Annotated in this window: 57 protein-coding genes and 1 pseudogene (2 of these 58 cut by a window edge); 28 read left to right on the forward strand and 30 right to left on the reverse strand. The window is 72.2% G+C overall.

Annotation, left to right across the window (positions count from 1 at the left end; translation table 11 throughout):
* Positions 1–1,416, forward strand: partial view of an amino acid adenylation domain-containing protein gene (locus tag OG462_RS24700; protein ID WP_406060788.1) — the final stretch only. It extends 2,334 nt beyond the left edge of the window; the window shows 1,416 of its 3,750 coding nt (coding positions 2,335–3,750); its start codon lies beyond the left edge, outside the window; its stop codon occupies positions 1,414–1,416.
* A 25-nt stretch (positions 1,417–1,441) separates the two neighbouring features.
* Here the strand turns inward: OG462_RS24700 and OG462_RS24705 are convergent, their stop codons facing one another.
* The 3 genes from OG462_RS24705 to OG462_RS24715 form a co-directional block, all read right to left on the reverse strand.
* The gene (locus OG462_RS24705; protein WP_406060790.1) at positions 1,442–1,597 is read right to left on the reverse strand and encodes a hypothetical protein; all 156 of its coding nucleotides are present in this window, start codon (positions 1,595–1,597) and stop codon (positions 1,442–1,444) included.
* Positions 1,598–2,515: 918 nt separating this feature from the next.
* On the reverse strand, positions 2,516–3,265 hold the full coding sequence (locus OG462_RS24710; protein ID WP_406060791.1) for a dienelactone hydrolase family protein: 750 nt from the start codon (positions 3,263–3,265) through the stop codon (positions 2,516–2,518).
* Between the two features lie 99 nt (positions 3,266–3,364).
* Positions 3,365–3,793: a VOC family protein gene (locus tag OG462_RS24715; protein ID WP_406060793.1), complete on the reverse strand. Its 429-nt coding sequence runs from the start codon at positions 3,791–3,793 to the stop codon at positions 3,365–3,367.
* 306 nt (positions 3,794–4,099) lie between these two features.
* Here OG462_RS24715 and OG462_RS24720 point away from each other — a divergent pair, with 306 nt between their 5' ends.
* Positions 4,100–4,759 carry a hypothetical protein gene (locus OG462_RS24720; RefSeq protein ID WP_406060795.1) on the forward strand — a complete coding sequence of 220 codons (660 nt, stop codon included), beginning with the start codon at positions 4,100–4,102 and terminating at the stop codon, positions 4,757–4,759.
* Positions 4,760–4,952: 193 nt separating this feature from the next.
* Here OG462_RS24720 and OG462_RS24725 read toward each other — a convergent pair whose 3' ends face one another.
* Positions 4,953–5,531, reverse strand: a complete 579-nt coding sequence (locus tag OG462_RS24725; RefSeq protein ID WP_406060797.1) for a TetR/AcrR family transcriptional regulator — start codon at positions 5,529–5,531, stop codon at positions 4,953–4,955.
* 91 nt (positions 5,532–5,622) lie between these two features.
* Here OG462_RS24725 and OG462_RS24730 point away from each other — a divergent pair, with 91 nt between their 5' ends.
* Positions 5,623–6,069, forward strand: a complete 447-nt coding sequence (locus OG462_RS24730; protein ID WP_406060799.1) for a DUF1772 domain-containing protein — start codon at positions 5,623–5,625, stop codon at positions 6,067–6,069.
* Positions 6,070–6,149: 80 nt separating this feature from the next.
* On the opposite strand, the gene OG462_RS24735 is transcribed toward OG462_RS24730, so the two are convergent.
* The 4 genes from OG462_RS24735 to OG462_RS24750 all read right to left on the reverse strand — a co-directional run bounded on the left by OG462_RS24735 (position 6,150) and on the right by OG462_RS24750 (position 10,038).
* Positions 6,150–7,478, reverse strand: a complete 1,329-nt coding sequence (locus OG462_RS24735; protein ID WP_406060801.1) for a hypothetical protein — start codon at positions 7,476–7,478, stop codon at positions 6,150–6,152.
* An 83-nt stretch (positions 7,479–7,561) separates the two neighbouring features.
* Positions 7,562–7,762, reverse strand: a complete 201-nt coding sequence (locus OG462_RS24740; protein WP_406060803.1) for a hypothetical protein — start codon at positions 7,760–7,762, stop codon at positions 7,562–7,564.
* A 45-nt stretch (positions 7,763–7,807) separates the two neighbouring features.
* A complete protein-coding gene (locus OG462_RS24745) occupies positions 7,808–8,746 on the reverse strand; it encodes a sigma-70 family RNA polymerase sigma factor (protein ID WP_406060805.1) in 939 nt (312 codons plus the stop codon).
* Positions 8,747–8,766: 20 nt separating this feature from the next.
* Complete coding sequence (locus OG462_RS24750; protein ID WP_406060807.1) at positions 8,767–10,038, reverse strand: NAD(P)/FAD-dependent oxidoreductase; 1,272 nt, start codon at positions 10,036–10,038, stop codon at positions 8,767–8,769.
* A gap of 250 nt (positions 10,039–10,288) precedes the next feature.
* On the opposite strand from OG462_RS24750, the gene OG462_RS24755 reads away from it, so the two are divergent.
* From OG462_RS24755 to OG462_RS24800, 10 genes and pseudogenes are all read left to right on the forward strand, one after another.
* Complete coding sequence (locus OG462_RS24755; RefSeq protein WP_406060809.1) at positions 10,289–11,866, forward strand: carboxylesterase/lipase family protein; 1,578 nt, start codon at positions 10,289–10,291, stop codon at positions 11,864–11,866.
* Between the two features lie 121 nt (positions 11,867–11,987).
* A complete protein-coding gene (locus tag OG462_RS24760) occupies positions 11,988–13,178 on the forward strand; it encodes a serine hydrolase domain-containing protein (RefSeq protein ID WP_406060811.1) in 1,191 nt (396 codons plus the stop codon).
* Between the two features lie 44 nt (positions 13,179–13,222).
* A pseudogene (locus OG462_RS24765) lies at positions 13,223–13,349 on the forward strand (DeoR family transcriptional regulator); the annotation flags it as partial.
* A 161-nt stretch (positions 13,350–13,510) separates the two neighbouring features.
* Positions 13,511–13,789, forward strand: coding sequence for an antibiotic biosynthesis monooxygenase family protein (locus OG462_RS24770; protein WP_406060812.1), 279 nt, complete (start codon positions 13,511–13,513; stop codon positions 13,787–13,789).
* Between the two features lie 67 nt (positions 13,790–13,856).
* On the forward strand, positions 13,857–14,174 hold the full coding sequence (locus OG462_RS24775) for a DUF2087 domain-containing protein (protein ID WP_406060814.1): 318 nt from the start codon (positions 13,857–13,859) through the stop codon (positions 14,172–14,174).
* Positions 14,171–14,800 (forward strand): LysE family transporter, encoded by a 630-nt coding sequence (locus tag OG462_RS24780; RefSeq protein ID WP_406060815.1) that lies wholly within the window; start codon positions 14,171–14,173, stop codon positions 14,798–14,800. The genes OG462_RS24775 and OG462_RS24780 overlap by 4 nt, the downstream gene beginning before the upstream one ends.
* Positions 14,801–14,860: 60 nt before the next feature.
* Positions 14,861–15,721, forward strand: a complete 861-nt coding sequence (locus OG462_RS24785) for a MerR family transcriptional regulator (protein WP_406060817.1) — start codon at positions 14,861–14,863, stop codon at positions 15,719–15,721.
* Positions 15,722–15,878: 157 nt separating this feature from the next.
* A complete protein-coding gene (locus OG462_RS24790; protein WP_406060818.1) occupies positions 15,879–16,328 on the forward strand; it encodes an SRPBCC domain-containing protein in 450 nt (149 codons plus the stop codon).
* A gap of 65 nt (positions 16,329–16,393) precedes the next feature.
* A complete protein-coding gene (locus tag OG462_RS24795; protein ID WP_406060820.1) occupies positions 16,394–16,741 on the forward strand; it encodes an ArsR/SmtB family transcription factor in 348 nt (115 codons plus the stop codon).
* 134 nt (positions 16,742–16,875) lie between these two features.
* A complete protein-coding gene (locus tag OG462_RS24800; RefSeq protein WP_406060822.1) occupies positions 16,876–18,204 on the forward strand; it encodes an amino acid permease in 1,329 nt (442 codons plus the stop codon).
* Here the strand turns inward: OG462_RS24800 and OG462_RS24805 are convergent.
* Positions 18,152–18,838 (reverse strand): TetR/AcrR family transcriptional regulator, encoded by a 687-nt coding sequence (locus OG462_RS24805; RefSeq protein WP_406060823.1) that lies wholly within the window; start codon positions 18,836–18,838, stop codon positions 18,152–18,154. The genes OG462_RS24800 and OG462_RS24805 overlap by 53 nt on opposite strands.
* 31 nt (positions 18,839–18,869) lie before the next feature.
* Positions 18,870–20,189, reverse strand: a complete 1,320-nt coding sequence (locus OG462_RS24810) for an MFS transporter (RefSeq protein WP_406060825.1) — start codon at positions 20,187–20,189, stop codon at positions 18,870–18,872.
* Between the two features lie 144 nt (positions 20,190–20,333).
* Between OG462_RS24810 and OG462_RS24815 the strand changes: the two genes are divergently transcribed.
* On the forward strand, positions 20,334–20,900 hold the full coding sequence (locus OG462_RS24815; RefSeq protein WP_406060826.1) for an NADPH-dependent FMN reductase: 567 nt from the start codon (positions 20,334–20,336) through the stop codon (positions 20,898–20,900).
* A 66-nt stretch (positions 20,901–20,966) separates the two neighbouring features.
* On the opposite strand, the gene OG462_RS24820 is transcribed toward OG462_RS24815, so the two are convergent.
* Both OG462_RS24820 and OG462_RS24825 read right to left on the reverse strand, forming a co-directional pair.
* Positions 20,967–21,284 (reverse strand): hypothetical protein, encoded by a 318-nt coding sequence (locus OG462_RS24820; RefSeq protein ID WP_406060828.1) that lies wholly within the window; start codon positions 21,282–21,284, stop codon positions 20,967–20,969.
* An 88-nt stretch (positions 21,285–21,372) separates the two neighbouring features.
* Complete coding sequence (locus OG462_RS24825; protein ID WP_406060830.1) at positions 21,373–21,537, reverse strand: hypothetical protein; 165 nt, start codon at positions 21,535–21,537, stop codon at positions 21,373–21,375.
* A gap of 67 nt (positions 21,538–21,604) precedes the next feature.
* Here OG462_RS24825 and OG462_RS24830 point away from each other — a divergent pair, with 67 nt between their 5' ends.
* Positions 21,605–22,684 (forward strand): saccharopine dehydrogenase family protein, encoded by a 1,080-nt coding sequence (locus OG462_RS24830; RefSeq protein ID WP_406060832.1) that lies wholly within the window; start codon positions 21,605–21,607, stop codon positions 22,682–22,684.
* Between the two features lie 115 nt (positions 22,685–22,799).
* Here OG462_RS24830 and OG462_RS24835 read toward each other — a convergent pair whose 3' ends face one another.
* A complete protein-coding gene (locus OG462_RS24835) occupies positions 22,800–23,765 on the reverse strand; it encodes a hypothetical protein (RefSeq protein WP_406060834.1) in 966 nt (321 codons plus the stop codon).
* Positions 23,766–23,910: 145 nt separating this feature from the next.
* Positions 23,911–24,645 carry a PIG-L deacetylase family protein gene (locus OG462_RS24840; RefSeq protein WP_406060836.1) on the reverse strand — a complete coding sequence of 245 codons (735 nt, stop codon included), beginning with the start codon at positions 24,643–24,645 and terminating at the stop codon, positions 23,911–23,913.
* Between the two features lie 141 nt (positions 24,646–24,786).
* On the opposite strand from OG462_RS24840, the gene asnB reads away from it, so the two are divergent.
* The 6 genes from asnB (at position 24,787) to OG462_RS24870 (ending at position 31,989) form a co-directional block, all read left to right on the forward strand.
* Positions 24,787–26,604 (forward strand): asparagine synthase (glutamine-hydrolyzing), encoded by a 1,818-nt coding sequence (gene asnB / locus OG462_RS24845; RefSeq protein ID WP_406060838.1) that lies wholly within the window; start codon positions 24,787–24,789, stop codon positions 26,602–26,604.
* Positions 26,605–26,728: 124 nt separating this feature from the next.
* Positions 26,729–27,589: a hypothetical protein gene (locus OG462_RS24850; protein ID WP_406060840.1), complete on the forward strand. Its 861-nt coding sequence runs from the start codon at positions 26,729–26,731 to the stop codon at positions 27,587–27,589.
* A 91-nt stretch (positions 27,590–27,680) separates the two neighbouring features.
* Positions 27,681–28,427 carry an SDR family oxidoreductase gene (locus OG462_RS24855; protein WP_406060842.1) on the forward strand — a complete coding sequence of 249 codons (747 nt, stop codon included), beginning with the start codon at positions 27,681–27,683 and terminating at the stop codon, positions 28,425–28,427.
* 38 nt (positions 28,428–28,465) lie between these two features.
* Positions 28,466–30,031 carry a class I tRNA ligase family protein gene (locus tag OG462_RS24860; RefSeq protein ID WP_406060844.1) on the forward strand — a complete coding sequence of 522 codons (1,566 nt, stop codon included), beginning with the start codon at positions 28,466–28,468 and terminating at the stop codon, positions 30,029–30,031.
* Between the two features lie 223 nt (positions 30,032–30,254).
* Positions 30,255–31,568 (forward strand): D-inositol-3-phosphate glycosyltransferase, encoded by a 1,314-nt coding sequence (gene mshA, locus OG462_RS24865; RefSeq protein WP_406066697.1) that lies wholly within the window; start codon positions 30,255–30,257, stop codon positions 31,566–31,568.
* A gap of 217 nt (positions 31,569–31,785) precedes the next feature.
* Positions 31,786–31,989 carry a hypothetical protein gene (locus OG462_RS24870; RefSeq protein ID WP_406060846.1) on the forward strand — a complete coding sequence of 68 codons (204 nt, stop codon included), beginning with the start codon at positions 31,786–31,788 and terminating at the stop codon, positions 31,987–31,989.
* 248 nt (positions 31,990–32,237) lie between these two features.
* Here the strand turns inward: OG462_RS24870 and OG462_RS24875 are convergent, their stop codons facing one another.
* The 7 genes from OG462_RS24875 to OG462_RS24905 form a co-directional block, all read right to left on the reverse strand.
* Positions 32,238–33,290, reverse strand: a complete 1,053-nt coding sequence (locus OG462_RS24875; RefSeq protein WP_406060847.1) for a LuxR C-terminal-related transcriptional regulator — start codon at positions 33,288–33,290, stop codon at positions 32,238–32,240.
* A gap of 126 nt (positions 33,291–33,416) precedes the next feature.
* Positions 33,417–34,514 (reverse strand): LuxR C-terminal-related transcriptional regulator, encoded by a 1,098-nt coding sequence (locus OG462_RS24880; protein WP_406060849.1) that lies wholly within the window; start codon positions 34,512–34,514, stop codon positions 33,417–33,419.
* Positions 34,515–34,656: 142 nt separating this feature from the next.
* Entirely contained in the window at positions 34,657–35,097 is a 441-nt protein-coding gene (locus OG462_RS24885; protein ID WP_406060851.1) for a Fur family transcriptional regulator, read from the reverse strand.
* A gap of 112 nt (positions 35,098–35,209) precedes the next feature.
* A complete protein-coding gene (locus OG462_RS24890; RefSeq protein ID WP_406060853.1) occupies positions 35,210–36,103 on the reverse strand; it encodes an SAM-dependent methyltransferase in 894 nt (297 codons plus the stop codon).
* A 169-nt stretch (positions 36,104–36,272) separates the two neighbouring features.
* Complete coding sequence (locus tag OG462_RS24895) at positions 36,273–36,641, reverse strand: GNAT family N-acetyltransferase (RefSeq protein WP_406060855.1); 369 nt, start codon at positions 36,639–36,641, stop codon at positions 36,273–36,275.
* A gap of 258 nt (positions 36,642–36,899) precedes the next feature.
* Positions 36,900–37,817: a M56 family metallopeptidase gene (locus OG462_RS24900; RefSeq protein WP_406060857.1), complete on the reverse strand. Its 918-nt coding sequence runs from the start codon at positions 37,815–37,817 to the stop codon at positions 36,900–36,902.
* Positions 37,814–38,206 (reverse strand): BlaI/MecI/CopY family transcriptional regulator, encoded by a 393-nt coding sequence (locus OG462_RS24905; RefSeq protein ID WP_406066699.1) that lies wholly within the window; start codon positions 38,204–38,206, stop codon positions 37,814–37,816. The genes OG462_RS24900 and OG462_RS24905 overlap by 4 nt, the downstream gene beginning before the upstream one ends.
* A gap of 83 nt (positions 38,207–38,289) precedes the next feature.
* Between OG462_RS24905 and OG462_RS24910 the strand changes: the two genes are divergently transcribed.
* The gene (locus OG462_RS24910) at positions 38,290–38,445 is read left to right on the forward strand and encodes a hypothetical protein (protein ID WP_406060859.1); all 156 of its coding nucleotides are present in this window, start codon (positions 38,290–38,292) and stop codon (positions 38,443–38,445) included.
* 18 nt (positions 38,446–38,463) lie between these two features.
* On the opposite strand, the gene OG462_RS24915 is transcribed toward OG462_RS24910, so the two are convergent.
* The 3 genes from OG462_RS24915 to OG462_RS24925 form a co-directional block, all read right to left on the reverse strand.
* Positions 38,464–38,745, reverse strand: coding sequence for a metal-sensitive transcriptional regulator (locus OG462_RS24915; RefSeq protein ID WP_015035316.1), 282 nt, complete (start codon positions 38,743–38,745; stop codon positions 38,464–38,466).
* 94 nt (positions 38,746–38,839) lie between these two features.
* On the reverse strand, positions 38,840–41,107 hold the full coding sequence (locus tag OG462_RS24920) for a heavy metal translocating P-type ATPase (protein WP_406060861.1): 2,268 nt from the start codon (positions 41,105–41,107) through the stop codon (positions 38,840–38,842).
* An 89-nt stretch (positions 41,108–41,196) separates the two neighbouring features.
* Positions 41,197–41,481, reverse strand: coding sequence for a heavy-metal-associated domain-containing protein (locus tag OG462_RS24925; protein ID WP_406066701.1), 285 nt, complete (start codon positions 41,479–41,481; stop codon positions 41,197–41,199).
* Positions 41,482–41,689: 208 nt separating this feature from the next.
* On the opposite strand from OG462_RS24925, the gene OG462_RS24930 reads away from it, so the two are divergent.
* From OG462_RS24930 to OG462_RS24940, 3 genes are all read left to right on the forward strand, one after another.
* Positions 41,690–42,685, forward strand: coding sequence for a hypothetical protein (locus OG462_RS24930; RefSeq protein WP_406060863.1), 996 nt, complete (start codon positions 41,690–41,692; stop codon positions 42,683–42,685).
* Between the two features lie 51 nt (positions 42,686–42,736).
* The gene (locus OG462_RS24935) at positions 42,737–43,426 is read left to right on the forward strand and encodes a copper homeostasis protein CutC (protein ID WP_406060865.1); all 690 of its coding nucleotides are present in this window, start codon (positions 42,737–42,739) and stop codon (positions 43,424–43,426) included.
* Positions 43,427–43,686: 260 nt separating this feature from the next.
* The gene (locus OG462_RS24940; RefSeq protein WP_406060866.1) at positions 43,687–44,592 is read left to right on the forward strand and encodes an aminoglycoside phosphotransferase family protein; all 906 of its coding nucleotides are present in this window, start codon (positions 43,687–43,689) and stop codon (positions 44,590–44,592) included.
* On the opposite strand, the gene OG462_RS24945 is transcribed toward OG462_RS24940, so the two are convergent.
* The gene (locus OG462_RS24945) at positions 44,589–45,161 is read right to left on the reverse strand and encodes a dihydrofolate reductase family protein (RefSeq protein WP_406060868.1); all 573 of its coding nucleotides are present in this window, start codon (positions 45,159–45,161) and stop codon (positions 44,589–44,591) included. The genes OG462_RS24940 and OG462_RS24945 overlap by 4 nt on opposite strands.
* A 154-nt stretch (positions 45,162–45,315) precedes the next feature.
* Positions 45,316–47,349: a HelD family protein gene (locus tag OG462_RS24950; RefSeq protein WP_406066703.1), complete on the reverse strand. Its 2,034-nt coding sequence runs from the start codon at positions 47,347–47,349 to the stop codon at positions 45,316–45,318.
* Between the two features lie 260 nt (positions 47,350–47,609).
* Between OG462_RS24950 and OG462_RS24955 the strand changes: the two genes are divergently transcribed.
* On the forward strand, positions 47,610–47,798 hold the full coding sequence (locus OG462_RS24955; RefSeq protein ID WP_055601050.1) for a hypothetical protein: 189 nt from the start codon (positions 47,610–47,612) through the stop codon (positions 47,796–47,798).
* 49 nt (positions 47,799–47,847) lie between these two features.
* Complete coding sequence (locus tag OG462_RS24960; RefSeq protein ID WP_406060870.1) at positions 47,848–48,144, forward strand: hypothetical protein; 297 nt, start codon at positions 47,848–47,850, stop codon at positions 48,142–48,144.
* A 20-nt stretch (positions 48,145–48,164) separates the two neighbouring features.
* Here the strand turns inward: OG462_RS24960 and OG462_RS24965 are convergent, their stop codons facing one another.
* On the reverse strand, positions 48,165–49,805 hold the full coding sequence (locus OG462_RS24965) for a DNA repair helicase XPB (protein WP_328943277.1): 1,641 nt from the start codon (positions 49,803–49,805) through the stop codon (positions 48,165–48,167).
* Positions 49,806–50,038: 233 nt separating this feature from the next.
* Positions 50,039–52,564 (reverse strand): helicase C-terminal domain-containing protein, encoded by a 2,526-nt coding sequence (locus tag OG462_RS24970; RefSeq protein ID WP_406060872.1) that lies wholly within the window; start codon positions 52,562–52,564, stop codon positions 50,039–50,041.
* Positions 52,565–52,636: 72 nt separating this feature from the next.
* Between OG462_RS24970 and OG462_RS24975 the strand changes: the two genes are divergently transcribed.
* A complete protein-coding gene (locus tag OG462_RS24975) occupies positions 52,637–53,878 on the forward strand; it encodes a hypothetical protein (RefSeq protein WP_406060874.1) in 1,242 nt (413 codons plus the stop codon).
* Between the two features lie 13 nt (positions 53,879–53,891).
* Here OG462_RS24975 and OG462_RS24980 read toward each other — a convergent pair whose 3' ends face one another.
* Positions 53,892–54,758: an ABC transporter ATP-binding protein gene (locus OG462_RS24980; RefSeq protein ID WP_406066705.1), complete on the reverse strand. Its 867-nt coding sequence runs from the start codon at positions 54,756–54,758 to the stop codon at positions 53,892–53,894.
* A gap of 5 nt (positions 54,759–54,763) precedes the next feature.
* Positions 54,764–55,506, reverse strand: partial view of a FecCD family ABC transporter permease gene (locus OG462_RS24985; RefSeq protein ID WP_406060876.1) — the 3' portion only. 337 nt of this gene lie beyond the right edge of the window; only the last 743 of its 1,080 coding nucleotides appear in the window; its start codon lies beyond the right edge, outside the window; the stop codon is at positions 54,764–54,766.

Below are 55,506 nucleotides of genomic sequence, written 5' to 3' on the forward strand. Positions count from 1 at the left end.
GCGCTCCAGCGGCTCCAACTGGGCGACCACGGCCTCGGGTTCATGTCCTCGGGATACAGCTCGAAGTCCGGTCACCCGCTCCCGGCGGCCCGTCGTATGGACGAGATCCTGACGGCGGCGGGCCGCCCGACCGGCCCCTCGTACTTCTTCGTGGGCGGCCGGGTCAGCGAGGAGCAGCGGCTGAGCGAGGGCATGTACGAGGACACCGTCCACATGAAGGGCCCGGCGGAGATGATCCGCGACGACCTGGTCCACCACCTGCCGGACTACATGATCCCGAACCGGGTCGTCGTCCTGGACCGGCTGCCGCTCTCGGCGAACGGCAAGGTGGACACGAAGGCCCTGGCCGAGCTGGCCGTGGTCAACGCCGGCCTGCACGGTCGCCCCCACGTCCTCCCGCGCACGCGTACGGAGAGCAGGCTGGCGGAGATCTGGTCGACGGCGCTGAAGTACGAGGAGGTCGAGGCGGTGTCCGTCCTGGACGACTTCTTCGAGTCGGGCGGCAACTCCCTCATCGCCGTCGCACTGGTCACGAGGATCAACCGCGAGTTCGGCTCCCGGCTGCCGCTCCAGATCCTCTTCGACCGGCCGACGATCGAGAGGCTCGCCCATCAGCTGGACGGTGCGGCCGCGACCCCGGCCTCCCGTCTGGTCCGGCTCCACGCGGCCGGCGCGCAGCCGCCCGTCTACTGCTGGCCGGGCCTCGGCGGCTCCACGATGAACCTGCGGCACCTGGCGGAGGACATCGGCATCGACCGCCCCTTCTACGGGGTGCAGGCGTACGGCATCAACCGGGGTGAGGAGCCGTATGCGACGATCCGCGACATGGCGGCGGCGGACGTGGAGGCGATCCGGCGGCGCCAGCCGGCGGGCCCGTACACCCTCTGGGGCTATTCGTTCGGCGCGCGCGTGGCCTTCGAGTCGGCGCATCTCCTTGAGGCGGCGGGGGAGCAGGTGGAGAACCTGTTCCTCATCGCGCCGGGCTCGCCGAAGGTCCGCTCGTCGGAGACGGGGGGAGCGGACTACGAGAACCCGGCGTTCGTGACGATCCTGTACTCGGTGTTCGCGGGCGCGATCGACCCGACGGTACGGGCGGACGACAGGGAGGGCTTCGTGAAGCTGGTGGCGACCCGCTTCCCGGCCCTGGACCCGGACTTGATCGTCCGGATCGTCGCGATCGTGGAGGAGACGTTCGAGTTCACGTACACGTTCAGGGAGCTGTCGGAACGCCAGGTGAAGTGCCCGGTCACCCTCTTCAAGGCGGCGGGTGACGACTACTCGTTCCTGGAGAACGCGGCGGGCTGGTCGACCCGCCCGCCGACGGTGGTGGAGCTGGACGCGGACCACTACAGCCTGCTGCGGCAGCCGGACCTGAACGAACTGATCAAGAAGGTCAGGTACCGATTGGGGCAGTAGCACCGCACGCGGATTCCGCCCACCGTCACGTCTGCTCGGCGAGGCACTCCCCGCAGAGCGTCTCGTCGGCGACGGGCCGGAAGAGCGTGGCCTGGGTGTGCGCACCGGGACACTCCCGGGTCCCGTCGAGCCGCGAAGGCGGCCGCGGCGCCCGGGTGACCGGGGGCGGCACGTCACGCAACAGGTACCGAAGCACCCCCCGGGTCGATGTACGGGAGTCCCGTCGCCGGGCAGCCCCCGCAGGACGTGTTCGTGAACGTCGGCGGGGGAGTGCCCGGCGTCGAGCCAACGGGCGACGAGCAGGCCCAACTCGTCGCGCATGCCGGGGGGAATGCGCCGGAGGTGCGGGGAGAGGATCGGGAAGCCGGCGACGAGCGCCCGGGCGTCCTCGGGCACGGGCGGCACGATGTCCCCGCCCCTGTCCCTGTCCCTGTCCCCGTCCCCGTCCCCGTCCCCGTGACCGTCCCCGCAATCTTCCTCCGGGGGAAGGTTGGAGGTGTCTTCCCCAGGATCTTCATCTGGATGACGGTCGGCCGACGGAGCCGCCGGAGCACCGACGACCGGAATGCGGCCGCCCGGTGCGACCTGCGGCGACACGGGATCGGCGCAGGTCGGCAGGGGTGAGGTCCCACCCAGCACCCTCGCGGCCTCCCCGGCGCTCAACGGCACACTGGAGACGAGTTGTTGGGTGGCCCAGAGCCCACCGGCCCCCTGTACGCGCCGCTCGTGCACGAACCCCTCGGTCATGAGCTGCCGCTTGGCGCGGGTGAAGGCGGTGGCGCCGATTCCGGCGCGTTCGGCGGTACGGGAGAGGGATTCCCGGGCGCCCCGGGGAAGCGAGAGCTGCCAGGTCAGCAGCCGAACGGCATCGGAGCTGAGCCGAGGATGCCGAATGAGCTCGTGCGAGAGCTGGGTGAAGGCGCGGGAGGGCGAGATAAAGTGCCGACAGATCACGGGTGGACTCCTAATCCACTGGTGGTTGAGGCCCCCGTCGATGGTTCGCAGTCATCTTCGGGGGCCGTTTTGCGCGACCGTACCGAACGAAATGTGTCCAGCCGGACACACCGGGAGAAGTACCCCCGTACGAGTGAAAGCCCCTCTACTGGTTCGAAAAGGTGCGGTCGAGGAGTGCCAGCAGTCGGTCCCAGTGGCGCTGCGTCCCGTCCGGACTGAAGGCGCTGGTGTCGGCCATGGTGAAACCGTGGGCGGTGCCGGGGTAGATCTCGTTGGTGTGGCGGACCCCCGCCGCGTCCAGGATCTCGTTGAGCCCGCCGAACTCCTCGGGCGTCATGTCGCTCTCGGCGATGCCGAAGTGGACCTCGGCGGTGACCTTCGGGGCGAGCAGGTGCGGGCTGTCGGCCGCGTCCGTGATCAGGGCGCCGGGGTGGAAACCTGCGACGGCGGCCACCTGGTCGGGGTGGGCCGCCGCGGTACGCATCGCCAGGACGGCGCCCATGCAGTAGCCGACGACGGCGACGGGCCCGGCGGCGACCTCGGGCCGGCCGGTGAGGAACGCGAGGAAGGCGTCGGCGTCGCGCACGGCGCGCTCGGTGGTGTGCGCCCGGTAGAAGGGCATGAGCTGGGCGAAGACCGCGGGCCGGACGTCGTTCCCGATGTGCTCGGGAAGGTCGACCAGGGGCGCCTGCCCGTCCCGGTGGTAGACGTTGGGGACGAGCACGAAGTACCCGTGCCCGGCGAGCTCGCGCGCCATCTCCTCCAGCCGGGGCCGCAGGCCGAAGACATCCATGTAGAGGAGCACGCCCGGGTGCTGCCGGCCGTCGTCGGGGAAGGCGGCGAAAGCGTCGGCCTGGCCGTCTGGGGTGGGGATCTGCAGTGTGGTGGTGGCCATGGAGCGACCGTAACAGCGGTGATCAACCAAGGGGCGGACGGAGGGAGTTACGGCCTGCGACCTCCGCTGTCGAGCAGCTCATGCTGTCTCGGAGGACGCTCAGTCGAGACAGAACTCGTTGCCCTCGATGTCCTGCATGACGATGCACGAGTCGTGCTCGTCGTGCAGGAGTTGCACGCGTACCGCGCCGAGCGGGAGCAGTCGTGCGCACTCGGCCTCAAGTGCGGCGAGGCGCTCCTCACCCACGAGCCCGGTGCCGACCCGCACGTCGAGATGCACCCGATTCTTGACGGCCTTGCCCTCGGGGACCCGCTGAAAGTACAGACGCGGGCCCACACCTGAGGGATCACTGCAGGCGAACCATGAACCCCGCTCCTCGGGCGGCTGCGAGCGGTCGTAGTCGTCCCAAGTGGCGAACCCCGCCGGTGGCGTGGGGGCGACGTACCCCAGCACCTCGCACCAGAAGCGGGCGACGCGCTCGGGTTCCGAGCAGTCGAAGGTGACTTGGAACTGTTTGACCGATGACATCGGCGCACCATAGCAAGGGGGATCTGTCGCTCGCCCGAGCATTGACTCGGTGCGCCCGAGGGGTCGGCCGCACCACAAGGGCAGGCTGCGAGGCGATGGGCTTCGGCGATCACCTCGGCGTCGACCAGCGCGACCGATCTGTCGCCGTATTCGAGGATGTCGTACTCATCATCGAGCTCGGCGGGGTAGCCATGGATCCATAGAGTGGCGGCCGATGCCGAAATGGGCTTGGCTGTGCGTCAAGTGGCCATATTTTTCGGGGGGATTACAGTGAAAGCAGCGGTGCGTGGGGCGACTGTGCCAGCCGTGCTCGTAGCAGCCCTGACCGCATGCGCGGGCGAAGGTTCGTCCGGCTCGGATGCGGACGGCGGGAGAGGTGGCCGGCAGACCGTCGGTTCCCCCGAAGGGCATGAAGACCAGCCGGTCATGCTGACTTCATCCCAGGTGCAGGCTGTCCTGCCTGGCAGCAGCAGCCTTCCTGGGGAGTGGGGCGGCGTAGGGGGCGGTGGCGAGGATGTTCTCTATGGCGCGGAGGCCGCCAAGGACTGCGGATTCGACACCGGAACGAGCTGCGCCGGGCTGACGGCAAGAGGCATGAGGGTAGTCGAGCAGCAGACCGCGGAAGAGCTGGTGGCGAACGCGCCGGAGCAGACGGTCTTCATCAAGGTCTACGCGTTCGATTCCGTCGAGAACGCAGCCGTCGCCAGCAAGGCAATGGTGGCCAGAGAGCGCGAAGACAACGATGACGCACAACCTTTGAAGATCGCGGCAGGCGCAGAGGAGACCGAGGCGTTCTCCATGAAGCTCTCCGACAGGTACAGCACCAGCGTCACCATGCGGACCGGAGCGGTCGTCATCAGCCTGAAGGGGTCGGACTTGAAGAACGCCGACGACATGCAGGCGCTCGCAAAGCTCCAGGTGGACCGGATCGCCAAGACAGCCGCAGGCAAGAACCCCGACGCCTAGGGGGCGTCTCCCTGATCCGCGCACATTTGGTTCGTGTGGTTCGACCACGCGGTGGCAGGCCAGTGATGGATCAAGCAGAGGTATTGCTCATCGGAGGGCGCGCCGGCGTCGGCAGCGCGAGCGACCGGGAGCGATGCCGCAGGCAAGCAGCGGGGCTTGAGGGCCCCGGCTGCGTGCCCGCCGGGACGGCGTGTCAGGCCACGGCGAGCCGGTCCACCAGCAGTTCCACCCTCCGCTCGGTGTCCTCCGGCGGCAGCCGTCGCGCCCGGGTCAGGGTGGCCAGCCCGTGCAGGGCCGCCCAGAACACCTCGGTGAACAGTCCCGGGTGGACGCCTTCCCCGGCGACCTCGCCGAGGCTTTCCAATAGGGCGGCGAAGGCGTCCTTCAGAGGCTCCGGGGTCTCCTCCTGTGCGAACGCCAGGCCGCCGTCGAGCTGGAACATGGCGTCGTAGACCGCCGGGTTGTGCTCGGCGAAGTCGAGGTAGGCGCGGGCGAGGGCGGTGACCCGGGTGCGGGGGCCGTCCGCGGCGGAGGTCGCGGCCCGCAGCGCCACGGCCATCTCGGAGGCACCCTCCAGGGCGACGGCGCCGATGATCTCGCGCTTGCCGCGGAAGTGGCTGTAGAGGACGGGCTGGCTGTACTCGATGCGCTCGGCGAGCCGGCGGGTGGTGACCGCGTCCCAGCCCTGCTGCTCGGCGAGTTCGCGGGCCGTCGCCACGATGAGGCGTTCGCGGTCCGCCCGTTCGCGCTGCTTGCGTTCCTGTACCGACATGATTCGATCCTAGCACCGCTAGACAATCGAGCGGCAGTAGTACTAGCGTTGCCTCATCAGCTAGCGACGCTAGATCCCAAGAGGGGTAGTCATGCTCAACGCACTTGAGATCGTCACCACCGTGATCGTCGGCCTGATGGTGGGAGTGGAGTTCTCCGTCGCCTTCGTCATCAACCCGATCCTCAACGCCCTCCCCGACGACAGCAACCAACGCGGCCGAAGCCACGGCGGCCGGATGCTCGGCGCCGTCATGCCGGTCTGGTACATCGGCTCGCTCGTCCTCGTCGCGATCTGGGCCGTCGCCGGATGGCGCCAGGACGGCGCCGGACTCGTCGTCACCGCCGGCGCGCTGCTGATCCTCAGCGTGATCATGTCGATCCTGCTGCTCGTCCCGATCAACAACCAGGGCAAGACGTGGACCCCCGAGAACCGGCCCGAGGACTGGAAGGAGCAGATGAACCGCTGGGACCGCTACCACTACGCGCGCGTCGCCGTCATCATCGCCGCCTTCGCCCTGCTGGCGACCGCCCTCGCCTGAGCAGCTCGCACCTCGGGTGATTCCATCGGGTCGCCGCGAACGGCTCCGCGGAGCCGTTCGCGGAGTCATTCGCCGAGGCGTCAGCCCGTGATCACCTCCGAGCCGAAGAGGGGCGAGATCGGGTCGTTGAACGCCGTGTACACCTCCGTGTACGCGAACAGCCAGTAGCACTTGCGCGTGCTCGACGACGGCTGCCCCTTGCAGGGGACCTCCGCGTCGCCGTACCCGTGGCTCACCGAGCCCTTCGCGATGACCCGCTCAAGGTCCCCCGTCAGGTCGAACGTCGGGCCGCCACTGTCGCCGTTGCCCGGACCGAACGAGGCGTCGTGGGCGGCCGCGACCGAGTAGGGCCAGTTCGGCCAGCTGCTCGCCGAGGCCAGGTTCGACGCGTTCACCTGGGTGACCTGGAGGCCGCAGAGCGTGCCCGAGCGGGAGCCGGACATGCAGATCCAGTTGCCGACCCAGCTGTTGCCCAGGCCGTGGACGGGCTTGGTGAAGGTGGAGTTCTGCCACCAGCCGTCCCACATACGCCCGTTGGCGTTGGTGTTGATGCTTTCGAGGTCGAAGAAGGGGTCGTGGTTCTCGACGGTGCCCATCACGTCGCCGCCGCCGTCGTACGCCGTGGTGCCGCTGCCGCCGCAGTGCGCGGCGGTGAGGATGGCGCGGGCACCGGTCCGCAGGCGCACGGGCCAGCCGGTGGTGCAACCACTGGTGCGGGCGCCGGCGTAGTACGGCGAGATGTCGTCCTCGCGGCAGTAGGCGGCGCCGTCGGCGCAGGAGAGCGGGACCGGCGCGGACCCGGCGGTCGAGGCGGCCGGGTCGGTGAAGGCGGGAACCCCGCCGACGGCGGGCTTCTCCACCGTGGCCCCCGGAGCCCGGCGGACGTCGACGCCCTTGCCGTCGGCCCGGGTGGAGGCGAGGCTCACGCTGCCGGAGGCGAGCAGTCGACGGGCCTCCGCGCCGAGTTCGGCCTTGCTGTACTCGGCGGGGAGGACGGAGACGGGGACCGCGGCGGCGCGGTTCTCGATGTGCTTGCGCATGTCGGCCGGGACGGCGCCGTGCCAGTAGACCCGCAGCTCGCGGTTCTCGGGGGCGGCGATGATGCCGGTCAGACCGGTGTGGCCGGCCGCGTCCGCGGCCTGCTTGATGCTGCTCGCGGCGGCGTTGAGGCGCTGCTGGACGGTGAACAGCTCCTGCCAGCTGCCGAACCCTCCGGGCACGGGGTCGGCGATGGCAGGGAAGGGGCGGCCTGCCTGCGCTCCCGGGGAAGGGACGGGCTTGGGCCCGGCTCCGGTGCCGGGCAGGGCGGCTGTCGCGCCGCCCGTCGGGGTCAGGGCGAGGAGCGAGGCCGTGGCGAGCGTGAGGGCGAGGGCGGCGAGGCGGCCGCGCCGCCGTGGGGGCGTTCTCATGCGTCACATACGGGCGGTCGGGAGGCAGCCCTGTCCAGGGACGCTTCCAAGATCAACCTGATCAGCGGATGGCCACCACTCCATCAGCGCGGGTCGATGCCGCTCGGGGGGATCCGTACAGCCTCGTCGTTCCGGCTCAGGTCGATCCGAACACCTTCGTCGTTCCAGCTCAGTTCGATCCGCCGTATGCCCTCGCCCTTCCGGCTCAGGTCAGGGGTGCCGGTGGCTCCTGTCACGGTCACCGGGTTCCAGCTCAGGTCAGGGGTGCCGGTGGCTCCGGTCACGGTCACCGAGTTCCGGCTCAGGTCAGCGGGTTCCGGTGGCTCCCGTCACCATGCGTCGATCACCGGAGCGTCGGGCTCGTGCCGGCGCCAGGCCTCGTTGAGGCGCGTGAGCCGGTCCGCGGCGGCGATGCCGCGCAAGGACGCGACCTTGCCGTCGCTGACGCCGAACGCCACGGCGCCCACGACCCGGCCGTCGACCACGGCGAGGACGGCCGGGGAGCCGTTGACCAGCGCGATGTGCATCGCGGGCGAACCGCCGGCCAGCCGTCGCTTCGCCGCCGTGGGCTTGAAACCGGCCCGCACGTAGGAGGCGACCCGCTCGGGCGTCGTGTACCGCAGCAGCCGCTTGGCCAGTCCGGCGCCGTCCGAGAGCAGCGTCACGTCGTCGGTGAGCAGCGCCACCAGCCGTTCGGTGCGCCCCGACACGGCGGCGGCGAGGAACTCCTCGACCACCCGGCGCGCGGACACGGGGTCGGCCTCGCCGCCCCGGCGGCGCTCGGCGGCGACGCGGATCCGGGCCCGATGGGCATGCTGCTGGCTCGCGGACTCGGTGATGTCGAGGAGCCCGGCGATCTCGGCGTGGCCGTACGAGAAGGCCTCGCGCAGGACGTAGACGGCCCGCTCGACCGGCGAGAGGCGCTCCAAGAGGGTCAGCACGGCCAAGGACACCGATTCGCGCTGCTCGAAGGTGTCGGCAGGGCCGAGCATCGGGTCGCCCTCCAGGAGCGGCTCGGGCAGCCAGGCACCGGCCGCTCGTTCGTGGCGCGCCTGCGCCGAACGGAGCCGGTCGAGGCAGAGGTTGGTGGCGACTTTGGTCAGCCACGCTTCCGGCACCTCGACCCGTTCGCGGTCGGCGGCCTGCCAGCGCAGGAACGTGTCCTGCACGGCGTCCTCGGCGTCGGCGGCCGAGCCGAGCAGACGGTACGCGAGCGAGGCCAGCCGGCCCCGGCTGGCCTCGAACCGATCGACCGCTGCGCTGTCCATGCGGAGCAGCCTATGCAGGCTTATGCGACGACCCTCGCACCGGCCCGGTCGGGCGTACCGGCCGGGTCGGGCGCGGTGGGCAGGGCGGGCGCGGTGGCCAGGCGGCGCCTGCGCTTCGGCATGCCGAAGGTCGGGTGGGAGATGCCGAACCCGGCCCCGTTGAGCACACCCGCCTTGAGCCGCGCGGCGGCCTTGCCGCCCAGGTACCAGGACTTCGACCGGACGTCCCCGTCGACCATCTGGAAGATCGCGTCCCGCCGCCCGAGGCTGATGTGGTTGCCGTAGTACTTCAGCCCGACGGTCGGGACCTCGCCGCCCGTCAGGCGCGCGATGATCGCGGCGGTCGCCTGCATGTTGGTGAAGCCGGCCGATGCGCAGGACATCGGCAGCGGCCGGCCGTTCTCGCCGATCGCGTAGGCGCAGTCACCGGCGGCGTAGACGTCGGGGTGCGAGACCGAGCGCATGGTGCGGTCGACGACGATCTGGCCGGTCCCGGCGACCTCCAGACCGCTGGCGGCTGCGATGGGGTGCACGGCGAACCCGGCCGACCATACGGTGACGTCGGCCGGGATGGACGTACCGTCGGCGGTGATCGCCCGTGTCGGCTCGACGGCTTCGATGCCGGTGTACTCGTGGACGGTGATGCCGAGCCGGTCGAAGGCCCGGCGCAGGTGGCGGCGGGCCTTCGGGGAGAGCCAGGCGCCCAGCTCGCCGCGGGCGGCGAGCGCGACCGAGAGGTCGGGCCGGGACTCGGCGAACTCGGTGGCGGTCTCGATGCCGGTCAGCCCTTCACCGACGACCAGCACGGTGCCGCCCTCGCCCAGGCCGGCCAGGCGCTCGCGCAGTCGGAGCGCCGAGGAGCGGCCGGCCACGTCGAAGGCGTACTCGGCCACGCCGGGGACGCCGTGGTGGGCGACGGAGCTGCCGAGCGCGTAGAGAAGGGTGTCGTAGGCGAGCTCGCTGTCGCCGTACTCGCTGTACTCGCCGTACTCGCCGGTCGCGGCGCTCGAAGGGGTCGACGCGGTCACGGCGACGGTCCTGCGCTCGGGGTCGATGCCGGTGACGCGTGCCACGCGCAGCCGCACCCCGGTGCCCGCGAATACGTCGGCGAGCTTGCGGACCGCGTGGTCCTGGCCGATCGCGACCTGGTGGAGCCGCATTCGCTCGACGAAGTCGGGCACGGCGTTGACGACGGTGATCTCGGTGTCGGCGGGGGAGAGCCGGCGCGCCAGGTTTCCGGCGGCGAAGGCCCCGGCGTATCCGGCGCCGAGTACGACGATGCGGTGCTTCATGGCGTTGCTCCTGTCTCGTTCGGGCGCCCCTTGAACGAGACGGCGCCCCGATTGCTGACAGGAGCCGGATGTGACGTGGGTCACCGCCTGGATCCACATCGACAGTGCGTCAATCGCCGTGATCTTGGTGTTGGTCTCTGCTCGCCGTGTGATGCAAGGCTGAAGCCCCACCCTCCCTCCCCCTCACCCCCCTCACCCCATCCCGCGCCCCGGCGCGTCACGTCACGTCACGAGAGGCAGCCCCATCTCCATGGACATCTTCAAGACGAAGAACGGTCCGGCACGAGGCTTCCGGGCCGCTGTCGACGTCGTCGCCGTCCTTGGCATCCCCTACGCTGCCCCGCCGTTCGGCGCCAACCGGTTCCACGCACCGCTCCCGGCACCCGCGTGGACCGGAGTGCGGGACTGTACGGAGTTCGGCCCGATCGCCCCGCAGTCGGCAGAACTGCCCGGCGCACCCGTCTGGTCTCCCGGCGACGAGGACATCCTCACCCTCAACATCTGGACCCCGGCCCCCGACAGCGGCCGCCTGCCCGTCCTGGTCTGGATCCATGGCGGTGCCTACACCTTCGGGTCCTCGGCTCAGCCCGACTTCGACGGCACCGCGCTGGCCCGCGCCGGTCTGGTCGTGGTCACCCTCAACTACCGCATCGGCTTCGAGGGCTTCGGCCATGTGCCTGGCGGCGAAGCGACCGGCCACCCGGACAATCGGGGCCTGCTCGACCAGGTCGCCGCCCTGCGCTGGGTGCGCGAGAACATCGCCTCCTTCGGCGGCGACCCCGACAACGTCACGATCGCCGGCCAGTCCTCCGGCGCCGCCTCGGTCGCCTGCCTGATGGTGATGGACCGCGCCCGCGGCCTGTTCCACCGCGCCATCGCCCACAGCCCCGCCAGCCCTTGCTATACGCGTGACATCGCGGCGGCGACCACCCGCGAGGTCGCGGCTGCGGCGGGCTGCCCCGCCACGCCGGAGGGCCTGGCCTCCATGACTCCGCAGGCCCTGGTCACCGCCTCCGACCAGGTGGTCGACGACTACCGGCGCGACCCCGCCTCCGGATCCCGCCACTACGACCCGTCGCTGTACGCCCCGGTCCTCGACGGCGACGTCCTGCCCGCCGACCCCCTCACGGGGATGGCTGCCGGCGCGACCCGGGAAGTGGACCTGCTGGTCTGCCACACCACCGAGGAATACTGGTTGCTCGACGCCGTCGGAAGCTGCGCGAAGATCACCACCGACGAACAACTCGCCCTCTTCGCCCAGGACTTCGGCCTCCCTGACGGCCTGGTGGCCGGCTATCGCGCCGCGATGCCCGATGCCCCGGTGCTCGACGTCTACCTCGCCGTCTTCGGCGACCTCCTGTTCGGCGAGTACGGCAACCGGCTCGCCGAGGCTCACGCGAGAGCGGGCGGCCGGGCGTTCCTCTCGCGCTTCGACCGTCGGCGCACCGGACCGGGCGGGGTCGTGCGGGCCTGGCACTGCGCGGACGTCCCGTTCGTCTTCGGCAACCTGGACGACGACTCCCTGGCCTTCCTCATCGGCGGTACGCCCACCCCCGCCGACCACGAGCTGGCACGCCGCATGATGTGCGCCTGGGTCGATTTCGCCACCGAGGGAAACCCCGGCTGGCCGATGGTCGACAACTCCACAGCACAGGCCCACATATGGAGCGCCGACGACGGCCTCGTCGACGACAAGCCGGCCGACGACAAGCCGGCCGACAACAAGCCGACCGCTCCCCTTGCTCCCCCTGCTCTCCCTGCTCTCCCTGCTCTCCGTGACCTCCGTGCTCTGTGGGTCGGGGGTGACTTTCCCCTCCTGCGTCCGTGAACGGGAGCACCACCCCGACACCATGATCAGGGGTCGGCACGGGGTCGGGGCAGGGGCGGGTCAGGGTCCGGTCAGGGTGATCACCGATGGGCTACGGGCGCTGTACGCAGCAGAGTTGAGGGTGTCAGAACGACTCGTCCCCACCGCTCCGGAGAACGCCATGCGCCTTCGCCTCGCCGCCACCAGCCTCGCCCTGGCCGCCGCCGTCACGGCAGTCGGCGCCGGCTCCGCCGGTGCCGCTCTGCCGGCGGCCGGTGCCGCGCCCGCGTCCGGCGTCCAGGCGGCGGCCCTGAAGGGCCCCGGGGTCTTGAACCCCGCGCTCCAGGACGTCATGGGCCGCCTGCCCGACCTCGTCATCGCGGGTGCGCTCGTCAGACGGGACGGAACGGAGGCGGCCGCAGGCCCGGTCACCGCCGACGCGCATGTCCGGATCGGCAGCGTCACCAAGACATTCACCAACACCGTCGTGCTCCAACTCGTCGCCGAGCGCCGGATAGCACTCGACGCACCCGCGCGGAGGTACGTGCCCGAGCTGCTCCCCGAGGCGTACGACCGAGTCACCGTGCGCCAGCTCCTCGACCACACCAGCGGGCTTCCCAAGCCCGTCATGACCCCGGGACCGCAGGACGGACCCGGATGGCAGTTCAAGTCCGTGAAGCCGGAGGACATCCTGCGGGAGACGTTCGCCGCGGCCGCCGCCACCGGTGAGCCGACCGCGCCCGGCTCCGAGCAGCAGTACAACGGGCTCAACTCCCACGTCCTCGGCCTGCTCGTCGAGAAGGTCACCGGCCGTTCCTTCGCCGACGAGCTGGAGCGGAGGATCATCCGGCCGCTCCACCTCCGCCACACCAGCCTGCCCGCCGCCGACGATCTGAGCATTCCCGCGCCCCACGCGACGGTGTACGTCGCCGGGGAGGACGTCACGGAGCAGAGCCCCTACCCGTGGGCGGAGGGCGGCATGATCTCCACCGCCGCCGACCTGGACCGGTTCTTCACCGCGCTGTTCCGGGGGCGCCTGCTCCCGCCGGCCCAGCAGAAGCTGGTCTTCGACGTGCCGAACGTGAAGAGCGCCGCCGGCAACACGAACTGCTTCGGCGGGCCGGCCTGCTTCAGCGTCGGCGGTCTCATGCGCTACAAGCTCGGCGAGCAGGAGTTCGCGTGGGGCAAGACGGGGTCCCGGCCCGGCTGGGACAGCGGGTTCTTCGCGACCGAGGACCTCCGGCACCGTGTCGCGTACTCGCTTAACTCGACGGGCGCCGCCAGTCCCCTCCCGCACATCCAGGCGATAGTCGGGGCCGCGCTCGCCGACTGACCACGGCCGGGGCGGAGGGGCGCCGGGGCGGAGGGGCGGAGGGGCGTTCGCGGCCAGGCGGCGCGTTGATCCTCGACGGCGGCACCACCGCCCCGGCCGTCGTGCATGCCCTCCCGCAGGACCTGGCCTGCCTGCACGGTGATCACTCACAGCCCGACGATCGCCGCCGCTCCCGGCCGGCTGACGGCGGCTTCGCGGCGTGGATGGCCGGGTGCTCGCTGTCGCTCGTTCGGGGTCCGCTGCGGTGCGGGGCGCCGCACCCGCTGGTGTGCTGGTCGCGATCCCCGCACCTTCGTCTCCGCACCCCCACCCCCACGTACAGGAGCAGCGGCATGGCTGTCATCGTCACCATCGAGATCCCCGGCGGTACGCAGGAGCAGTACGAGGAGACCACAAGGCTCCTTGAGGCGGCCGAGTGGTTTCCGCCGGCCGGGTTCATCGCGCACGCCGCCGGGCCCGACGGGAGCGGGGGATGGCGGGTCGTGGACTTCTGGGACTCCGAGGACGCCTTCCTCGCCTTCGTGGAGAAGGCCCGGCCGATCTTCGACCGGGGCGGCGTACGAACCTTCGTTCCCAACGTGCAGGAGGCCGTGAACGTCATCCTGAAGTGAGCGGACGGTCGCGGAAGGGATGAAAACCCTTTGCGGGGCGGGGCGGTGGCCGTCAGGCTTCTCCGCCATGACCAGTCATCCTTCCCGCCCTCCCCGCCCCGTCGCGGACCTGTTCTCCGCCGACGGGCGCCTCAAGGCGATCCCGCGCAAGCCGGCCCGCCGTGAGGCGCTCCTCGCGCACCTCACCGAGACCCTTTTCGCTCCCGATCGGGACTACCGCGAGCCCGAGGTCAACCAGGCCCTGCTCACCGTCCACGAGGACTTCTCCGCCCTCCGGCGCTATCTCGTGATCGGCGGCTTCCTCGCCCGGACCAAGGACGGCTCGGCCTACCGCCGACAGCAGCAGCCCGGCTCCCCCGGAGGCGCGATCCCCGCCGTCGCGTGATCGCCGCAGTGGTGGCCGGCCTGCTCGCCGGCTACGGCATCGCGATCCCGGTCGGCGCGGTCGGCGCGTACCTGGTGGCCGTCACGGCCCGTACCGGCTGGCGTACGGGCGCGGGTGCGGCGCTCGGTGTCGCCACGGCCGACGGGGTGTACGCCGTTCTCGCGGTGGCGGGCGGCTCCGCGCTCGTTCCGCTGCTGACCCCCGTGATGACCCCGCTCCGGTGGGCCTCGGCCGTCGTGCTCGTGGTGCTCGCCGTACGGGCGGCGTACGGGGCCGTCTCCGCGTACCGTACGGGCGGGCTCGCCTCCCGCGACGACGGGACGACCCTCACCCCGGCCCGCGCGTACCTCACCTTCCTGGGCATCACGATCCTCAACCCCATGACGGTGATCTACTTCGCCGCGCTCATCCTCGCGACGGGCCCCTCGGCGCCCGCCACCCTCCCCGACCGGACCGCGTTCGTCCTCGCGGCCCTGGTCGCCTCCGCGAGCTGGCAGCTGTTCCTCGCCCTGGGCGGGACGCTGCTCGGCCGGACGCTGACGGGAGCTCGGGGTCGGCTGACCACGGTGCTCGCGTCGAGCACGCTGATCGTCGTCCTCGCGATACGGCTCGTGGCGCGCTCCTGAACGCGCGTGCACGGGCGCTGCTTGACTCTCGGGTTACCGGAGACGGCACAGTCTCCTCTCGTGGACAGGACGAACCTGCTGCCGATCGGGCAGTTCGCGCAGGCCAGTGGCCTTTCGGTGACCGCGTTGCGGCACTACGACGCAAGCGGTGTGCTGACACCGGCCTTCGTCGATCCGGACAGCGGCTACCGCTACTTCCGGCGCGACCAGCTCCGCAGCGCGCAACTCGTGCGCGCGCTGCGGCAGCTGGACATGCCGATCGAGCGGGTACGGGCCCTGCTCGGGAGCGGCGCCGACGGCGGGAACGCCGACGCCGATCTGGCAGCGGCGCTGCACGCGCAGATCGAGGCCGCCGAGCGGCGCCTCGGCGTCCAACGTTCCGTCGTCCACAGCCTGTTGACGAGACTGACCGAAGGAGTCGAGATGAACCACCGTGTCACCCTCCGCCAGAGCACTCCCGAACGCGTCCTCGTGTTCGGCGCGACGGTGAACCATCATGGCCTGGACCCGTTCCTGCGCACGGCCTACGAGGAGTTGTACGCGGTCGCGGGACGGGGGCCGCTCACGTTCACCGGACCCGCGTTCGTCCGGTACCACGGGCTCTGCGACGAGGAGAACGAGACCCTGGTCGAGGCGTGCCTGCCGTTCTGGGAGTCGGGCGCGCAGCCGGAGTTGGGGGAGGGGATGTCCGTACGGGACGACCCGGAGGTCACGTACGCCTGCACCGTGGTGGAGGGCGAGGCGACGGCCTTCCCCGCGATCCTCACCGCGTACGACGCCGTCGCGAACTGGATCGCCGAGCACGGCTTCACCTTCGCGGGCCCGGCCCGTTCGACCTTCCTCCGCTGGACCGGTACGCCGGACCACCCGGACAACCGCGTCGAAATAGCGTGGCCGGTGGCCGACGCGACCGCCGAGTAGGCCGATGGGCCGGTCGCGAGCCGGCTCGGGACGCTTCGGAGCGCGTAGGGCCGTCGAGTGAGGTGCAACTCTACGGTTGCGAGTGGAAGGGGCATGTGCAACTCTGGGGTTGCAGTCACTTCCAGGTGACGCTTCCTACGCGAAGAAGGAGTCCCCCATGAGCGAGGACCGGATCGAGCGCGAAACCCTGATCGACGCGCCCCTGGAGCGCGTCTGGACCCTCGTCGCCCAGCCGGGGTTCTGGGTGGCGGACGAGGCGAGCGTCGCCGGGACCGTGGCCAAGGAGGGCGAGTCGATGCTCGCCCGGAACTCCGTCCACGGCGACTTCCCCGTACGCGTCGAGAAGGTCGAGCCGCCGACCTACGTCGCGTACCGCTGGGCCAGTGCCTTCTCCGGGCAGGAACTGAGCGAGGACAACACCACCCTCGTCGAGTTCACCCTCACCGAGGAGGACGGCGGCACCCGGCTCCGCGTCGTCGAGAGCGGCTTCGCGTCGCTGCCGGGATCGGAGGACCTGCGTACCCAGGCAGTACGGGACAACACCCGTGGTTGGCCCGAGGTCATCGCCGCGTTCAAGAAGCGCGCCGAGCAGGCACCGTCGTCGTGACGCCGGAGCCGAGGGCGTCGAGCGAGCCGCCGGAACCGACGCGGCCGCCGGAAGGAGCGGGGCCGGTGCCGGGGGCCGGGTCGGGGTCAGGGCCTGCCGGGTCCTCCACCGACAGTGTGCTCGGCGCCCTCGCCGATCCCACCCGGCGCCGGCTGCTCGAACTGCTCGCCGAGCAGGGGGAGGCCACCGCGACCGCTCTCGCCGCCCGCCTCCCCGTCTCGCGCCAGGCGATCGTCAAGCACCTGACCGTGCTCGACACCGCCGGGCTCGTCTCCGCCACCCGCGTCGGCCGGGAGGTCCGCTACGCGGTCCGCCCGGCCGCGCTCGACGCGACGGCCCGCTGGATGTCGGCCCTGGCCGCCGACTGGGACCGACGCCTCGCGGACATCAAGCGCATCGCGGAGGACGGCTGACGGCTGCCGAGAACAATCGACGGCTGCGGCTGACGGCCCCACCGTGAGCAGTCTCAATGTCCGGATCTGGCTTGCTCTCCGAGGCGATCATCAGCGAAGCTCCTCCGCTGGTCGTCTGTAATTCGGGGGGAATCATGACAGGGCGGGTACTCGGCGCCGGTCTGCGGCAGCGGCATCTGGCCATGATCGCGTTGGGCGGTGCGATCGGCGCCGGGCTCTTCGTCGGATCGGGGTTCGGGATCGCCGCCGCCGGGCCCGGCATCCTCGTCTCGTACGTGTGCGCCGGCGCCCTGACCGTCCTGGTGATGCGCATGCTCGGCGAGATGTCGGCGGCCCACCCGGTCACCGGCTCGTTCGCCGAGCACGCGCGCCGGGCGTTCGGGCCGTGGGCCGGGCTGCTCGCCGGATGGATGTACTGGGCGCTGCTCGTCGTGAGCGTCGCCGCCGAGGCCGTCGGGGCCGCGCACATCGTCGGCGGCTGGGTGCCTGCCGTGCCGGGCTGGGTGTGGGTGGCCGTCTTCATGAGCGTGTTCACCGCGAGCAACCTGGCGGGCGTACGGAACTTCGGCGAGCTGGAGTTCTGGTTCGCCGGCCTCAAGATCGCCGCGATCGTCGGTTTTCTCGTGCTCGGCGCCGTCGTCCTCGCCGGTCTGCTGCCCGGCCACCCGTCACCGGGGACCGCCCACCTCACCGGCGAAGGCGGCTTCCTGCCGCACGGCTGGCACGGCGTCGCGGTCGGCATGGTGGCGGCCGTCTTCGCGTTCGGCGGCCTGGAGACGGTGACCATCGCCGCGGCCGAGTGCGACGACCCGGTCCGGGCGGTCCGTGCGGGCGTACGGGCCGTCATGTGGCGGGTCGCCGTCTGCTACCTCGGCTCGATGGCCGTCATCGTCACCCTCGTTCCGTGGAACGCCCCGGGCGTCGCCGACGGCCCGTACGCCGCCGTGGTCGCGAGCACCGGCGCCCCCGGCGCCGCCGATCTGATGGAGGCGGTCGTCCTCGTCGCGCTCCTGTCGGCGATGAACGCCAACATCTACGGCTCCTCGCGCATGCTGTACGCCCTGGTCGGACGCGGCGACGCACCCCGCGCCCTGGGCCGGGTGCGGACCGGCGTCCCGTACGCGGCCGTCCTCGCCTCCGCCGCGTTCGGCTTCGTCTCGGTCGTCCTCAGCCTGCTCTGGCCGCGTACGGTCTTCCCGTTCCTGCTCAACTCCATCGGCGCCGCGATCCTGCTCGTCTGGGCCCTGATCGCCGCCTCCCACCTGCGCCTGCACGGCCCTTCCGTACGCGCGGTGCTCGCGCTCGCGGGGATCGGCGGGGTGCTGCTCTTCATGCTGGGCGACCCGACGAGCCGGACCCAGCTCCTCACGACGGGGGGCTGGGCGGCGGTGCTGCTGGTGTGGGCGTGGCTCAGGAGGGACGGACGGTGTACCGAGCCAGGAACAGATCCACTCCCGAGCTGATCACCCGCGTCAGCTCCGCGTCGCTGATCTCGGCGTCGGGCGAGAAGGTACGGACGAGCTGCGGCACCCCCACCGTGGCCGCGACCAACTGCTGCACGGCGAGCGCCGGGTCGGGTGCGACCAGGGCGCCGCGGGCGTTGAGTTCGGTGAAGGCCTCGATGAGCGGGCCGTTGTTCATGTCGTAGCTGACCCGGTACCAGAGTTGCCCGAGCTGCGGGAAACGGTCTATCTCGCCGATCACCAGGCGGCGCAGCGACATGATGTCGGGGCGCAGCAGGATGCGGGCCCAGTCGGTGGTGAGCCGGACGAGGGCGGCGCGCAGGTCGGGGGCGTCGGCGAGGGTGGAGTTGGAGGGCTCCAGGTCCGCGTACGTCTTCGGCAGGACCCCGCCGATGACGGCGAGGAACAGCCGCTCCTTGCTGCCGAAGTGCTTGTAGATCGTCGCCTTGGAGACACCCGAGCCGCGGGTGATCGCGTCCATCGAGGCCGCGGAGTAGCCCTCGGCGAGGAACTCGGCGAGCGCGGCGTCGATGATCGCCTGACGCTTGCGCGAGGCGGCGTCGGCGGGGTCCGGGATGATCGGAATGCCGTACGCGTCGGTCGAGTCGGTCTGGGGTTCGGCTCCGGCTCCCATGGGGTGTTCCTTAGCTGTGGTGGCGGGACCGTCAGTATATGAACTGAACGGTTTGGTCTGCAAAGCTCGCCGAGGCCGTCAGAGGGGTCCCCGGCCAGGGCGTCAGGAGCGCCGCGAGCGCCGGGCCGGCCGCGACGCCGATCAGGAAGGCCAGGTTGAACAGGCCGATGGCGAGGCCGTGCCGGTCCACCGGGAGTCCGTCGGTCGAGGCCCCCGTGAGCAGCCCCTGACCCCCGGCCGTGACCAGCGCGCTCGTCCCCGAGGCGAGGAGGACGGCCACCGGCCAGGGCGCGGTCACCGCGAGGACGGCGGCGCCGAGCGACCCGAGGGCCAGGACGACACGGACACGGCGGAGCCCGAGCGCCGGGGCCGCGCGGACCAGGAGCCAGGACAGCAGGGCCCCGGAGAGCGCGGCGAGCGAGGCGGCGGCCCCGGTCTCCACGGAACTCCAGCCGGTGAGCGCGGCGACGCGACGCGGAGCCGCGTACAGCAGACCGAAGTTGACGGTGGCGACGGCGAGCATGAGCCCGGCGGCGGTACGGAATCCCCGGTCGCGGAGGATGTCGAGCGGGAGGGCGGCTCGAAGTCCCGCTGTACGGGCTCCACTTGCACGGACTCCACCTGTACGGGCTCCCCTTGCGCGGGCTCCACTTGTTCGGAGTCCCTCCGTGCGGGCTCCCCTTGTACGGGCTCCCCTTGTACGGGTTCCCCTTGTGCGGGTTCCACCGCCGCCACCGTCCTCCGAGAGCGTCCCCCCACCCGCCGACATCCGCCCCGCCGACCTTCGCGCCGGCAGGACGACGAGCAGGCTCAGCAGCGGGAGGATCAGGGCCCCGCGCCAGCCGACCGCCCCCGTCACGGCCGCCCCGGCGAACAGTCCCACCGTCCCGCCGGCTGCGCTGCCGATCGCGACCACGCCGGGGGTGCGGCCCGAGCGGTCGCGGCCGGCGATCTGGAAGGCCGCGACGTTGAGTCCGGCCGCGCCCGCCGCCTCCAGGGCCCGCCCGGCGACCGCCAGGGGCAGGCCGGGGGCGACGAGGACGAGGGTCGCGCCGAGGGTCACGAGGGCGGCGCCGGCCCCGATGACCCCGGCGGGTCCGCCCCGCCGTCCGGCGACGGCGGAGAGCAGCGGGGTGCCGACCGCCATGCCGAGGCCGAAGGCCGTCATCAGCCAGGCCGCCGACGCGGGAGAGACGGCCAGCTCGCGGGTGGCCTCCGGGAGGGCGAGGCTCGCCCCCGACACCCCCATGGCGGCGGGCGCGGCGAGAGCGGCGAGCAGCAGACCGGTCCGGGTCGGGCTCGCGGCCGTCAGGCCGCGCCTGAAGTCCTCTTCGGTACTGGTGGTGGCCATGGAGCGAATGAACTACACCATCCAGTTCAGTGTCAAGACTGAACTGTTTGGTTGACAGACTGAACCGACCGGTTTAGCTTTCTGGTCGTCGGGGCCGGAACTCGCCGGCCCCGCCCGATCCGCCGAACCGCCAGGGGGCATTCCATGACCACGTCCAAGATCCTCGCCATCTCCGGCTCGCTCCGCGCCGACTCGCACAACACGCAACTGCTGCGTGCCGCCCAGAAGTTCAACCCCGGCGGCCTGGACATCGAGATCTACGAGGGTCTGCGTGACATCCCGGCGTACGACCTCGACCTCGACACCCCGGAGGTCCGCCCCGCCGCCGTCGAGGCGCTTCGCCGCCGCGTCACGGAGGCGGACGGCGTGCTCATCGCCACCCCGGAGTTCAACTACTCCATCCCGGGCGTCCTCAAGAACGCGATCGACTGGCTCAGCACCGACTGGACCCGCGCCGAGGGCGTGCCCCTGCGCCGCAAGCCCACCGCGATCCTCGGCGCGGGCCCCGGCGCCTTCGGCACGGTCCGGGCGCAGCTCGCCCTCCGTCAGATCTTCGTCTGCGTCGACGCCGACGTCGTCGTGAAGCCCGAGGTGCACGTCTTCAAGTCGTACGAGCGCTTCGACGACGCCGGCAACCTCGTCGACGAGGCCACCATCGAGCTCCTCCAGGACCTCCTGGGCGCACTCAAGGGCAAGATCGACGCCGCGTGACCGGTGATCTCGAAGGGGGGCACCGGTCTCGAAGGGGGGCACCGGTCTCGAATGGGAGCACTGGCCTCAAAGGGGAGCATCGGTCTCATGGGGGAGCGCCGGTCTCGTCAGGCCGACCGCTCCCGCGACCGCGAGCACCGCTCCCGCCGCGAGCACCCCCCGGCGTGAGCGCCAGGAGAGAACCGACCAGCACGACTGGGCCGAGAGCAGCGAACCGACGCTCGCCCAGGAACCCACCGAGCCGGCGGACAGCGCGGAGCCGACCGAGCCGACGGACAGGAACGAGCCGACCGAGCCGATGGAGAGCGTCGACCCGACCGAGCCGATGGACAGGAACGAGTCCCGCGACCAGAGCGACAGCGACGAACCGCAGCGAGCAGTCATACCTCGATCGTAGGCGCGTGCGGCCGTTCCCGTTCAGCTTCCCGTTCAGCTTCCCGATCGGCTTCCCGGTCGGCCTCCCGTTCGGTTCTCAGCCGGCGCAGGCCGGCAGGAACTCCAGGCCCTCCGGAGTCCCGAAGCGCACCACGGCGACGTACGCCTCCGCGTAGTCACAGCCGACATCCGTCCACTGGAGCGCGAAGACGGTCCAGACGACGAAGACGGCCAGGAAGAACCAGCGCCAGCCATTTGACATGCACGCCACGTACCCGCCGGTCACGCGGAGGAACCGCTTCCTTCCGCCCGTCGTAAGGAATGTCCTCATGAGTACGCAGCACCCCACCCTCAGCCCCACCTCCACCCCCACCTCCGCCCCCACCCGGCCCCCCATCGTCGCCGTCATCGGCGCGTACGGACACACCGCCGCCTTCGTCCTCGGCGAGCTGCGCCGGCGCGGCGGCTTCGGCCTCCTCCTCGTCGGCCGTGACGCCGCCAGGCTCGATGCCGTGGCCCGGGCCCATCCCGGGGCCGAGGCCCGTGTCGCGGACCTCGCCGATCCCGCCGCGCTCGACCGCGCGCTCGCGGGCGCCGCCGTGGTCGTCAACTGCGCGGGTCCCTTCGCCGTCACCGCGCCCCTCGTGATCGACGCGGCCCTGCGCGCCCGCATCCCGTACCTGGACGTCGCCGCCGAACAGGCAGCCGTCCTCGCCGCGTTCGAGCAGTACGGTGACCCGGCCAGGGAGGCGGGCGTGGCGGTCGTCCCGGCGATGGCGTTCTACGGCGGTCTGGGCGACCTGCTCGCCGGCGCGGCGAAGGGGGACTGGGAGGAGGCCGACGAGATCACGGTCGCGATCGCCCTCGACAGCTGGCTGCCGACCGAGGGGACCCGGAAGACGGGGCAGAGCAACGCCGGAAAGCACGTGGTCTTCAAGGGGGGCCGTTTCGTCCCGCCGCCCGCCGAACCGACGCCGTCCGTCTGGGAGTTCCCGGGCGCACTCGGCGAGCAGAAGGTCGTCGAGTTCATGACGGCCGACCAGGTCACCATCTCCCGCCATGTGCGGGTCCCGGACATCCGCGTCCTCATCAACGAGGCGCCCCTGCGCGACCTGCGCGACCCCGGGACGCCGCCGCCGACGGCGGTCGACGCCGACGGGCGCTCGGCCCAGACCTTCGTCGTCGACGTGGTCGTCCGGAGGGGGGACGAGGAGCGCCGCGCGACCGCGTCCGGGCAGGACATCTACGCGGTGACCGCCCCCCTCGTGGTGGAGGCGGCCGCCCGCATCCTCGACGGCCGGGCGACGAAGGCCGGCGCGGTGGCCCCGGCCGATCTCTTCGACGCGGCGGACTTCCTGCGCGCCCTCGACCCGGAGCACCTGACGTTCAGCCCGTCCACCTCGTCGTAGGAGTCGTAGGAGTCGTAGGACCAGGCTCGGTCAGGCGGCCGGTGAGCCGGACCGCCGGACCGTGTCTCCCGCACAGGGGACGGGAGACACGGCCCGGCCGGCCGACCCGGCACGGCTAGTCCAGCTGCGCCATCCGCTGCTTGAGGTCCTGGTCGGTGCCCTGCTGGCTGCTCGACACCTGCAGGATCGCGTCGGGCAGGGGGCCGCTCAGGTAGTGCCCGACGCCCGCCGTGGCGGCGCTGAGCCGGTCCAGGACCACATCGATGTCCGGGCCGATCGCCTGCGCGAAGGACCCGCTGCCCTTGACGGTCCCGTGCTGGGCGGCCGCGGCGGTCAGCACGGCGGTGGTCCTGCCGCGGACGTCGACGGCGACCTCGGCGATCTTCTGGGCCGCGAGCTTGTGCTCCTCGTGGTCCACGCGCAGGACGCTTTCCACGGCCCGGCCGGTGCCTCCGCCGCCGGGCTGGACTGCCGCCACGCCGGCCGCCACGCCGGCTGCGACACCGCCCGCGTCCCCCGTACCGCTGTCGCGTGCGGCGTCGGACGAGCCCGAGAGGTCGGTCGGGACCTTCTCCAGGGCGATCACGTCCGGGTCCTCAAGGAGGCCCTTGAGCATCTGCCGGATGCTCTGGGAGGTCGTCTGGATGAGCTGGGCGATCCGGGCGGCGTACTTCTGGGTGTTGGCGGTGGCGACGGTCTCGGCGACAGCGACTGCCCCCGGGTTCACGGTCAGCGCCCCGGAGGCCCAGGTGAGGGCATTCAGCGCCCCGAGCTCGCCCGCCAGAGCCGCGATGGCCAGCTTGAGCGTGGCGATCGCGGCGGGGATCTCGTTCACCGCGGTCGCCAGCACGCCGGCCGACCTGTCGATGGGGGCCATGTCCTGTTCCCTGACCCGGTTCCAGTGCTCCGCCAGGGCGTCCATCGCCTCGCCCTGCCCGGAGGAGAGCAGCCGCTGTATGTGGCGGTTGGCCGCCCAGCTGTCGTCGAGGGTGAACTGGGCGTAGGCGTTCAGGGCCGCCGCCACCGAGGCGTAGCCGTCCTCGTTCACCTCCGGCCAGGCGAGGCCGTAGTGCTGGATCACAGCCCACTGAAAATCCGAGACGTCTGCCGGCATGCCGTGAACTCCCCGTCGTCACGCGCGTGTTGGTCGCACGCGCCCCCACGTGTGGCGCTCACGGTCTCATGGGCCTCCGGCAGTCACAAGGCCACGGGGCGGCGGCCGGCGCTCAGTCGATGTGCACGATCTGGAACGCCTCCGCCATCCGCCCCGGCGGCAGCCCGCCCGCCGTCGCGTGCTCGCCGAGCCAGGTGCGCAGGAGGCCTGCGAGGTCGTCGAAGTGGGCCGTCTGGGAGGTGTGGATGCGCAGGGCCTCGACCTTGCGCTCGAAGACGGGGGTGACGTCCACGTACTGGTTCGGGGTGGGCCCGGTCATCAGCCACAGTTCGTGGACGGTCCAGGGCTCCAGGCCCTCCTCCTTCAGCAGGGAGGCGTGGGCGAAGGGGTTGCGGGCCTCTGGGTAGACCGCGCGCAGGCAGGCGTCGCCGACGGCGCGGTGGTCGGGGTGGAGGTCGGCGACCCGCGCCCAGTTGATCTCGGGGGAGGGGATGATCGCGCGCTGCGGCCGTACCTCGCGTATCACCCGGCACAGGTCGCGGCGGAGTTCGACGGACGCTTCCACGAAGCTGTCGGGGTAGCCGAGGAAGCGGACGTCGGCGACGCCGCTGAGCTTGGCGGAGTGGACCTGTTCGGCGCGGCGCAGATCCGCCATGGCCTGGCGGGGGAGCCTGTCGTCGTAACCGCCGGCGCCGCCGTCCGTGACGATGCAGTACGTGACGCGGGTGCCGCGCTCGATCCACTGCATGACGGTGCCGCTGACGCAGAACTCGATGTCGTCGGGGTGTGCGGCCACGACGAGCAGCGACGCGGGGGCGGTGCGAGCGGTGTGGTCGAAGTCCTCCATGGGGTCAGCCTGTTGGGGTGGCGAGGGCGTCGCAAGGCCAAGCCGTGGCGTGAACTGGACATGGCACTTACGCGCCATTCAAAAGCTTGGTAGATTCAAATCATTGGGTAAGGCGGGTGATGTGCTTGGAGGGTGACCGCTATGTGCAGGATTCTCGGCTCCTTCGCCGCGGGGGCGGCGGCCTACGCGGACCGCCCCGAGCCGGCCCAGCTCGCGGCGGTATCGGCCCGCCAACGCCACGGCGGACCCGACGAGCACGCCGTGCTCACCGGGCCCGGCTGGGCCCTCGGCTGCGACCGGCTCGCCGTGACCGACCCCTGCGGCGGGCAGCAGCCCTACCGGCTGCCCCACCTCCCCGGCATCCTCGCCGTCCTCAACGGCGAGATCTACAACCATGCCGAGCTGCGCCGCACCCTCGCCGGCCGCGGCCACCGCTTCCCCGACCGCTGCGACGGCACGCTGCTGCCCGCGCTCTACGCCGAGTACGGCCCCGCGTTCGCCGAGCACCTCGACGGCATGTTCGCCGTCGCGATCCTCGACCTGCGCCCCGGCAGCACCCAACTCGTCCTCGCCGTCGACGACATGGGCATGAAGCCGATCCATCTGCACCACGACCCGTACGACGGCTCCACCCGTTTCGCCTCCGAGATCCCCGCCCTCCTCGCCTTCGAAGGGGTACGGATCTCCCCGCGCGAGGACGCCCTCGACACCCTCCTCGCCACCCGTACGTCCTTCTCCACGCACACCGCGCTCGACGGCGTCAGCGTCCTGCCGCCCGGAGCCACCGCGTTCGTACGGCCCGGCGCCGCGCCCGTCGTACGCCGCCGGGGGCCCCACCGGACCACCCCCGTCGGCGACACCCAGGACGTCCTGCGGCACGAGGTCCGCCGGCTCGCCCAGGCCGAGGTGCCCGTCTGCGCCATCACCAGCGGCGGCCTCGACTCCGGGCTCGTCACCGCGCTCGCCGCCGAACACGCCCGCGAGACCGACGCGCCGCCGCTGCACACCTTCCACCTCACCTACCGGGGACGGTGGCCCGACTCCGAGGCCGCGTACGCCCGTTCCGTCGCCCGACGGACCCGGACCGTGCACCACGAGGTCGCCGTCGACCCCGACGAGATCGGCTCCCTCCTCACCCGGACCGTCCGCCACCTCGGCCAGCCCAACGCCGACCCCATCACCCTCTCCACGTACGCGCTGTTCCGCGCCGTCCGCGAGAACGGCTTCACCGTCGCGCTCACCGGCGACGGCGCCGACGAACTCTTCGGCGGGTACGACCGGATGCGCGCCGCGCTCGCGGCCCCGGCGGGTGCGGACTGGGCAGGCGCCTACGCGGACGCGCTGTCCGCCGCGCCGCGGCTGCTCCGAGAGCACCTCTACACCGCCAACTACCGCGCCCACATCGCCGATCAGGGCTCGGCGGCCGACCGCATCGAGCAGGAACTGCGCTCGGCGGAGGCCGTCGGCGAGGACCGGCTCACCGCGATGACCGCGTTCGAGACGCGCTGGCGGCTGCCCGCGTACCACCTGCGGCGCGTCGACCACCTCTCGATGGCGTGGGCGGTCGAGGCGCGGATGCCCTTCTGCCAGCCGGCGGTGGTGACCCACGCGCGGGGCCTGCCGACGGCAGCGCGAACGGGGAAGCGGGCACTGTACGAGGCGGGGGAGGAACTGCTCCCCTCGGCGATCCTGCGCCGCCCCAAACAACCCTTCACCCTGCCGCTGTCGGCGATGCTCGCACCGGGCAGCCCGCTCCTGGAAACGGTCCGCGAGCTCCTCTCCCCGGCCCGTCTGGTCCTGGGCGGAAAGGTCCGCGCGGACCGCGTCCAGAAACTCCTGACCCGCCACCTGGAACGCCCCTCCCACCACGACGCCCAGGCACTCTGGGCCCTGGCCGTCCACGAGCTGTGGACGGAGGTGGTCCAGGGCATGAGGATCCCGGTCGGCTGTGCGGCCTGACCCCCCGGCGCCACCCCCGTGCGGGCAACCGTCCCTCCCCCAGGCTCCGTCCGGGGGGACCCCCACCGCCCCTGGGGGTCCCCCCGGACGGAGCCTCGGGGAGGAACGTACGCCCACAACGGGGGTGGAGGGCGCCGTCGTCCGCGCCCACGACGCCCCCGGCCCCACCCTCGTCCTCCGGCTCGACCACCTGCCCCTCGGGGTGCTCGCCCTCGGCGGGGAGTTGGCGCGGTTGCGTCAGGCGCTCGCCCGGACGCCCTACGCAGGCATCGGCAAGATCGCGCTGTACGGGGCCACAGGACGCGACCGGCTCGACTACCGCTTCGTCCAGGCCCTCCCCGCCGCCGGCTTCGACTTCCGTACCGGCTGCGGGCATTCCCTTCTCGCCTGCGTCGTCGCCGACGGCCGCCCCGGGCCCGTCACCGTGCGCGCCGTGACCACCGGCGACACCGTTCTCTGCACGCCCGAGCCGCAGCAGGACGCGTACACCCTGCACTTCCTCCGCCCCCCGACCGCCCCCGGCACCCTCCCCACCGGGCGGCCCGTCGACCTCCTCGACGGCACCCCCGTCTCCCTCGTCCGGTACGGCAACCCGTACGTCTTCGTCGACGCCCGTCATCTGAGGTCACCGGACGACCTCGACCGGCTCCTCTCCCTCCGTGCCCACGCCGCCCGTCTCCTCGGGCATCCACCCCACTCCGCCCTTCCGAAGATCGCCGCCTTCACCGCCGGCCCCGACGGCCTCTCCGTCCGGGCCCTCACCGTCGGCGGCTGGCACCCCCGCCTCGCGCTCACCGGCGCCGCCGCCCTCGCCGCCGCCGGCGCGCTCGACGGGACCGTCGTCCCGCCCGTGGAGGGCGAGGTCCGTACCCCCGGCGGTACCGTCACCGTCTCCACCGAGCCCGACCGCGTCCGCGTCCACCACAAGCGCGCCGAGCTGCTCGAAAGGCTCGTGCTGCCGTGGCGTATCCACGCAACGGCGTGAATGCGCACCCCTCTCACCAGGCCCGGAGTCCCTTTCCTCTGCCACGCTGAAATGGACCGGCAATCGGTATCCGTGGGGAGAGCAGACACACATGAAATTCGAGAATCTGCGTGTCGTCGTGACCGGAGCGTCCCGCTATTTCGGTCGCGCGCTCGCCGTCGGATTCGCGCATCTCGGCGCCGAGGTCTATGTCTCGGCGCGGACCGTCGAGGCGGCCGAACGCACCCGAACCGAGGTCATGGGTTCGGCCCGTGACCGTATCCACGCCTTCGGCTGCGACCTCAGCAAGCCCGCCGAGATCCGGGAGTTCGCCGCCCGGGTCGGCGAACGCACCGACCGCGTCGACCTGTTGGTCAACAACGGCGCCCGCTGGCTCGACGGCATGGACCTGGAGGCGGCCAGCGACGCCGAGATCGTGGAGACGATCGAGTCGACGGCCGGCGGCACGGTCCTGATGGTGAAGCACTTCCTGCCGTTGCTGCGCGGCTCGCTGCGGCCCGACATCGTCAACATGGTCGCCGTCCGCGACGCCGAGGGCGCCTCCGCCGCGGCCGCCGGCGCCGCCCACGAGGCCTTCTGGGCGGCGAAGAGCGCCCAGGCCGGATTCGCCGACATCCTCTCGCGCCGGCTCCGTCCCTCCGGCGTCCGCGTCTTCTCGCTCTTCCCGCCCGACTTCTCGACCTCCGACCCGCGTTTCGCGGAATGGGACGGCTCGAATCCGGACGGAATAGCACCCGACGAGAAGCTGACGACGCAGGCCCTTTTCGAATGCATCGTCTACGCGGTCGAGCAGCCCCGCGACTGCTTCATCCGTTCCTTCCACTTCGAGCCCCGCTGAAGCCCACCGCACCACAGCGTCAAGGAGGTCCCAGTCCCATGAGCACCCCCGTCTGGATCACCGCGACCCCTCCCGCCACCCATGGCGAACTCCACATCGGCCACCTCGCCGGGCCGTACGTCGCCGCCGACGTCCTCACCCGCTATCTGCGCGCGGAGGGCGAGGCCGTCCGGTTCACCACCGGTACCGCCGACCACGCCAGCTCCGTCGAGGTCCGGGCGCTGCGCCACAACCGCAAGCCCGAGGAGGTCGCGGAGGGCTACCGGGCCGCGATCACCGCGGACTGGCTGCGCTCGGGCGTGGAGTTCGACCACATCGTGCGCCCGCGCCGCGACAAGGGGTACGGACGCTGGGTGCAGGACCTCTTCGGGCGGCTCTTCGCGCAGGGTGTCATCGCCCCGCGCACCCGCCTGCTGCCGTACTGCGAGCCGTGCGACCGCTGGCTGCACGGGGCGCACGCGACCGGCACCTGCCCGCACTGCGGCGCGGTCAGCGACGGCGGCATGTGTCACGAGTGCGCGCGGCCCAACGACGGCGGCGACCTCATCGGCGCCCGCTGCGCGCTCTGCCACACCCCGGCGGTGGCCCGTCGCTGCCGCCGGCTCTACGTACCCCTGGAGCCGTTCCGGGAGACGCTCGCCGACTACTGGGCGACGGCCGGGCTGCCGCCGCGGCTCGCCGCGCTCTGCGAGTCGCTCGTCGAGGACGGCCTGCCGGACATCGCGGTCGGCCACCCCGCCGAGTGGGGTCTGCCGGTGCCGGTCGAGGGATTCCCCGACCACCGCATCGACGGCTGCTTCGAAGCGGCCGCGATGCACCTCTTCGGCTACGACGTGAAGGGCCCGCTGCCCCGCCGCGCGATCCACTTCTGCGGCTTCGGGCACGCCTTCTGCCATGCCGTCCTGCTGCCGGTGCTGCTCCTCGCGCAGGACATCAAGCTGCCGCAGGACTTCAACGTCAACGAGTCGTACGTCATCGAGGAGGGCGTCCAGGAGGGCAACGTCTGGGCGCTCGACCTGCTCACCGAGTTCGGCTCCGACACCCTGCGCCGCCATGTCCTGCAGGCCCGCCCGCTGGGCCGGCGCACGGTCTTCCATCGGGAGCGGCTCGCGACCGCGCGCCGGGAGCTGGACGAGAACTGGAACAGCTGGCTGTCCCGGCTCTTCGCCGCCGTACGGGAGGAGTGCGACGGGCTCGCCCCGCAGGCGCTGCCCGGCGGCACGGGCTGGGAGATCCTGGAGCGGCGGCTGCACCGGGGCGTCGACGATCTGCGTGAGGCGTACGGCCCCGATGCCTTCGACCCGCGCCGGGCGGTCGCCGTCCTGGACGAGATGGTCCGCTCGGCCGCCGACTTCGGTCACGTCAACGCCCACGAGCGCTGCCGGCCCAGCACATCCTGCCGTCATCTCCCCGCGCTCGCAGCCCAGTTGGCGGTTGCCTCGGCCCTGTCGGCGTGGTCGCGTCCGGTGATGCCGGAGGGCGCCGACCGGCTGGCGGCGGCGCTCCAGGCGACGCCGGGCCGCCCCGTCGACTGGCACGCCCTGACGGCCCCCCTCCCGGGGACGCGCCTGGCACCCCCGTCGGGCCCTGTCTTCGGATTCTGACCCTCCCCCCGACCCCCTACTACTAAGCAACTAAGTACCTCAGTAATTGGGCAACCGAGCAACCGAGCAACCGAGTAACCGAGTAACCGACTGACCGAGTAAGCGAGCAAACCGGTAAGCGTCCGAGTTCCCACCCTGCCGCGTGACCGTGCGCGCGCGAGCGACGCGCAGGGACACGTGGCCCCCCACTCCTCAGGAGCCCCTCGTGTCCCTGCGCGTCGCCATGCTCAGCGTCCACACCTCCCCGCTCCACCAGCCCGGGACGGGGGACGCCGGCGGGATGAACGTCTACATGGTCGAGTTGTCCCGCGCCCTGGCCGAACAGGGCGCCGAGGTCGATCTGTTCACCCGCTGCCGGGGCGAGGGCGCGCCCCCGCTCGTCGAACTCGCCCCCGGCGTACGGGTCCGTCATCTGCACGCGGGGCCGCGCCAGGCGCTGCGCAAAGAGGCGATGCCCGACCTGGTGGTGCCGTTCTCGCTGGCTCTGCTCAAGGAGGAGCGGCGCTACGACCTGGTCCACTCGCACTACTGGCTCTCCGGGCAGGCCGGCCGGATCGCCTCGGTGGGCTGGCGGATCCCGCTCGTGCACACCGCGCACACCCTGGCCCGGGTGAAGAACGCCTCGCTCGCCGCCGGTGACACCCCCGAGCCGGAGCTACGGGTCCGGGGTGAGCTCCAGGTGGTGGGCGCCGCCGACCGGTTGATCGCCAACTCGGCCGACGAGGCGGAGGCGCTGCGTTCGCTGTACGGGGCGGAGGGGCCGCGTACCGAGGTCGTCCGCCCGGGGGTCGATCTGCGGACCTTCCACCCGGGGGACGGCCGGGCGGCGGCGCGGGCCCGGCTGGGGCTTCCGGCCGATGCGTTCGTTCCGCTGTACGCGGGCCGCATACAGCCGTTGAAGGGCCCGGACGTGCTTGTACGGGCGATCGCCGAGCTGCTGCGGGAGTCCCCGGACCTGCGCCGCCGGCTCCTCGTGCCGGTGGTCGGCGGGCACTCGGGTGCGACCCGCGAGGGGACGGCCTGGCAGCTCGCCGCGGAGCTGGGGGTGACGGATGTGCTCCGGTCCTGCCCGCCCGTACCGCAGGCGCGGCTCGCGGACTGGTACCGGGCGGCGGACGTCCTGGTGGTGCCGTCGCGCAGCGAGTCCTTCGGTCTGGTGGCCCTGGAGGCGCAGGCCTGCGGTACTCCGGTGCTCGCGGCGGCGGTGGGCGGGCTGCCGACGGCGGTGTGGGACGGGGTGACGGGGCTTCTGGTGCACGGTCACGACCCGGTGGAGTACGCGCGCCGGCTGCGCTGGCTCGCGACGCACCCGGAGGCGGTGGAGACGATGGGGGAGGCGGCGGTGGGGCATGCGCACGGGATGAGCTGGCGTGCGGCGGCCGCGCGGACGGTCGAGGTGTACCGGGCGGCGCTGGCGGAGACGCGCCGGCCGGTGCTCTTCGGTGCGGAGCGGGTGGTGGGGCAGGGGCGGCGGCACGCCCCTGCCCCGGCGGCCCCTCTCTCCTGGAGGAACGAGAAGGCCGTAGCACAAGTCTAGCACCTCTTTTGGTTCGACCAAAGATATGGAGGGCTCCGGATGCTCCAATTCCGTTGTGTGGATGGCGGATTGACGCATCCACGCCATGGCGAGTCCACGCAGAGACGAGCTATGGATTCGATTCGAGGGCCGGGACAGAATGGAGATGTCTTCAGGGAACGCCCGGCGGCACGGGCCCCCGGAAGGCGGAATTCACATTCCAAGTCCTGGAGGAATCATGTCCGTTGCGCAGAACACCGGCATCCGCAAGGCCGTCCGTCAGCTCCTGGTCGCGGTGGCGGCCTGTACCGCCGTCGCGGGCGGCGCCACCTTCGCCGTCGGCTCCGACATGGACCACCCGGTCACCCCCCAGACCGTCGCCGGCGTCGCCGAGGACAACGGCTGGCCGGTCGTTCCGCCGAAGCCCACCCCCACCAACTGACGTCGCCTCTTGGCAATTTCATCCCGCGGATTCTCCTGGGGGATCCACCCGGGAATTCCTGCGCCGCCAGGCCCCGCAATCGCTGCCACGATTGTGGGGCCTCGGTATTTCCCCCGCACCCCGCCGATCCTCGCACCCCGCCGATCCCCGTTACCGCGTAGACCCCCTTTACCGCGCCGATCCCCACATCCCCGTCGAACCCCGTACCGCGATCCGCGTATCCCCCGCCGATCCCCGAATTCCCGCGGTCAGTCCAGCCAGCCGAGCCGCACCGCACGCGCCCCCGCCTCGAAGCGGCTCGTCGCGCCCAGCTCCTGCATCAGCTCCGAGATCATCCGGCTGACCGTCCGCAGCGACACCCCGAGCGTGCGCGCGATCCGCTCGTCCTTCATGCCCGAGGCGAGCATGTGCAGCGCCGCCCGCTGCTGCTCCGAGAGACCGTCGCCGCCCGCCTCCGCCGTCGCCTCGTTGCCGTACGGGGTCGCCGTGTGCCAGCAGTGCTCGTACAGACTCAGATACGGCCGCACGAGCGCACTGCCCCGCGCCAGGATCGCGCCCTCGCCGGGCTCCTCGGGCCTGATCGGCACCAGGGCGAACTGATGGTCGGCGATGATCAGGTTCATCGGGACCACCGGGGCGAGGCGGATCTCCACGCCCAGCTCCGCCCGCTGCCCCAGGAACTTCTCCATCTCAGGGTCCGTGGCCTCCTGCCGGCCGTAGATGGCCCGCACCCGCACCCCGTTGGCGATCTGCCGCCGGTCCCGGTCGAGCATCCGGTCCGGGTTCTGCCGCCCCGGCGTCCCCGGGTGCAGCGCCGCCGAACTCTCCTGCATCACATCGGTGATGTCCTCGATGGCCTGCTGGATCCTGCGGTAGTCGGTCAGCGCCTCGACGTGCGCCTCCGCCTTGGTCAGCGCCTCGGCCCGCAGATAGGAACCGGCGAGGATCTCCAGCGTGCTGTACGCCTCGTCCGCCTCGGCCAGATGCTCCCGCAGCCGCTCCCGCTCACGCTCCAGCAGCCGGAGCAGCGCGATCTCCGGGTCGATCGCCGCCACCGTGTCCGTCTCGGAGCGCCAACTGCCGTCCTGTACGGCGGCGATGGTGGCGTGCGCCTGCCCCGTCGGCACGATCAGGCCCAGGCTGAGAAGTTCGCCGCGACATCGCTCGTACTCCTCCGCTGCGAGACCGAGTTCCCTGCGGACCTCCTCGAAGTCCGAGACGCCCCGGCGGCGCAACTCCTGGTACACGGCCAGCAGGACCTCGGTCGCGCCGTCCCCGATGCCGTCGCCCGCAGTGACCATGGCGAAGTGACCCCCTCATCCTCCGAGTCGCCCCGCCCTCACCTTGTCATACGGCTCGGCGGGAGTCCGTCGTGCAATGCCCGTACCCGTACCTGCACCTACCGTGCCGCACTGGAACTCCTCGTACTAGGCCCCCTGTTCGGACCCCTCGCCGTCGAGCAGACCGAGCCGCGCCGCCTTCACGCCGGCCTCGAAGCGGCTCGCCGCGCCCAGCTCCTGCATGACCTCCGAGAGCAGCCGGCTGACCGTCCGGAGCGACACCCCCAGGCTGCGCGCGATCTGCTCGTCCTTGATGCCCGAGGCCAGCATGTGCAGCGCGGCCCGCTGCTGGTCGGACAGGCCGTCGCCACCGCTCTCGCCGGGCTCCTCGCCGTACCGGGAGGCCGCCTGCCAGCAGTACTCGTAGAGCGCGAGGTAGGAGCGGACGAGGCCGGGGCCGCGGGCCAGGATCGTGGCCGAGTCCGGGTCGTGCGGGTCGGTCGGCAGCAGGGCGAAGTTCTCGTCGGCGAGGACCATGTTCATCGGGACGACGGGGGAGAGGCGCAGCTCGACGCCGAGCGCGGCCCGGTCGGCGAGGTGCTGGGTCATCTCGGGCACGGTGCCCACCCGTCGGCTGTACATGGCGCGGACCCGCACCCCGCGGGCGGCCCGGAAGCGGTCCCGGTCGAGCTCGGCGGCCATGTCCTCACGCCGTACGGACCCGGTGTGCATGACGTGGACGGCGGTACGGACGGACTCCGTGAGCTCGGTCAGCTCGCGCAGCACCCGCTGCGGGTCGGTGACGATCTCCACCTCGACCTCGGAGCGGGGGGCGGCCCCGGCGCGCAGGAACGGTCCGGCGAGGGCTTCGAGGGCGGTGTGCGCCCGGCTGGTCGCGGCGAGGCGGTCCTGGAGCCGGTCACGCTCCCGGCGGAGCAGCCGCAGCAGGGCGACGTCGGGGTCGACGACGATGTGGGCGCGGTTCTCCGGACCCTCGCGGTTCTCCCGGCTCTCCGGTCTCTCGCGGCTCTCCGGGCTGTGCCGGGCGTCGGAATCCGACAGGTCCTGAGGGGCGGTGAGGCCTAACGAGGCGAGTTCCTCGCGACATCGCTCCCGCTCCTCGGCGGAGAGCTCCAGACGGTCCGCGGCCTGGTCGATCGAGGTGCCGGGGCGGGTGCGGAGCTCCTGGTAGACGGCGAGAGCCTGCTCGCTGCCCACGCGGGACACGGCGGCGTTTCTGGACACGGCGCAGCAGACTCCCCTCGGATCCACGCGGATCCTGTTGAATCGCCCCGCTAGACCCTGCCACAAAATCGAACGACACGCACGGAGTTGACCGCCGACGCGCATGCGGACGACCGGCGGCTCCCGCGCACCCGACTGCGGCTCAGGCGGCGGGGGCGCTCGCCCGGCAGTCGGGGCACAGGCCCTTGAAGACGACCTCCGCGTCGTCCACCCGCCACTGCGGCAGGGCGCCCTTGGGGGGCGCGGGCCTGGTCGCCGCGACGTTCTCCACGCGGCCGCACACCGTGCACAGCGCGTGCTGGTGCGCCGGTCCGGAGATCTCGAAGACCGCGGGCAGGCCGGGCCGGTCGAACTTGCTGACCAGGCCCGTCTCCTGGAAGTGCCGCAGCATCTCGTACACGGCCTGGCTGGTCAGCGTGCCGAGTCGCTCGCGGGCGGTGGTGGTGATCGCCTCGACGTCGAGATGGCCGCCGGCGGCGAGCACCGTGAGCACCTCCAGGCGCGGGCCCGTGACCCGCAGCCCGACGTCGCGCAGGCGCTGGATCACCGCCTCGCGGCCCGTCAGCTCTTCCACGACTGCCATCTTCTCCGCCCGCCACCTGGTCGGCTCAAACTTTTGTGGGCATCGTACCTCTTGCTCGTCAACCTCGTCAGGTGTGCTTGTCAACCTCGTCAGGTGCTTCTCGTCCGTCCGTTCAGTCGTCCGTCCTGCACACGAGCAGGACGGACTCGGTCCGCTCGTCGATCCGGTGCCGCCGCCGGCCCTCGATGTGCAGGCCCGCGGAGTGCAGCTCCGCCGCGAGTCGCTCGGGATCGACGATCCACTTGTCGGTGGTCAGCACGACCCGCTCCGTGGACAGCTTCCCGGTCCTGGCCGCGTAGTACGTGATCCGCTCGCTCATCGACGGCAGGTCGAAGACCTGCCGGGCCACCACCCACTCGTCGATGCCGTCGAAGCGGGGCACCTGGAACGCCCAGGTCCGCTGCGGCTCCGCGATCAGCCCCGGCAGCTGGTGCGCCGTGTAGTCGAGGGCGAGCGCCCCACCCGTCTCCAGATGGGAGGCCACCTCCCGCAGCAGCTCCGGCCGCCGCGCCGGGGGCACGGCGGTGACCATCGCGCCCGCGAGCAGCGCCAGCCGGTAGCTGCCGTCGAGCCGCAGTTCGGTGAGGTCCGTCCGGTGGGTGACGACGAGCCCGGCCACCTGCGGACCGATCCGGCGGGCCCAGCTGTCGAGGCGCTCCAGGGCCGAGGCGTCCCGGTCCACGGCTTCCACGGCGAAGCCGTGCCGGGCGAACGGGACGGCGAGCCGCCCGGCGCCGGAGCCGAGGTCCAGAACGGGTCCGCCGGTGGAGCGGGCGAGGCTGAGGTACCGGACGATGTCCGCGCTGTGCGGGCCGAGCAGGGCGTCGTGCAGCCAGACGGAGTTCTCGTCGGCGGGGGAGACGGATTCGAGCCCGGGAAGGGTGTCCGGGGTGACCCGGACGCCGGCCCCGGGGGCGGGCTCCTGCTCCCGGCCGTATCGGGACGGCAGGACCGGAGCGAACGCTGCGGGCACGACGGGCAGGGAAGTGCCGCTCGGTGTGTGCATCGCTCCTCCAGGGGCTCGCTCGGTCCATGCCGTCCGGACGAGGTACCCGTGCCGCCGGGACCGCGCCGCTGGACCCATCCTGACCTCGGGAGGGAACCCCGATCCACCGGATCGGGCTGCGTGAACACGCGATGGCGTGGATCTGCCACGCCCAGGAGTCCGGCTCTCGCTAGAGCGTTCTGCTCCAGCGCCTGGGGGAGAGGGCCGCGAAGCCCAGGTAGGTGTAGAAGGGCAGCGAGGGGTCCGCCTCCGCGGGGAGTTCCACCCGCTGGGCCTTGGCCCCGAAGCTCCGCATCCGGTCCGTGGCCGCCGTCAGCAGGGCCGTACCCACACCCCGGCGGCGGGAGCCGGACGCCACGGCCAGGGCGTACACCTCGCCCTCGCCCGGCACCGGGACACCGCCCGCGGCGACGCCGACGACCGTGCCCTCCGTGTCGGTCGCGACGAGCCAGCCGAGCCAACCGGGCGCGCCCCCAGGAATTTCAATTTCCGCGCGTATGCGGGGGAGTGCGCATTGTGCGGAGATCAGTCTCCGCATCGGGATTTCGTCCAGGATTCCCGCGTAGCTGCTCCGAATGACGTCGGCAAGCAGCCTGGATATCGTCGTCGCATCGCCGGCCGCGGCCGTCCGAACGCCAGCCAGCTGCATTGGTTTTGTACCCTTCGACGTGCCGAGCCCGATCCCCAACGTACCCACAATAGCGGGGAATTCAGTTGTTCGTGACCGATGCGAAATCTACGAATTCGCTTAGTAATTAGGGTCGTTCGGCAGGTCGGACGTGCTGAAGCGAGTAAATTATCCGGGGAAGGAACAGCAGGCGACGATCAAGGGAGTCATCGCGAGCCCGGCGGCCGCGATGGTCATGAGGCCGCGCAGGACGGGATGTCCGGCGCTGTGCGGAGCGAGGATGCGCCGCATCCGCAGGGCCGCCGAGGGGCCGCCCGCCGCGAACGCGGACCGGGGTGCCCGCCCCGAGGCCAGCGCGTACAACGCCGTGGCCAGCGCGTCCCGCGTACATCGGCGCAATGCCCGGTCGTCCGCCGCCATTTCGAGGAGCAGGGGTACGGAACCCCCGCCGTGCCGTGCGAGCGGCAGGCGCGAGAACACCGCCGCGAAGGCCTCCGACGCGGCGACCAGGAGATGGTGGCGCCCCGCGATGTGCGCCCGCTCGTGCGCGAGCGCCGCCGCGAGCTGGGCGGGGGTGAGGGTGTCCAGCGCGCCCGAGGAGACGACGACCCGGCGCGAGCGCCCCGGCAGGCAGTACACGGCCGGGCGCGCGTCGTCGAGGACGGTGGCCCGCAGGGCGGGGTCGTACCGTCCGACGAGCCGCAGCACCCCCGCGTGCCGCACCCGCACCCGGCGGGCCCGGACCAGCCGGCGGGCGAACGCGGCGGCGGGCAGCGAGAGGACGGCGAGGGAGAGCGAGAAGGCGAAGCGCTCGCGCCCGTCGAGGCTCAGGAGCTGCTCGACCGTGGGCGGCCGGAGCCCGAACATCATGTCCGCGAGACGGTGGCTGCTGTCGCTCGACAGGACCAGCTGGGCGGGCAGCAGGGCGGTCGCGGCGGCGAAGGCGGCCCCGCACGCGGCCCACACGCCGAGGGCGAGCCGGGGCGCCTGCTGGGCCCAGCGTGCCCGGACGAGCAGCCAGGGGATGAGGAATCCGCTGAGGACGGCGAGGCCGAGTGGGACGAGGACGTGGTGGTTCACGTTCACGCGCCGCTCCCGCCACCGAGGTGCGGGTCCTGGTCGCCGCGGGCGGCGCGGAGGGCCGCGTCGAGGGCGTCCATGTCCTCGTCCGAGATGACCTCGACGAACCGCAGGAGGGCGGCGGGGCGGTCCTGGCTGTCGCCGAGGGCGTCCCGCATCAGGCCCGCGGTGTACTCCTCGCGGCTGCGGACGGGCTCGTACAGCCAGGCCCGGCCGGCCTTCTCGCGGCGGAGCCAGCCCTTGCGGTGCAGAATGTCCGCGACCGTCATGACGGTCGTGTAGGCGACCCGTCGTCCACGGTTGATGTCGTCGACGATCTCGCGGACCGTGGCGGGCCGCTGCCAGGCCCACAGCCGGTCCATGATCTCGGCCTCCAGCTCTCCCAGCCGGCGCACGTGCATCCCCTCCCCTTGCGGGCGGCTCATCGTACGGGCCGCTCCCCTCGCTCAGGTATACCCCCCAGGGGTACGCTGGCGGGATGTCGACCCTCATGAAGAACCGCCCCTGCGCGAAGGTCTGCGACTCCGGTCCGCCCGGAACGGTGGAGCTGGTGCTCCTCCGCCAACTGCTCGGCCTCTGTCTCCGGCTGAGTCTCACGCTGTCCGCCGACTGCCCTTCACGCAAGGGCGGTTGATACTGCGCCGCTAGTCCGTCATGTCCGGATCAGCCGGGCGATCGCCTTCGACGCCTCGCCCACCTTCACCTTCGCCTGGTCCCCGCCCTGCGCGATGGCCTCCGTGACGCAGCAGCTCAGGTGCTCGTCGAGCAGGGCCACCGCGCAGGACTGGAGGGCCGCGTTGATCGCGGAGACCTGGGTGAGGACGTCGATGCAGTACACGTCCTCGTCGACCATCCGCTGCACCCCCCTGACCTGGCCCTCGATCCGGCGCAGGCGTCTGATGATGTCTTCCTTGTGCTGTCCGTAACCGGCCACGACGGGCTCCTCGGAGATTCGGCGGGGAAAGGGCGGGTCCGTCGGCGGGTCCGTCACGGGATCCACCGACGGACCCGTCGATCACTGGATTCCGTCAGCGGTCGGCGGCCTGGAAGCCCCGCAGGCGGAGGCTGTTGCCGACCACGAAGACCGAGGAGAAGGCCATGGCCGCGCCCGCGATCATCGGGTTGAGCAGTCCGGCCGCGGCGAGCGGCAGGGCGGCCACGTTGTAGGCGAAGGCCCAGAAGAGGTTCGAGCGGATCGTGCCGAGCGTCTTGCGCGACAGCCGGATCGCATCGGCCGCGGCCCGCAGGTCTCCCCGTACGAGGGTCAGGTCGCCGGCCTCGATGGCGGCGTCCGTGCCGGTGCCCATGGCCAGACCGAGATCGGCCTGGGCGAGCGCGGCGGCGTCGTTGACGCCGTCGCCGACCATGGCGACCGAACGGCCCTCCGCCTGGAGCTTCTTGACGACGTCGACCTTGTCCTGCGGCATGACCTCCGCGATCACCTCGTCGATGCCGACCTCGGCGGCGACGGCCTCGGCGACCGCCTTGTTGTCACCGGTGAGCAGGATCGGGGTCAGACCGAGCGCACGCAGCCGCTTGATGGCCTCGGCGCTGGTCTCCTTCACGGCGTCGGCGACTTCGAGGACCGCGCGGGCCTCGCCGTCCCAGGCCACTGCGATCGCGGTCTTGCCGGCCTTCTCCGCGGTGTCCTTCGCGGACTTGAGGTCCGCCGGGAGCGCCATGGCCCACTCGTCGAGGAGCTTCTCGCGGCCGACGAGGACGGCGTGGCCGTCGACGATGCCCTGGACACCGAGACCGGGGATGTTGGCGAAGTCCTCGGGGGTCGGGAGGGTCCCCACCCTGGCGGCGGCGCCGGTGGCGACGGCCTGCGCGATCGGGTGCTCGGAGGAGTGCTCCAGGGCGCCCGCGAGACGCAGGACGTCCTTCTCGTCCACGCCCTCCGCGGTGTGGACCTTGATGAGGGTCATACGGCCGGTGGTGACGGTGCCGGTCTTGTCGAGGACGATCGTGTCGACCTTGCGGGTGGTCTCCAGGACCTCCGGGCCCTTGATCAGGATGCCGAGCTGCGCGCCGCGGCCGGTGCCGACCATGAGGGCGGTCGGGGTGGCCAGGCCCAGGGCGCAGGGGCAGGCGATGATCAGCACGGCGACGGCGGCGGTGAAGGCGGCGGTCAGCCCCTGCCCCGTACCCAGCCAGAAGCCGAGGGTGCCGAGCGCGAGCGCGATGACGACGGGGACGAAGACGGCCGAGATCCTGTCGGCGAGCCGCTGGGCGGCGGCCTTGCCGTTCTGGGCGTCCTCGACGAGCTTGGCCATGCGGGCGAGCTGGGTGTCGGCGCCGACGCGGGTGGCCTCGACGACGAGGCGGCCGCCGGCGTTCAGGGTGGCGCCGGTGACGGAGTCGCCGACGGAGACCTCGACCGGCACGGACTCGCCGGTCAGCATGGAGGCGTCGACGGCGGAGGAACCCTCGACGACGGTTCCGTCGGTGGCGATCTTCTCGCCCGGGCGGACCAGGAAGCGGTCGCCGACCTGGAGTTCCGCGGTGGGTACGGTGACCTCGCGGCCGCCGCGGAGCACGGTGACCTCCTTGGCGCCCAGCTGCATCAGCGCCTTGAGCGCGGCGCCCGCCTTGCGCTTCGAGCGGGCCTCGAAGTACCGGCCCGCGAGGATGAAGGCGGTGACGCCGGCCGCGGCCTCCAGATAGATGTTCCCGGCGCCGTCGGTCCGGGCGATCGTGAACTCGAACGGGTGGGTCATCCCCGGCGTACCGGCCGTACCGAAGAACAGCGCCCACAGGGACCAGAGGAACGCGGCGATCGTGCCGACCGAGATCAGGGTGTCCATGGTGGCGGCGCCGTGCTTGGCGTTCGTCCAGGCGGCCCGGTGGAACGGCCAGGCGGCGTAGACGACGACGGGCGCGGCGAGCGTGAGGCTCAGCCACTGCCAGTACTCGATCTGGAGCGCCGGGACCATCGCCATGGCGATGACCGGCACGGCGAGCGAGACGGCGGTGATCAGCCGCTGCTTGAGGGGCCGCAGCTCCTCGTCGGCCTTCTCCTCGTCGGAGAGGCCCTCCGGGCCGCCGGGGGTCTCGGACCTCGGGGGCGCGGGCTCGGCGGCGGTGTAGCCGGTGGCCTCGACGGTGGCGATCAGGTCGGCGACGTCGATGTCGGCGTCGAAGGTGACCTTCGCCTTCTCGGTGGCGTAGTTGACGGTGGCCTCGACCCCGTCCATCCGGTTGAGCTTCTTCTCGATACGGGCCGCACACGAGGCGCAGGTCATGCCGCCGATGGCGAGCTCGACCTGGGCGGTGCCCGGTGTCGTGGTTGTCATAGCTCTTCCTGCTCCTCGTGAGTACGGGGGTGTCGGGGGCCGGGGCCCGGGCGTGGTGGGCGGGCCCCGGCGGCCGAGGGGGCTGTCGGTCAGGCGCGGCCGGTGAGCTCGTAGCCCGCGTCGTCGACCGCCGCGGTGATCGCCGCGTCGTCGGGCTCGCCGCCCGTGGTCACGGTCACGAGGCCGCCGGCGACGTCGACGTCCACCGAGATGACGCCGTCGAGGGCGCTGACGGACTTGGTGATCGCGGTCTTGCAGTGCCCGCAGGTCATGCCGGAGACGGCGTAGACCGTGGCGGTGCTGTCGACGACCGCGACGGCGGTGGCCTCCGTGGTGGTCGAGCAGCTGTTGTCGGGGGTGCAGCAGGAGCCCATGGCTTCTCCTCGGTCGGTTCCGGTTCGGTTCCGGGTCACTTCCGGTCCCTGGATACCCTCGGGGGGTATCGGCTTCGGTTCCATGTATACCCCCCTCCCGTATCTGACGCAAGCAGTTCCCCGACTTGACTTGATACCCCCCATGGGTATGGTGAAGTGCATCGAACGGCCACCGACGCCGCCATCACCCACGTACGGGAGAGCAGCCATGAACACCGGAGTGAAGATCACTGCCTATGCCGCCGCGCTCGCCGCGACCTTCGGGGCCGCGTACGGGGTGGGCACGGGCGTCGGCCCCGTCGAGGAGCCGAAGAAGGCCGAGCACGGCGAGCACGCGAACGCACCCACGCCCTCGAAGAGCGCGGCGCCCGACGGCCACGCCGGGCACGAGGAAGGCGCCGCCACCGACAAGACCGCCCCCGCCGCCGACATCCCCGGCGGCCTCCAGGTCTCCGAGGGCGGCTACACCCTGGCCATGGAGACCCCCGTCCCCACCGCCGGCAAGAGCGTCCTGAAGTTCTCGATCAAGGACGCGACCGGCAAGAAGGTCACCGCGTTCACCACCGAGCACGGCAAGGAACTGCACTTCATCGTCGCCTCGCGCGACCTCAACACCTTCCGCCACCTGCACCCCGTGAAGGCGGCCGACGGCACCTGGACGACCCCCGTCGACCTCCCGGCGGCCGGCGGCTACAAGGCCTTCGCCGACTTCAAGCCCGCCGCGCCCGGCGCCCGGGGCATCACGCTCGGCGCCGACCTCTCCGTACCGGGGGCGTACACGCCGAAGCCGCTGCCCGCCGTCACCCCGGCCTCCACCGTCGACGGCTACCAGGTCCGCCTCGGGGGCACCCTGAACCCCGGCAAGGCCGGCGAACTCCGGCTCACCGTCACCAAGGCCGGAAAGCCGGTCACCGACCTGGAGCCCTACCTCGGGGCGTACGGACACCTCGTCGCCCTGCGCGACGGCGACCTCGCCTACCTCCACGTGCACCCGAACGAGGGCGGCCCCGGCCCGGACGTCTCCTTCACGGCGACGGCACCCAGCGCGGGCACGTACCGTCTGTTCCTCGACTTCCAGCACGAGGGCAAGGTGCGGACGGCGGCCTTCACCGTCACGACCGGCGGGGCCACGGCCGGCGCCAAGGCCCCCGTTCCCGCAGCCGGTGGGGCCACGCACGATGCGGGAGGCCACGCGCACGGCTAGGCTGGTCATTGGACTAGACCTATAGCCGTCATTCATGGAGGAATGGGCTCGATGAGCAACCGTGCAGTCCTTGAGGTGATCGCCCTCGACGAGGAAGACGCGGTCGCTGCCCAGACCGGTGGAGCCGACCGGCTCGAACTCGTCACCGACATGGCGGCGGACGGACTCACCCCGTCCCGGACCGGCTTCGCCGCCATCCGCGCCGCCGTCGACATCCCGCTGCGCGTGATGCTCCGCCTCACCGACGGATTCGCGGCCGGCGACGTCGACGCCCTCGTCGGGCGGGCCCTGGACCTGCGCGAGGCGGGCGCCGACGAGTTCGTCCTCGGCTTCCTCACCCCCGACGGCGAGCCCGACCTGGTCGCCGTCGAGCGCCTCATCGCCGTCCTCGACGGCGCCCGCTGGACCTTCCACCGGGCGATCGACCGCGCCGCCGACCGCGACGGACTGCGCAAGCGGCTCGCCGACCTGCCCGGCCTCGACACCTACCTGACGGCCGGCGCCGCCACCGGCGTCGACGACGGCCTCGCCACCCTCAAGGCCGAGGCCGCCCGCACGGGCGAGCCCGGCTACGAGGCCCGGATCCTCGTCGGCGGCGGCCTCCGCCTCGACCACCTCCCCGAACTGCGCGCGGCGGGCCTCGACGCCTTCCACATCGGCGGCGCGGCCCGCCCCCAGGGCTGGGCGGCCCCGGTCTCGGCGGCCGCGGTACGGACGTGGCGCGAGGCGCTGGACGCGTAAGGGGTACCGGCCTCGAGGCGGTCACCGCCCGAGGCGGCCCATGCGATCCAGGCCGGGGAGGCCGGCCGGCGCCTCGCGGACGCGGGCGCCGAGGTCGGCCTCGCCGACCTCGCCGCCCGCACGGCCCGGGCCCTGGAGGACCTCGCGGACTTCTACCGCCGCCGGCCGAAGAAGGCCCGCGCACGGCGCTGGGCGGGAGCCGACTGGGCGGAGCCGAAATCCCCTCGTCGTCAGGGTGAACGGCCATTAGCCTCGCCCCCATGGCCTCCTCCCCGTCCTCCTCTCCGATCGACGCCGCCCTCGTCGCGCGTCTGATCGCCGCGCAGTTCCCCGAGTGGGCGGGACTTCCCGTGCGGGAGGTGGACTCCGCCGGTACCGACAACGCGATGTTCCGGCTCGGGGACGAGTTCGCCGTACGGCTGCCGAAGGTCGACTGGGCGGCCGGTCAGGCCGAGAAGGAACAGCGCTGGCTCCCGCGCCTCGCCCCGCACCTGCCCCTGCCCGTCCCCGTACCCCTCGGGCATGGCGTACCCGGGGAGGGCTTCGACCGCAGCTGGTCCGTGTTCGGATGGCTCGACGGCGCCGACGCCTTCGCCGACCCGATCACCGATCTCGGCCACGCCGCCGTGGAGTTGGGCCGCTTCGGCGCCGCGCTCCGCACGGTCGACGCGACCGGCGGACCGGCCTCCTTCCGGGGCGGGCCGGTCACGGCGTGGGAGAAGGGCGGCATGGCGGTCGCGATCCGCGACCTCGGGGCCGACGGAACGGTCGACGCGGAGCTCGCGACGGCGGCGTGGGAAGCGGTGCTCCGGCTCCCGCAGTGGCAGGGCGCTCCCGTCTGGATCCACGGCGACCTGCTGCCCGGCAACCTCCTGGGCCGCGAGGGCCGGCTCAGCGCCGTCATCGACTTCGGCGGCCTCGGTACGGGCGACCCGGCCTGCGACATGATGCCCGCCTGGACCCTGCTCACCGCCGACACCCGCCCCCTCTTCCGCGAGGCGGCCCGCGTCGACGACGCGACCTGGGCGCGCGGGCGGGGCTGGGCCCTGACCTGGGGCCTGGTCACCGAGTACTTCTACCGGGGGAAGAACCCGGTGCTCGCGGCGGTCGCCCACCGCACCCGCACCGAGGCCCTGGCGGAGTACGCGGCGTCGATCACGTCTTAGCGGACGACGTCGAAGACGTTCTTCTGAATGCCGTTGGCGTACACCTCGTGCTCGACGAGCTTCAGCTTCTGCGTGTCCTTGTCCGCCTCGCTGAAGAGGCGCTTGCCCGCGCCGAGGAGCAGCGGGAAGACGAGCAGGTTGTACCGGTCGATCAGGCCGGCGTCCGAGAGCGACCGGCCCAGCGAGGCGCTGCCGTGCATGATGATCGGACCGCCCTCGGTCTCCTTCAGCGCGGCGACCTCGTCGAGCGAGCGCAGGATCGTGATCTCGCCCCAGTTGTCGACCAGGTCGTCCTCGGAGAGGGTCGTCGAGACGACGTACTTCGGCATCGCCTTGTAGCGGGCGAAGTCCTCCATGTCGGGCCAGACGGCGCTGAACGCCTCGTAGCTGGCCCGGCCGAGGAGCATCGCGGCGGCCTCCTCCTGCTCCTGGCCCTTGAGCGCGTACGCCTCCGGAACGAACTCCATCTCCTTGAAGGTCCAGCCCGAGTTCCGGTAACCGACCTCGCCGCCGGGGGCCTCCACGACACCGTCGAGCGAGACGAAGACGGAGCTGATCAGGGTGCGCATCTGGGTTCTCCCGTGAGGTCATGACTGCCGCTGAGCACTGGCGCTCAGCAGCAACTACAACCTATAGACCGGAGACCGGGAAGAAACTCATCGCTCGTCCGCGTCGTCTTTCGGGGAGGTGCAGGGTCCGGCGCGAGCCGGACGGTCGCACCGCTCACACCTGCTCCAACTGTGAGGGAATCGGGGCCGAGTGAAGCACCGTCAGGCCGGACACGGCACGGGTCAGCGCCACGTACAGACGCCGCAGGCCCGTCCGTTCGTCGGGTTCGCCGTCGACAACGGCGGCCGGCTCGTCCAGAACCACGTAGTCGTACTCCAGACCCTTCGCGAGCGAGGCCGGGACCAGGGTCAACCGGGACTCGGCCGTCGTCTCCTCGCCGGGGGAGAGGTACGCGAGACCGGCGGCGGTCAGGGCCTCGGTGAGCGGCGCGATCCGGGCGTCGGCCGCGATCAGGCCGACGGAGCCCTCATGGGCCAGCGCCTCGACGCAGGCCGCGACGACGTCCTGGTCGAGCGCGTCCGTGTGGCGTACGTCCAGCGAACCGGGATTCTCACGCACCGACTCCACCGCCGCGAGCCCCGGTGACATGTGCGGAAGGAGCCGGGAGGCGTACGCGATCACCTCACGCGGCACACGGAAACCGGCGGTCAGCTCCTCCACCTGCGCCTCCGGCTTCCCCAGGTGCCCGAGCGCCTCCGCCCAGCTCGACGTCGCCCACGGAGTCGTGCCCTGCGCCAGGTCGCCGAGGATCGTCGCCGAACCGGTCGTGCAGCGCCGGCCCACCGCCCGGTACTGCATCGGCGACAGGTCCTGCGCCTCGTCGAGGACGACATGGCCGAGCGAGTGCGTCCGCTCCACCAGGTCCCGCGCCTCGTCGATGAGGACCGCGTCCGCCGCCGACCACTTCGCCGTCTTCACGCTCCGGGCCGGCTTCGTCCACAGCAGCAGTTTCTGCTCGTCGCCGGTGAACAGCCCCTCGGCGTGCTCCGCCAGGAACTCCGGGTCGCCGAGCAGCCGGAGCACCAGCTTCGCGGGCTCCACCAGCGGCCAGCACTCCTTCACGACGGCCTTCACGGCCGTGTTGCGCGCGACCGCGTTCTGTACCCGGTCGTCGGGCGCCTCGCCCGCCTGCTCCATCCGGACCAGGACCGAGTGCGCGATGCGCTGCGGAAGCGCCTCGCGGGCGGCCCCGTACCGGATGTCGCGGTCCATCAACTCCTGGACGATCTCCTCCAGTTCGTACGCGGGCACCCGCCAGCGGCGCGACCCGCGCACCACCATGAGGGACTCCTTGGGCAGCGCGAGGTGCGAACGCACCGCGCGCCGCAGCAGCTCCGCCATCCGGGCGTCGCCCTTGACGACGGCGGTGGCGGCCTCGTCCGTCCCCCGCACCTCGACCTGGCCGCCGACGAGATCGTCGACGGTCGCCTGCTTGACCTCCAACTCGCCGAGCGCGGGCAGGACTTGCTCGATGTAGTGCAGGAAGGACCGGTTCGGCCCGATGACGAGCGTCCCGGTACGGGCGAGCCGCTCCCGGTGCGCGTAGAGCAGGTACGCGACACGGTGCAGACCGACCGCGGTCTTACCGGTACCGGGGCCTCCCTGCACGCACACGGTCCCGGAGAGATCCGACCGGACGATCCCGTCCTGCTCGGGCTGGATCGTGGCGACGATGTCCCGCATGGGGCCGACGCGGGGACGCTCGATCTCGGCCTGGAGCAGCCGGCTGGTCCGCTCAAGCTCCGCCGGGTCGGAGAGGTGCTCGTCCTCGTACGCGGTGAGCTCGCCGCCCGTGTAGCCGAAGCGCCGGCGCAGTCCGACGTCCTGCGGATCCTTCTTCGACGCCTGGTAGTACGGCTGCGAGACCGGCGCACGCCAGTCGATCACCATCGGGTCGCCGTCGGCGTCGTGGACGTGCCGCCGTCCGATGTAGAAGCGTTGCCCCTCCTGCGTGGTGTGCAGGTAGTCGAGCCGCCCGAAGAACAGCGGGGTGTGGGACAGGTCCGCGAGCGCCTTGATCCGGTCCTCGATCTGCCGCCCGAGCACCACCGCGTTCACCCAGTTCGCGGTGACGTCCTTGATGTCGAGCGCCTCCACGTCCTCGCGCATCGCGCGCAGGGCGGCGCGGGACGAGGTCAGATGGGCGCGCTCGCGGGTGAGGGGATCGTCGGGAACGGGCACAGGCACGGTCACGGACACGGTGGAGCCTCCGGGGCGGGTACACGGACACGTCGAGGTGGCCGCCGGTTACCGACCGGGCGGCAGCTCTCCACGAAGGGAGGCGGGGAAGCTGGCGAGTGTAACTCCTGAGCGGGGCGGGGAGCGAACGAATTCCCCCCGTATCCACCCCGTAGGGGACGGGGTCCGCCTCACGTCGGACCCGACCGCCGCCCCGGTTCACCCCCCAGAGCGATGTGTTCGGAATGTCCGGATTCCATCATGGATACATGACCGCGACGACCTTCACCCTCGTGACCACCGTGACCCGCCCCCGGGTCCGCCCCCTCGACACGGCCTTGCGGGCGATACGCGCCTTCGGCGGCGCCGCGGCCGGCGTCGTCCTCCTCGGCGACTACGGCCCACCGGAGGCCGGCGTCAGGAACCCGCGCCCTGAGTACGCGCCGGGCCCCGACTGAGTACGAGAACGCCTACCGGCCCTCTCGCCCACCCTGATGTGATCAGGCCATGACGACGCCCGCCCCCGCCCCCGCCTCCACCGCCCCGAACACCCGCGCCCTGCGCCTCACCGCCGCCGGCGGATTCCTCTTCCTGGCGGTCTGCTTCGTGGCCACCGTCGTGGTGGTGCTCGAAGACGCCATCGGGGGAGACGGCGCCGCGACGGGATTCATCACCGCCGGCTTCTGGGGCCTGGGCCTGGGGGCTCTCGCGGGCGTGGCCGCCCTGATCGCCCCCCGCAAGGGCCTCGTGATCGCCCAGTACACCCTGGCGATCACGGCCCCGCTCCTGGCCCTCATGGACTAGGGGGCGTCCGGCGGATCACCTCACGGCGCCAGCAACTCGTCCGCGTCGACGATCCGGTACGCGTACCCCTGCTCGGCCAGGAACCGCTGCCGGTGGGCGGCGAAGTCCTGGTCGATGGTGTCGCGGGCGACCACCGAGTAGAAGTGCGCCTGATGCCCGTCGGCCTTCGGCCGGAGCACACGGCCGAGGCGCTGTGCCTCCTCCTGGCGGGAGCCGAAGGTGCCGGACACCTGGATGGCGACCGTCGCCTCGGGCAGGTCGATGGAGAAGTTCGCGACCTTGGACACGACGAGCACGCTGATCTCGCCGGTACGGAAGGCGTCGAAGAGCTTCTCGCGCTGGGCGTTCGAGGTCTCGCCCTTGATGACGGGCGCGTCCAGATGCTCGCCGAGTTCGTCGAGCTGGTCGATGTACTGCCCGATGACGAGGATCTGCTGCCCCTCGAACTTCTTCACCAGGGCCTCGGTCACCTTCCGCTTCGTCGCGGTCGTGGCGCAGAAGCGGTACTTCTCCTCGGCCTCGGCGGTGGCGTACGCGAGCCGCTCGGAGTCGGTCAGATTGACGCGGACCTCGACGCAGTCGGCGGGCGCGATGTAGCCCTGCGCCTCGATCTCCTTCCAGGGCGCGTCGAACCGCTTGGGCCCGATGAGCGAGAAGACATCGGACTCGCGCCCGTCCTCCCGGACGAGGGTCGCGGTGAGCCCCAGCCGGCGCCGGGCCTGCAGATCGGCCGTGAACTTGAAGACGGGCGCGGGCAGCAGGTGCACCTCGTCGTAGACGATGAGCCCCCAGTCCCGGGAGTCGAACAGCTCCAGGTGGGGATAGATCCCCTTCCGCTTGGTGGTGAGCACCTGGTACGTGGCGATGGTGACCGGCCGGATCTCCTTCTTCGTACCGCTGTACTCGCCGATCTCGTCCTCGGTGAGCGAGGTCCGCTTCACCAGCTCGTGCTTCCACTGGCGGGCGGAGACGGTGTTGGTCACGAGGATGAGCGTGGTCGCCTTGGCCTGAGCCATCGCACCGGCTCCGACCAGCGTCTTTCCGGCACCACATGGCAGTACGACCACCCCGGAGCCACCGTGCCAGAAGCCCTCGACGGCCTGCTTCTGGTACGGGCGCAGGGACCAGCCGTCCTCGGCGAGATCGATCCGGTGCGCCTCGCCGTCGACGTAACCGGCAAGGTCCTCGGCGGGCCAGCCCAGCTTCAGCAGGGTCTGCTTGATCTGCCCGCGCTCGGAGGGATGCACGACGACGGTGTCGGCGTCGATCCGCTCCCCGACGAGCGGCTGCACCTTCCGCGACCGCAGGATCTCCTCAAGGACGGGCCGGTCGGTGCTGGTCAGGACGAGCCCGTGGGTGGGGTGCTTGGACAGCGTGAGGCGCCCGTATCGGGCCATGGTCTCGGCGATGTCGACGAGCAGGGCGTGCGGGACGGGATAGCGGGAGTACTCGACGAGCGCGTCGACGACCTGCTCGGCGTCGTGGCCGGCGGCCCGCGCGTTCCACAGCCCGAGCGGCGTCAGCCGGTACGTATGAATGTGCTCGGGCGCGCGCTCCAGCTCGGCGAACGGCGCGATGGCCCGCCGACAGGCATCGGCGAGCTCGTGGTCGACCTCCAGGAGCAGCGTCTTGTCACTCTGGACGATAAGAGGTCCATTCACGTGATCAGGTCCTTCCGACACCGTGCCGTTCCCGTAACGGCCAATCCTCCAGTGTGCCTGACATACGAGGCGGGCGCCGATGCGGAGAGAGGGCGAGGGGGTCTCCTGCCGACCAAAGCCGGGCTCGCGGCGTGATCGGCCCAGACACTCCCGAGGGGGTCTCTTGCCGATCAGACCGGGCTCGCGGCGCTCCCTGATCCGGCCTGATCGGCCCAGACACCCCCGAGGCCCGCCTACACCTGGTCGTCCGCCAGCTCCGCCACGCCCGTGATGCGGTGCAGCGGGTACGTGCGGACCTCGTCCGCCGTGTGGTCGTAGGCCGTCACGAAGCCGCCCTCCACCCTGACCGGGGCGATCACCCGCTGGCTCGCCCCGCCCTCCGCGTTCACGTAGCCGATCCAGACCGCCGAGCCCGTCATCGCCGCCGCCTGGACCGTCGCCAGGGTCTCCGCCGCCGACGTGCGCGGCAGGGCGCCCGCCGCCGTCGGGGAGGCCGCAGGTTCCTTGCGGACCGCCGTCGCCGCCCGGTCGCCCGCCCGGATCGCCCGTACCGCCGCGCCGAGCAGCGTCGTGTCGGGGGCCGGCGGGCCGTCCGGTACCGGCACCGGGGCCGTACGCGCGGCCGTGCGGTACGCGTCCGCGCGGGCGATCAGGACGTCGCCCGTCGCCGACTCGGCGGCCGGCGCGTACCCCATCGACCGCAGCCCGTCGAGCAGCGACGCCGGGTCCGTCTGCGCAGCGAGCACCGTCGGCGCGAGCCTGCGGAGTCCGAGGGACGAGGAGCGGCGGTCCGCCAGGATCTCGCCGAGCACCGTGTCGTCGTCGCAGCGCACATATGCCGACGCCGCCCCGACCCGCAGGTGGCCGTGCCGCCGTGCCACGTCGTCGATGAGGTACGAGAGCGGCTGCGGGACCGGTGTGCGGGAGTGCGCCTTGAGGAATTCGTGCAGGTCGGTGGCCGTCTGCCCGGAGTCGAGCGCGCGCCGTACGGACCCGGGCGTGAACCGGTAGACCGTCGCGCCACCCTTCGATTCCACGTCCGCGAGCACCGCCAGCGCGTCGGCGAGCGGCCGCCGCAGCGGCCCCGGCGCGACCGCCGTCAGGTCCGCCTGGAGCAGCACGTGGTCGACGGCCTCCGGCAGGAGCGGCGCGAGGAGCGTCGCCGCCCGCCCCGCCGCCACGGACAGTTCGACACCCCCTCCGAGCTCTCCGGCGGACGCGGCCTCCGCGAGCGGGAGGTTGAGCAGTGCCCGGGCCGGTCCCGACAGGGCACCCCGCCCCGTAAGCCCGAGGAGTTCCGCCTCCGCCACCGCCCAGCGGGCCAGCCGGGACCGCAGGTCGCCGCGTTCCTCCGAGGCCGCCGCTCCCCGCAGCGGCCGCTCCCACCGCAGCCGCGCGAACAGCGACTCCGGCTCCGCCGACGAACCCGGCGGCAGCGTCGCGAGCAGCCCGAGCACCCGGTGCCGGACCTCCGGCGCCGCCGCCCGGTCCAGGTCGGGGCCGAGCACCGAGAGCGTCCGGCCCTTCGTGTCCTGGCCGCCGACGAGCCCCGACGTACGGGTCGCCGTCAGCCACGGGGTGACGAGCAGCGCCCACCGTTCGGCCGGCGGCAGGTCGAGCCAGTCGTCGTACGCGGGCGTCGGCGCGTACCGCTCGTCCGCCTCACCGTCCGACGCGAGGAGTCCCGCCGCGTAACAGAGCTCCAGCCAGAACGCCGCCGTCTCCTCCGAGACGTCGAGCGCCGCCGCCGTCCGCTTGAGATCCCGTACGGACAGACCGCCCGCCCGCAGCACCTGCGGCCCGCCCCGGTCCCAGGACTTCAGCAGCTCCTCGACCGTCGCCAGCGCCAGCTGCGCCTGCCCGGCCGCCGCACTGTCCACAACCTGTGGGCGGTACTCGCGCAGCACCGCCGGCTCCGGCGCCACCGGCTCCGGCGCCCGGTGCGCCCGCCCGCCCCGCAGATGCAGCGCCACCTCACGCGGCAGCACCATCGTCCGCGGCGACACCGGAAGCAGCAGACCATGGTCGCGCAGCCACTGCACCGGAGCCGCCGGCTTCGCCGTCACCTCGCCGTACGGCGGACCCCACACCAGCCGGTCCAGGACGGACAACGCGTCCGGCGACGCCGTGTCGAGCAGCGAGCCCATCCGGTCCCGGTCCGTGAACAGCCCCGTCAGCGCCGCCACCGCGGACACCGGATCGTGCGTCGTGGGCAGCCCGGCCGCCGCGATGATCTCCTGCACCCGTCCCGGCGACATCCCCGACGTCGCCTCGGCCACCGTCGGCCCGAGCCCCGTCGGCGACGGATGCTGCGCCGACGGCGCGAGCAGCTCCCGCGCCGTCCGTACGAGCCGCAGCCGGTCGTCCTCGCCCCACACCAGCGCCTGCTCGCGCAGCAGCGCCACCGCGCCCGGCAGCGCCGCCTCGATCGCCGGATCACCCTCGTCGCCGGTGAGCAGCGCCAGGAGTACGGGGTACGGGGCGGGGTCCGGCGCCACCGCGAGCGCTTCGGCCGTCTGGAGGGCGAACCGGTCGAGCCGCTCCAGGGCCCGCACCACCGAACCCCGCGTCCCGGCGCGCGTCGCCAGCTGCGTCAGATCGTTCGGCACGGGACTCAACAGGTCCGGCCGGGCCCGCAACAGCGCGGCGAGCCCCTCGTCGCCCCGCGCGCGCAGCGCCTCCGCGAGTGTGCGGGGCGCCGTGGCGGCGCCAGTTACCTCGGGCACGTGCGCCTCCCGGTCGAGCTCACCGATCCCCATCCGGACCACGTTAGCCGCTGCGCAGGCGCTAACGTCGGGCCGTACCGGGCGAACCGGCCGTGGAGGGGCACCGTGGGGATCGAGAGCGACCAGTTGGTCTACGACTATCTGAGCCGGGTCGGCGATCTGGCCCAGCAGCGGCAGCTGCCGGCGAGCGACCGGATGCGGCTGGTGTCGACCCTCCGCAACGAGATCGACCGCCGCCGCGCCACGCACGGAGAGGAGAGCCCGGCGGCCGTACGAGGCATCCTCGGCGCGCTGGGAACCCCGGACGAGGTGGTGGAACGGGCGGAGGGCCCGGGCGCGGCGCCCGCCCCCGCCCCGGGACCGACGTCGGGCGCGTCCCCGGACCCGGCCCCGGTGCCGAAGCCCCGTAAGGGGGGCCGCCCGGGGAGAGCCACCGGGTGGCTGCCGGGCAGCAGGCGGTCCCGCGAAGGGTCGGGATCGGGCGGCTCCAAGGCCAGGCCCGGGTCGGGGTCGGGCAAGTCCGGGTCCGGGTCTGCGTCGGGCAAGTCCGGGCCCGGGTCAGGGTCGGGCAAGTCCGGCTCCGGCAAGTCCGGGTCCAGGTCCGCCAGGTCCGGGTCCGGCGCCGCCGGAACCGACGCCCCGCGCCTCGACCCTCCCGCGAGCGCCCCGACCGGTCTCGCCGACCCTCACGGGCTCGCCGCCGCCGGCGGCCATGGCGACGGCCTCACCGACGGTCTCCTCGACGACACGTCGGACTGGTGGCAGCAGGAGGACCCCGCCGACGGCCTCCCGGGATTCGTCGGCGGCGTCGAGCGCCCCGACCTCTTCAAGGAACCCGTCCCCGACGACGAGGAGGAGGACGACGACGAGGCCGGGGACGAGGACCCGGCCCCGGGGAAGCGCGGCCGCCTCGCCCGTCTCCTCCGCCGCCGCACGTCCGCGGCCCCCGAGGCCGAGCCGGAGGCGGACGAGTACACGGAGCCCGAGGCGGCCCCGGTCTCCCGGCTCCGCCTCGCGAACCCCTTCGTCCTGCTCGCCGCACTCCTCCTGCTCGGCGGCGCCGTCTTCGGCTCCCTGGTCGCGCTGGCCGCGGGCTGGCTCATCGCGTACACCTCCCGCCGGCTGACCCCCGGCGAGATCAAAGGCGCCGTCCTGGTGATCCCGGGCCTCGCCGCCGCGTCGGGCATCGCCTGGCTGTGGGGCCGCGTGGAGGGCCGCTGGGGCGTCCCTGTGGCGGCGGGCGGCGAGGCGATGGGCGCGGCGATCTCGGAGACCTGGCCCTGGGTCCTCCGGGGCGCGGCGGTCGCCTCGGCCCTGTTCCTGCTCTGGCGAGCACGGAGGCGCTGAAGGGGGGCTCAGCTCACCCCGCAGGAATCTCCGCATCAGCCGAAGCGTCCGCTTCCGCTTCCGCTTCCGCTTCCACGTCCGCGTCCGCGTCCGCATGCCAAGGCGCCCCCGGCACCACCAGCGGCGACCCCGTCACCGGGTCCGGGACCACGACCGACTTCAGCCCGAAGACATCCCGTACGAGTTCCTCCGTCACGATCTCCTCCGGCGGGCCCTCCGCCACCACCCGGCCCGCCTTCATGGCGATCAGGTGGTCGGCGTACCGGGCCGCCTGGTTCAGGTCGTGGAGGACGACGACGACCGTGCGGCCGCGCAGCCGGTTGAGGCGGCGCACCAGGTCGAGGACCTCCACCTGGTGCGAGATGTCCAGGTAGGTGGTCGGCTCGTCGAGGAGCAGCAGGTCAGTCTCCTGCGCGAGGGCCATCGCGATCCACACGCGCTGCCGCTGCCCGCCCGACAGCTCGTCCACGGAGCGGTCGGCGAGCGCGGCCACGTCCGTGCGGTCCATCGCCTCGACGACCGCCCGCTCGTCCTCCTCCGACCACTGCTTCCACCAGGCCTGGTGGGGCTGGCGGCCGCGCGAGACCAGGTCGGCGACGGTGATCGCCTCCGGCGCGACCGGCGTCTGCGGAAGCAGCCCGATGGAGCGGGCGATCCGCTTGGTCGGGAGCTTCGCCAGCTCCTCCCCGTCGAGGAGGACCGCGCCGCCCGCCGGCTTGAGGAGCCGGCCGAGCGCCCGGAGGGTGGTGGACTTGCCGCAGGCGTTGGGGCCGACGATCACGGTCACCTTGCCGTCGGGGATCGCGAGGTCGAGCTCGTGGACGACGGTGCGGTCCTCGTAGGCGAGCGTCAGCTCGCGCGCGGTCAGCCTGCTGGTCATGCCGGTCATGCCTTCCCTTCCGTACGGCTCCGGACGATGAGCCAGATCAGATACGGGGCGCCGACGGCCGCCGTGAGGACGCCCACCGGAAGTTCGATGGGGGAGAGGATCCGCCGGCCGAGCAGGTCGGCGAGGACGACGACGGCGGCACCGGTCAGCGCCGAGGCGAGCAGCGGGATCTGCGCGGTACGCGTCATCCGGCGGGCGATCTGCGGCGCGAGCAGCGCCACGAAGTCGACCGGGCCCGCGACCCCCGTCGCCACGGACGCGAGCACGACACCCACCGCGACGAGCCCGAGCCGGACCCGCCCGAGCCGTACGCCGAGCGCCGTCGCCGTGTCGTCGTCGAGGGAGACGGTCCGCTGCGCGCGGGCCGCCCACAGCACGGCGGGCAGCATGAGCAGCAGCGTCCAGCGGATCGGCGCGGACTCGTCCCAGCCGCGCCCGTTGAGGGAGCCGGTCATCCAGATCTGGGCCTGCTGGGCGACGAGGAAGTCGCCCTTGGTCATGAAGAGCGTGGTGAGCGATCGCAGCGCGATGGCGAACCCGATCCCGATGAGGACGAACCGCGTCGCGTGCAGCCCGCCGCGCCACGCGAAGACGTACACGAGCGCCGCGGCGAGGACACCGCCGGCGATCGACAGGTACGGCAGCACGGTGTACGAGCTCAGCCCGAAGGTCATCGCGGCGACGGTGACCGCCCCCGCGCCCTGGCTGATGCCGATGATGTCGGGGCTGGCCAGCGGGT

This window comes from Streptomyces sp. NBC_01077 (assembly GCF_045162855.1).
Lineage (GTDB): Bacteria > Actinomycetota > Actinomycetes > Streptomycetales > Streptomycetaceae > Streptomyces.

Coding starts and splice junctions, on each gene's coding strand:
- OG462_RS24710 (WP_406060791.1), bottom strand. CDS start 3,265: ATGGCCACCACCACACTGCAGATCCCCACCCCAGACGGCCAGGCCGAC.
- OG462_RS24715 (WP_406060793.1), bottom strand. CDS start 3,793: ATGTCATCGGTCAAACAGTTCCAAGTCACCTTCGACTGCTCGGAACCC.
- OG462_RS24725 (WP_406060797.1), bottom strand. CDS start 5,531: ATGTCGGTACAGGAACGCAAGCAGCGCGAACGGGCGGACCGCGAACGC.
- OG462_RS24730 (WP_406060799.1), top strand. CDS start 5,623: ATGCTCAACGCACTTGAGATCGTCACCACCGTGATCGTCGGCCTGATG.
- OG462_RS24735 (WP_406060801.1), bottom strand. CDS start 7,478: ATGAGAACGCCCCCACGGCGGCGCGGCCGCCTCGCCGCCCTCGCCCTC.
- OG462_RS24745 (WP_406060805.1), bottom strand. CDS start 8,746: ATGGACAGCGCAGCGGTCGATCGGTTCGAGGCCAGCCGGGGCCGGCTG.
- OG462_RS24750 (WP_406060807.1), bottom strand. CDS start 10,038: ATGAAGCACCGCATCGTCGTACTCGGCGCCGGATACGCCGGGGCCTTC.
- OG462_RS24755 (WP_406060809.1), top strand. CDS start 10,289: ATGGACATCTTCAAGACGAAGAACGGTCCGGCACGAGGCTTCCGGGCC.
- OG462_RS24770 (WP_406060812.1), top strand. CDS start 13,511: ATGGCTGTCATCGTCACCATCGAGATCCCCGGCGGTACGCAGGAGCAG.
- OG462_RS24775 (WP_406060814.1), top strand. CDS start 13,857: ATGACCAGTCATCCTTCCCGCCCTCCCCGCCCCGTCGCGGACCTGTTC.
- OG462_RS24790 (WP_406060818.1), top strand. CDS start 15,879: ATGAGCGAGGACCGGATCGAGCGCGAAACCCTGATCGACGCGCCCCTG.
- OG462_RS24800 (WP_406060822.1), top strand. CDS start 16,876: ATGACAGGGCGGGTACTCGGCGCCGGTCTGCGGCAGCGGCATCTGGCC.
- OG462_RS24805 (WP_406060823.1), bottom strand. CDS start 18,838: ATGGGAGCCGGAGCCGAACCCCAGACCGACTCGACCGACGCGTACGGC.
- OG462_RS24810 (WP_406060825.1), bottom strand. CDS start 20,189: ATGGCCACCACCAGTACCGAAGAGGACTTCAGGCGCGGCCTGACGGCC.
- OG462_RS24815 (WP_406060826.1), top strand. CDS start 20,334: ATGACCACGTCCAAGATCCTCGCCATCTCCGGCTCGCTCCGCGCCGAC.
- OG462_RS24820 (WP_406060828.1), bottom strand. CDS start 21,284: ATGACTGCTCGCTGCGGTTCGTCGCTGTCGCTCTGGTCGCGGGACTCG.
- OG462_RS24825 (WP_406060830.1), bottom strand. CDS start 21,537: ATGTCAAATGGCTGGCGCTGGTTCTTCCTGGCCGTCTTCGTCGTCTGG.
- OG462_RS24830 (WP_406060832.1), top strand. CDS start 21,605: ATGAGTACGCAGCACCCCACCCTCAGCCCCACCTCCACCCCCACCTCC.
- OG462_RS24840 (WP_406060836.1), bottom strand. CDS start 24,645: ATGGAGGACTTCGACCACACCGCTCGCACCGCCCCCGCGTCGCTGCTC.
- asnB (WP_406060838.1), top strand. CDS start 24,787: ATGTGCAGGATTCTCGGCTCCTTCGCCGCGGGGGCGGCGGCCTACGCG.
- OG462_RS24855 (WP_406060842.1), top strand. CDS start 27,681: ATGAAATTCGAGAATCTGCGTGTCGTCGTGACCGGAGCGTCCCGCTAT.
- OG462_RS24860 (WP_406060844.1), top strand. CDS start 28,466: ATGAGCACCCCCGTCTGGATCACCGCGACCCCTCCCGCCACCCATGGC.
- mshA (WP_406066697.1), top strand. CDS start 30,255: ATGCTCAGCGTCCACACCTCCCCGCTCCACCAGCCCGGGACGGGGGAC.
- OG462_RS24870 (WP_406060846.1), top strand. CDS start 31,786: ATGTCCGTTGCGCAGAACACCGGCATCCGCAAGGCCGTCCGTCAGCTC.
- OG462_RS24875 (WP_406060847.1), bottom strand. CDS start 33,290: ATGGTCACTGCGGGCGACGGCATCGGGGACGGCGCGACCGAGGTCCTG.
- OG462_RS24885 (WP_406060851.1), bottom strand. CDS start 35,097: ATGGCAGTCGTGGAAGAGCTGACGGGCCGCGAGGCGGTGATCCAGCGC.
- OG462_RS24890 (WP_406060853.1), bottom strand. CDS start 36,103: ATGCACACACCGAGCGGCACTTCCCTGCCCGTCGTGCCCGCAGCGTTC.
- OG462_RS24895 (WP_406060855.1), bottom strand. CDS start 36,641: ATGCGGAGACTGATCTCCGCACAATGCGCACTCCCCCGCATACGCGCG.
- OG462_RS24910 (WP_406060859.1), top strand. CDS start 38,290: ATGTCGACCCTCATGAAGAACCGCCCCTGCGCGAAGGTCTGCGACTCC.
- OG462_RS24920 (WP_406060861.1), bottom strand. CDS start 41,107: ATGACAACCACGACACCGGGCACCGCCCAGGTCGAGCTCGCCATCGGC.
- OG462_RS24925 (WP_406066701.1), bottom strand. CDS start 41,481: ATGGGCTCCTGCTGCACCCCCGACAACAGCTGCTCGACCACCACGGAG.
- OG462_RS24930 (WP_406060863.1), top strand. CDS start 41,690: ATGAACACCGGAGTGAAGATCACTGCCTATGCCGCCGCGCTCGCCGCG.
- OG462_RS24935 (WP_406060865.1), top strand. CDS start 42,737: ATGAGCAACCGTGCAGTCCTTGAGGTGATCGCCCTCGACGAGGAAGAC.
- OG462_RS24940 (WP_406060866.1), top strand. CDS start 43,687: ATGGCCTCCTCCCCGTCCTCCTCTCCGATCGACGCCGCCCTCGTCGCG.
- OG462_RS24945 (WP_406060868.1), bottom strand. CDS start 45,161: ATGCGCACCCTGATCAGCTCCGTCTTCGTCTCGCTCGACGGTGTCGTG.
- OG462_RS24955 (WP_055601050.1), top strand. CDS start 47,610: ATGACCGCGACGACCTTCACCCTCGTGACCACCGTGACCCGCCCCCGG.
- OG462_RS24960 (WP_406060870.1), top strand. CDS start 47,848: ATGACGACGCCCGCCCCCGCCCCCGCCTCCACCGCCCCGAACACCCGC.
- OG462_RS24970 (WP_406060872.1), bottom strand. CDS start 52,564: ATGGGGATCGGTGAGCTCGACCGGGAGGCGCACGTGCCCGAGGTAACT.
- OG462_RS24980 (WP_406066705.1), bottom strand. CDS start 54,758: ATGACCAGCAGGCTGACCGCGCGCGAGCTGACGCTCGCCTACGAGGAC.